This is a genomic window from Bradyrhizobium huanghuaihaiense (assembly GCF_007830635.1).
Lineage (GTDB): Bacteria > Pseudomonadota > Alphaproteobacteria > Rhizobiales > Xanthobacteraceae > Bradyrhizobium > Bradyrhizobium huanghuaihaiense.
This window is the reverse complement of sequence record NZ_VLLA01000014.1, coordinates 182,754-229,915: the sequence shown is the minus strand read 5'-3', so window position 1 is coordinate 229,915 and position 47,162 is coordinate 182,754. Positions and strand designations below refer to the sequence as shown.

The window sequence follows — 47,162 nt, the reverse complement described above, 5'->3', positions numbered from 1 at the left end:
GTGCTTGACCAGTGGATCAGGCGACGGTTGCGCGCCGTTGCCTGGAAGCAATGGAAGTATGGACCCGCTCGCTTTGCCGAGTTGCGACGCCGCGGCGTCGGCCGGGATCTGGCGGCGCAAACCGCCGGCAGCCCACGTGGCCCTTGGCGGCTCGCGAACAGCCCCGCGCTCACCATTGCTCTGCCAAACGGCTTCTTTGCCTCACTCGGCTTGGCTTCCGTCGCGGCACGGCGACCCGCATAATCCGCTGAACCGCCGGATACGGACCCGTATGTCCGGTGGTGTGGGAGGGGCGGAGCCGCGAGGCTTCCCCCTATCCCGATTTCAATCGTTGCGCCGCCTATTCCGGCTGGCCGATGCTGACCTTCAGCGTGCCGACGCCGTCGACGCCGCATTCGAGCTTGTCGCCGGGCTGGAGCTGCGACACGCCGGCCGGCGTACCGGTCATGATGATGTCGCCGGCGGCGAGCTTCACCTGCTGGGACAGCTGCCAGATCGTCTCCGGCACGTTCCAGATCATCTGCTCGAGGTCGCCCGTCTGGGCTTCCTTGCCGTTGACCGTGAGCCAGATCCTGCCCTTGGTGGGATGGCCGATCTTCGAGGCCGGCTGCAATGCCGAGGCAGGCGCCGAGCCGTCGAACGACTTGCCGATCTCCCAGGGGCGCTCCTTCTTGCGCGAGGCGATCTGCAGGTCGCGGCGGGTGAGGTCGATGCCGACGGCATAGCCGTAGACGTGGTCCAGCGCCTTCTCGGCGGGAATGTTGAGGCCACCGCTCTTCAGCGCGACGATCAGCTCGACCTCGTGATGCAGGTCCTTGGTCAGCGGCGGATAGGGAATGGTGGCGCCATCGGGCACCAGCATGTCGGCATGCTTGGCGAAGAAGAACGGCGGGGCGCGCTCGTCATTGCCCATCTCGCGGATGTGCTCGAGATAGTTGCGGCCGACGCACCAGATGCGGCGCACCGGAAAACGGCCGCTCTCCCCGACGACGGGAAGCGAAGCCTGGGGCGGAAGCGGGATGACGTAGGAGGCGGCGTTCATGAAGCGGTCTCGCTGCTCTTGAGGTGGAGGGAACTCTATGCGGTTGCGCTGATCGGCGCCAGAGCGCCGGCGTCGCGATGTTGCAGGCGGAAGAACGAAGCGTAGCGCCCGCCGCGGCGCAGCAGCTCGTCGTGGCGGCCCTGCTCGACGATCTCGCCGCCCTCGACCACCAGGATGGCGTCGGCGTGCATGATGGTGTGCAGTCGGTGCGCGATCACGATGGTGGTGCGGTTCTGGCAGAGATGCTCGATCGCCTCCTGCACCTGCCGCTCGGATTCGGAATCGAGCGCGGCGGTGGCTTCATCGAGCAGGATGATCGGTGCGTTCTTGAGCAGCGCGCGCGCCACCGCGATGCGCTGGCGCTGGCCGCCGGAGAGCTGCGTGCCGTGCTCGCCGACCGGCGTGTCGTAGCCGAGCGGGAAGCCCATGATGAAATCATGCGCGCAGGCCGCTTTCGCGGCCTCGATGATCTCGCCCTCGCTCGCGCCCGGCTTGCCGAAGGCGATGTTACTGCGGATGGTGTCGCGGAACAGATAGACGTCCTGGCCGACATAGGCGGTCTGGGCGCGCAGCGATTTGCGCGAGACCGAAGAGATCGGCTGGCCGTCGATCACGATGTCGCCTTGCGTCACCTCGTAGAAGCGCAAGAGCAGCGCCAGCACGGTCGACTTGCCGCCGCCGGAGGGGCCGACCAGCGCGGTGACCTTGCCGGGCTCGGCGGTGAAGCTCATGCGGTTGAGGATGGTCTCATTGGCGCGATAGGAGAAGCTGACGTCGCGCAGCTCGATCCGTGCGTCGGTGAGCTTCAAGGCGGGCTTGTCGTCGTCGGACTGCTCACTCGCCGGGCTGTCGACGACCTCGAGCAGCATGCGCGCGCCGACGAGCTGGCTGTTGAGGTCGATGTTGAGCCGCGCCAGCCGCTTGGCCGGCTCGGTCGCCATCAGGAACGCGGTCATGAAGGAGAAGAACGCGCCTGGCGTGGCGTTGAGCGCGACCACGGCATAGCCGCCGTACATCAGGCAGCCGGCAACCGCGAAACCGCCGAGCATCTCCATCAGTGGGTTGGAGCGGTTGGCGACGCGGGCCATCTTGTTGGCGTTGCGCTCGACGATCGCGATGTTCTCGTCGATGCGCTTCTGCATGGTGTCTTCGAGCGTGAACGCCTTGACGGTGCGGATGCCCTGCAACGATTCCTGCATCGTCTCCATGATGTCGGCGGTGCCGGTGAACTGGGTGAAGGCGAGGCCCTTGATGCGCTTGACCAGCTTGCGCAGCACCAGCATCGCCGGCGGCACCGCGACGAGGCCGATGAACGACATCAGCGGATCCTGCCACACCATCACGCCGATCATGGCGAGCAGCATCAAGAGGTCGCGCCCGATGGCATTGACCAGCATGTTGAGCACGTCGGTGATGGATTTTGCGCCGGCCGTCAGCCGCGCCAGGAACTCGGAGGAGTGCCGCTCGGAAAAGAAGCCGACGCTCTCGCGCATCAGTTTCGCGAACAGCTGGCGCTGGTTGGTGGCGAGGATCGCGTTACTGATCTTGGTCAGGATCACCATGTGGCCGTAGGTCGCCACGCCCTTGATGAAGAGCAGGACCACCGTGATCCCCGAGAACATCGCGATGCCCGGGATGTTCTTGTCGACATAGGCTTGGTTGATGACCTGGCCGAGCACATAGGTCGCGCCCGCGGTCGATCCGGCGGCAAGCGCCATCAGCGCGAAGGCGACGAGGTAGCGCCGCCAGTAGACGACCCCTTGTTCCGTGACCAGGCGGCGAATCAGGACCGCTGCCGCATAGGGATCGTCGGTGATTTTCTTTGGAAACTGGGCCATCCGTAGTCCATTGACGGCGCAGGACAAAGCCTGCCCGCGCGTCAGGGATCGATGGGCCTCTGTGCCCGCTCAAGCGGGGTTTTTCAAGCCCAATTAAGGGCTTGCGTCCGGACGGAATCTAGGCCGAGACGGCCTGGCGGAGTTCGCCATGGCGGTCGCGGAACAGCTTGTCCTCCCAGGCCAGCGCATGGGCTGCGATGGTCTCGAGGTCGTCATATTGCGGCTTCCAGTCGAGCAGGCCGCGGATGCGGCTGGTGTCGGCGACCATGGTCATGATGTCGCCGGAACGGCGCGGGGCGTACTGGACGGCGAAGCTGCGGCCGGACACCCGGCGCACGGCGTCGATGGTCTCCAGCACCGAATAGCCGCGGCCATAGCCGCAATTCAGCGTGGTCGAGGCGCCGCCGTTGCGCAGGTAAGCGAGTGCCGAGCGATGGGCCTGCGACAGGTCCGTGACGTGGATGAAGTCGCGGATGCAGCTGCCGTCGGGGGTCGGATAGTCGGTGCCGAACACGTCAATCTTGGCGCGCTGGCCGGTCGCGGCCTCGACCGCGATCTTGAGCAGATGCGTGGCGCCGACGGTGGCAAGCCCGATGCGCGCCTGCGGATCGGCGCCGGCGACGTTGAAATAGCGCAACGTCACGTACTGCATGCCGTAGGCGGCGGCGACGTCGTGCAGCATGATCTCGGTCATCAGCTTCGAGGAGCCGTAAGGCGACAGCGGCCGCGTCGGCGCGTGCTCGGGCACCGGCACCTGGTCCGGATTGCCGTAGACCGCCGCGGTCGAGGAAAAGATGAAGCGGCCAATGCCGCGCTTGACGGCGACGTTGAGCAGATTACGCGCGGTCGTGAAATTGTTGCGGTAGTAGCCGAGCGGATCGCGCATCGAATCCGGCACGACAACGGAGCCGGCGAAATGGATGATGCTCTCGATGTTGTGCTGGGCGATCACGCCTTCGAGCAGGTTCTCGTCGCCGGCATCGCCAATGAACAGCGGCACGCCTTCCGGCAAATACGCGGAGAAGCCGGTGGAGAGATCGTCGATCACGACGACGTCCTCGCCGGCCTCCGCCAGCGCCAGGACCGTATGACTTCCGATATAACCGGCGCCGCCGGTGACTAGCACAGTCATGGTCTCACCCGTCCTCGATCAACGCGCAAAGTTAGCGCTTGCGTGGTGAAGAGGGGGTATCGGCGGCCCTGAACTGGTCACTATGCTTAATGTTGCGTATAGGGACCTTTCGAAACGGAGCATGACGTGGCGAATTCCCAGGGCGATCTGCAAGTGATCGTGCCAAATCTGCACAGGCGCTATTCCGGGGTCACCGCGACCAACCGGATGGTGGCGCCGCGGCTGGCGAAACTGTATCGCGCCGCCTGGTTCGGCTCGGATGCGCCGGAGGGGATCGCGCGGCTGAGCGGCGCTGATTTCCTGCATTTGTGGCGCCGCAAGGCGCCGCTGATTTGGCACGCGCGCCGCAACAACGAGATGATCGCGGGCGTCGTGCTGCGCGCGCTCGGCTGGCCGCTGAAACTCGTGTTCACCTCGGCGGCGCAGCGGCATCACTCATGGATCACGCGCTGGCTGATCCGGCGCATGGACGCGATCATCGCGACGAGCGATATCTCGGCCTCGTTCCTGAAGGTGAAGGCGACGGTGATCCCGCACGGCGTCGACACCGACGTCTACGCGCCGCCGATCGATCGCGCGGCGGCCTTCGCGGAAGCCGCGCTGCCGGGCCGCTACGCCATCGGCTGCTTCGGCCGTGTGCGCGCGCAGAAGGGCACAGACGTGTTCGTCGATGCGATGTGCCGCTTGCTGCCGCGCTACCCCGATTTCACAGCCGTCATCGTCGGCCAGGTCACGCCGGAGCAGACGCCCTTTGCCAATGACCTGAAGAAGCGCATCGAAGCAGCCAACCTGCAATCGCGCATCGTCATCACCGGCGAGTTGCCGATCGAAGCGGTGCAGCGCTGGTATCAGCGGCTGACCATCTACGCCTTCACCTCACGCAACGAAGGTTTTGGTTTGACGCTGATCGAGGCGATGGCGGCGGGCAGTGCACTCGTCGCCGCGCGCGCCGGCGCAGCCGAGCTCGTCGTCGAGGATGGTGTCACCGGCGTGCTGATCCCGACGGGCGATGCCGACGCGCTCGCGGCTGCGCTCGAGCCGCTGATGCGCGACGTGGCCGCTGCCACGCTGATGGGCGAGCGCGGGCGGGCGCGGGTGCTCGAAAAATTCAGCCTCGATGCGGAAGCGGCGCGGATCGGCGAGGTCTATCGGTCGCTGCTCTGAGCTTCCATTTTCGCCACTGCGGACAAAAAACTCGAAAAACAACCCCATGCACAGTAGCCGGGGATAAGGGAATCAATGGCTTGGCGGCCGACACGATTGATTGCTGATTTTACGAAATCGATTTGACCCGTCGGGCAAAACAGTGGCAGGATGTCACCATGGGCGCGAGCCTCGCCGGCCTCACGTCTCTGCCCGCGCTCCCGCCTCCCTCAGCACCCGCTGCGCAATCCCCACCACCTCGCTGGCCGCAATGTCCCGCATGCAGCGGTGGTCGTTCATCTTGCAGATCGTGCTCTGGCAGGGCTGGCACGACAGCACGCTCTTGTCCTGGACCACGGTCGCGGCGAGGCCGTTGAGGGGGGCCCAAAGATAGGGGCTGGTCGGGCCGAAGATGCCCATGGTGGGGGTGCCGAGCGCGGCGGCGATGTGCATCAGGCCGGAATCGTTGGAGATCGCGACGCCCGCCGCGGCCACGGCCAGCACGCCGTTGCGCAGATCGTTGCCGGTGAGATCGCGGACCTTGGGGCCGCCGGCGGCGACGATCTCCTGGGCGAGGCCCTTTTCGGCGGGGCCGCCGACCACCCAGACCTCGAGCCCGCGCTCGACCAGCAGGCGGGCGGCCTCGGGATAGTAGGTCCAACGCTTGGAGACGCCGACCGAGCCGGGGGCGAGCGCAACCGCTGCGCCGGCGCTGAGGCCGTTGGCCTGCCGCCAGCGCGCGATTTCCTCGCTGGGAACGCGCAATTGCGGCACCGGCCATTCCGGCGGCAGGGGGGCGCCATCGGGCTGGGCAAGGGCGGCATTCTTGTCGATGAAGCGGGGCAGCTTCTTCTCGCCCCAGCGCCAGCGGTTGAGCAACCCGAACCGGAACTCGCCGACGAAGCCGACCCGTTCCGGGATACCGGCCAGCGCCGGCGCGATGGCCGCCTTCCAGGTCCGGGGCAGCACCAGGGCGGTGCCGTAGTTCCGTTTCCGAAGGAGTTTGGCCAAGCCGAACTGCCGGCCGACGGCCAGCCGGCTGCGCGGCAGGTCCCAGACGATCCCCTCCCGCACGCCGGGCATGTAATCGACCAGCGGGGCGCACAGGGATGTGGTCAGGAGATCGACCGGCCGGTTCGGCCAGCGCTCCTTCAGGACCCGCACCACGGTGTGATTCCGGACGAAATCGCCGATCCACATGTAGGGAATGATCAGAATCGGGCGGGTGTCGTCCCGATCTGTATCTTCACTAAGTTGCGAATCTTGGTTCATTCGTTAATAGGGCCGAAGGCGAGCTGATGTGGCGGTTCGGTTAGCCGCTCCGGGCCGGGACGTAAAGCAGGCAGTGCGCGAGTCCAAAGCGGCTGCCCAAAATGCTTACACTTTGGCGGATGATGCGCTACGGCAGGATCGGACCTTAAGAAAATCGGGCAGGTAGGTGGAATGTTGCTGGTGACCGGCGGGGCCGGTTTTATCGGATCGAATGTCGTGGCCGCGCTGAATGACGCCGGCCGCAGCGACGTCGTTGTGTGCGACCTGCTCGGCCATGACGGCAAGTGGCGGAACCTGGCCAAGCGCCAGCTTGTGGATATCGTCCCGCCGGCCGAGCTGCTCGACTGGCTGAAGGGCCGCAAGCTCGATGCCGTGATCCATCTCGGGGCGATCTCCGCGACCACCGCGACCGACGGCGACCACGTGTTCGAGACCAATTTCCGGATGTCGATGCGCCTGCTGGACTGGTGCACGGCGGGCGCCGTGCCGTTCATCTACGCCTCCTCGGCAGCGACCTATGGCGACGGCGAGGCCGGCTTTGGCGACGACGCCTCGCTGCCGGCCCTGAAAAAACTGCGGCCGATGAATCTCTACGGCTGGAGCAAGCACATGTTCGATCTCGCGGTCGCCGGGCGCGTGGCGAACGGCGATCCGCTCCCGCCGCAATGCGTGGGCTTGAAATTCTTCAACGTGTTCGGCCCGAACGAATACCACAAGGGCTCGATGATGAGCGTGCTGGCGCGCCGCTTCGACGACGTCAAAGCGGGCCGCGTCGTGCAGCTGTTCAAGTCGCATCGCGAGGGCATCGCCGACGGCGACCAGCGCCGCGACTTCATCTATGTCGACGACGTCGTGCGCGTCATCATGTGGCTGCTGGCCAAGCCCGCCGTCTCCGGGCTCTTCAATGTCGGAACCGGCAAGGCGCGCAGCTTCAAGGATCTGATGCTGGCGGCCTATGCCGCGCTCGGTACCAGGCCCAACATCGAATACATCGACATGCCGGAGAACATCCGCGGCGCTTATCAGTACTTCACCCAGAGCGAGGTCGATCGCCTCTGCCGCGCCGGCTATAACGGCGGCTTCACGACACTCGAGGACGCGGTGAAAGCCTATGTCGGGGACTATCTCGACCGGCCCGACCGTTTCCGCTGAGGCTTTTTGATCATGGCGACGCCCATTCTCGATTTCGACGCGCTTGCGCAAACGATCTCAGCCCGCACGGTGCTCTGCATCGGTGACATCATGCTGGACGAGTTCGTCTATGGTGAGGTGTCGCGGATCTCGCCGGAAGCGCCGACGCCGGTCATCGCCGCCCAGCGCAGCGAGATCCATATCGGCGGCGCCGGCAATGTCGCACGCAATATCGCTTCGCTCGGCGCGCGCTGCATTTTCGTCGGCCTCGTCGGCGATGACGATGCGGGCAAGCGGCTCGCATCGGCGCTGGCCGAACATGCCGGCATCGAAAGCGTGCTGGTGTGCGATCCGTCGCGACCGACCACGCGAAAAGTCCGCTTCGTCTCCGAGCATTTTTCCACGCACATGCTGCGCGCGGACTGGGAGCAGGCGGTCGCGGCCTCCGACGCGGTCGAGACCGAGCTGATCGAGGCGATCCTGCCGCAGATCGCGCGCGCCGACATCGTGCTGCTGTCCGACTACGCCAAGGGCGTGCTGACCGCGCGCGTGATCCGCCACACCATCGATGCCGCGCGAAAGCTCGGCAAGTCCGTGATCGTCGATCCCAAGAGCCTGAACTGGGCGATCTATCGCGGCGCGACGCTGCTCACGCCCAATCGCAAGGAGTTTGCGGAAGCCACCCGCAGCCGCGCCGACACCCCGCAAAGCATCGTCGATGCCAGCGAGGACGTGATGCGGCTCGCCGATTGCGAGGCGATCCTGGTCACGCAGGGCGAGCATGGCATGACGCTGGTGCCGCGTGGCGGCGGGTTCGTCCACGTTCCTGCCGTTCCCGTGAAGGTGCGCGACGTCTCCGGCGCGGGTGACACCGTCGCCGCCGCGCTTGCGGTCTCGCTCGCGGCGGGCGCGGACTGGGACACGGCGCTGCGCGTGGCCAACGCCGCCGCCGCCGTCGCCGTCGGCAAGCAGGGCACTGCCAGCGCCAGCGCGGCCGAGCTGCGGCGCAAGATATTGCCGCACGCTTATCTCGCGGCCGAGGAGAAGATCGTGCTCGAGCCTGATACGCTCGACGCGCAGCTCGCCGAATGGCGCCGGCAGGACCTCCGCGTCGGCTTCACCAACGGCTGTTTCGACATCCTGCATCCCGGCCACGTCAAGGTGCTGACCGCGGCGCGTGCCGCCTGCGACCGCCTGATCGTCGGGCTCAACAGCGACGCCTCGGTGCGACGGCTGAAGGGCGCCGATCGCCCGGTCCAGGACGAGCGCGCGCGCGCCGAGGTGCTCGCCGCACTCGAAGCGGTCGATCTCGTCGTCATCTTCGAGGAGGACACGCCGATCGAGCTGATCACCCGGATCAAGCCGAGCGCTCTGGTGAAGGGCGGCGACTACACCCGCGAGCAGGTGGTCGGCCACGAGGTGGTCGAGGCCGCGGGCGGCGTGGTCGTGCTGGTCGACATCCTCCAGGGTTTCAGCACGACGGCGCTGGTGCATCGCGCGCGGGGAGGGGCCAAGTGACTGCTCAAGTGACAGGTCAGGCGACGACGCTGGCCCGGGAGACGGCGGGCCAGATGCTGTCGCGCCGCTTGCGCAGCCCGGCAGCCTGGAGCGAGACCGTCGACCTGTTTGCCATCCTGACCGCGGCCTCGCTGCCCTGGTCGACGTCGCTGGCGGGGATCTTCAACGCCCTGATGCTCCTCTGCATGGTGCCGTTCCTCGACGTCCGCGCCTTCCTGCAATCGCTGAAGCGGCCGATCTGCATTGCGCCGATCGCGCTGGTGGTGCTCGCGCTGGTCGGAACGCTGTGGTCGGATGCGGCCTGGGGCGCGCGCTTCTATGCCGTCAATCCGACCGTCAAGCTGCTCGTGCTGCCGGTCCTGCTCTACCATTTCGAGCGTTCTTCGCGTGGACGCTGGATCTTCGTCGCCTTCCTGGTGTCCTGCGGGCTGCTGTCGGTGATGTCCTGGCTGGTCGCCTTCTACCCGAACCTCGCGCTCAAGACCGATCCGCCCGAGCGCGGCATCTTCGTCAAGAACTATATCGACCAGAGCCAGGAATTCGCACTGTGCGCGGTCGCGCTCGCCTATCCGGTCGTGATGCTGCTGCGCAAGAAGCGCTACTGGCTCGCAGGGCTGCTCACCGCGCTGGCACTGAGCTTCTTCGTCAACATGGCTTTCGTGGTGGTGTCGCGCACCGCGCTCGTCACCGTTCCGATCATGTTCGGTGTGTTCGCGCTGCTGCATTTGAGCTGGCGCAGCATCGCGATCATCTCGGCCGCTCTGGTCGCCGGGGCGTTTCTCGCCTGGCAGGCCTCGCCGCAATTGCGCAGGACCGCCGACACCTTTGCCAGCGACTACACGCGCTATGTGGAGAAGGGCGAGCCGACCTCGGCGGGCCTGCGGCTGGAATTCTGGCGGAAATCGCTCGGCTTCTTCGCGGAGGCGCCGATCAAGGGGCACGGGACGGGTTCGACGCGCGGATTGTTCGAGCGGGCTGCGACACCCGGGGTCCAGTACCAGGCCTCCGCCGAGGTGATCGGCAACCCGCATAACCAGACGCTGAACGTCGCCGTGCAATGGGGCATCATCGGCATCGCCATTCTCTACGCGATCTGGATCCTTCATCTGCGCTTGTTTCGAGGCGACAGCCTCGCCAGCTGGGTCGGCCTGCTGGTCGTGGTGCAGAACGTCTTCACCTCGCTGCTCAACTCCCATCTGTTCGATTTTCACGAGGGCTGGATGTATGTCATCGGCGTCGGCGTTGCCGGCGGCATGGTGATCCGGGCACAACAGGCCGAGGCGAAGATGGGGGAAGCCGGTTCCTGAGCGGCCGCGCGGCTGGCAAGTCCCGTTAAGATGGGCTATCAGCGCGGTCAGGTTGCACCCAACGGGATATTCATCGGTCGGCGGATGACGCGTCTTTCGCATCTCACCTTGCGCAATTTTCTGATCGCGCTCCACGACCTGCTGGCGACCACGGCGGCGCTGTTCGCCGCGTTCTACCTGCGTTTCGAGGGCGGCGAAGGCTTCTACGACCGCCTGCCGCTGCTGTTCCAGATCCTGCCCTACTTCCTCGCCTTCAGCGTGGTCGTATTCTTCGTCTTCAACCTGACGACGACGAAATGGCGCTTCATCTCGCTGCCGGACGCGCTGAACATCATCCGCGTCGCGAGTGTGCTGACGGTGGCCCTGCTCGTGCTGGACTACGTCTTCGTCGCCCCCAATGTCCGCGGCGCCTTCTTCCTCGGCAAGGTGACGATCGTCCTCTACTGGTTTCTCGAGATCTCGTTCCTCAGCGCGCTGCGCATGACTTATCGCTACTTCCGCTACACGCGGGTGCGGCGTCATGCCCGCACCGACGATGCAGCGCCGACGCTGCTGATCGGACGCGCCGCGGATGCCGAGGTGCTGTTGCGCGGGATCGAGAGCGGGGCGATCAAGCGGATCTGGCCGGTCGGCGTGTTGTCGCCGTCGAGCTCGGATCGCGGCCAGCTGATCCGCAACGTGCCGGTGCTCGGCGGCATCGACGACGTCGAGGACGTCATCGCCGACTTCGCCAAGCGCAACAAGCCGATCGCGCGTCTGGTGATGACACCGTCGGCGTTCGAGCCGGAGGCGCATCCGGAATCGGTCCTGATGCGGGCGCGCAAGCTGGGTGTGATCGTCAACCGCATGCCTTCGCTGGAGAGCGGCGATACGCCGCGCCTCACGGCCGTCGCGGTCGAGGACCTCCTGCTGCGGCCGAGCGAGAAGATCGACTATGCGCGCCTCGAAGCCCTGATCAGGGGCAAGGCGGTGATCGTCACCGGCGGCGGCGGCTCGATCGGTTCCGAGATCTGCGAGCGCGTCGTCGCCTTCGGCGCCGCGCGCCTGCTGATCGTGGAAAATTCCGAGCCGGCGCTCTACGCGGTCACGGAGGCGCTTGCCGCGCATGGCGCGACCGCCGCGATCGAAGGGCGGATCGCCGACATCCGCGACCGCGAGCGCATCATGCGCCTGATGGCCGAGTTCAAGCCTGACATCGTGTTCCACGCCGCGGCGCTGAAGCACGTGCCGATCCTCGAGCGCGACTGGAGCGAGGGCGTCAAGACCAACATCTTCGGCTCGATCAACGTGGCCGATGCCGCGCACGCCGCCGGCGCCGAGGGCATGGTGATGATCTCGACCGACAAGGCGATCGAGCCGGTGTCGATGCTCGGCCTCACCAAGCGCTTCGCCGAGATGTACTGCCAGGCGCTCGACCACGATCTTGCCGCAGGCAGCAGCAGTGCCAGGCCACCGATGCGGCTGATCTCGGTCCGCTTCGGCAACGTGCTGGCCTCGAACGGCTCGGTGGTGCCGAAATTCAAGGCCCAGATCGAGGCCGGCGGCCCGGTGACGGTCACTCATCCCGACATGGTCCGCTACTTCATGACCATCCGCGAGGCCTGCGACCTCGTCATCACGGCGGCAACGCATGCGCTCGGAACGCAGCGTCCCGATGTCTCGGTCTACGTGCTCAACATGGGCCAGCCAGTGAAGATCGTCGATCTCGCCGAGCGCATGATCCGCCTCTCCGGCCTGCAGCCGGGCTACGACATCGAGATCGTGTTCACCGGCATGCGGCCGGGCGAGCGGCTGCACGAGATCCTGTTCGCCTCCGAGGAGCCGACCCGCGAGATCGGCGTCGCCGGCATCATGGCGGCGCAGCCAAACGAGCCGCCGATGCAGACGCTGCGCAAATGGATCACAGCACTTGAGCAGGCGATCGCCCGCGACGATCGCGCCACGATCAGGACGATCCTGAAGGATGCGGTCCCGGAATTCGGGTCGACCGCGGCCTGATCATGCAGCCGCAAGACAAGATCGCTGGCAAGGTCGTCGTCGCGAGCCAGCATTATCCGCCGGATCCGAGCACGACCGCGGCGATCATGGCGGAGATCGCCTGCCGGATCGCGGCCGGTCACGAGGTTGTCGTGCTGTCGGGCTCGCCAGGCGCACTGCCAGCCTCGCAGACCGGTCCCGGAAAGCCGCGCGTCGTCGCGATCAAGAACCGGATGGCGGGCAAGGCGGCGCTGGTGCGGCGCGGGGTGTCCGAACTGCTGTTCGTGGCGCGCACATTCTTTTCCTTGATGCGGGAGCTTAAGGCAGGTGACGTCGTGCTCACCGTCACGGCGCCGTTCATGCTGCCCTATGCCGTCGCCGCCGCGGCAAGGCTCAAGGGCGCGCGCTCCGCGCTGATCATGCACGACCTCTTTCCCGACGTGCTGGTGATGGCGGGCCTGCTGAAGTCGGGCTCGATCGTGACGCGGACGATGCGCTTCGCCAACAGCCTGATGTTCCGTGCGCTCAACGCCGTCATCACCATCGGCCGCGATGCCGAGCGGCCGCTCTTGACCTATTCCGGCATGAGACGGAACAAGATCCGCTTCATCCCGAACTGGGCGACGCTGGTGCCCGGGCCGCGTCCGCTGTCGCAGGACAATCCGTTCCGCAAAGCGATTCCCGCGCGTTTCGTCGTCGGCCTGTCGGGCAATCTCGGCTTCACCCATGATCCGGAGATCGTGTTCGAGGCGGCGCGCCTGCTCAAGGACGAGCCGGACATCCACTTCCAGCTGTCCGGCTGGGGCATCGGCTTCGCACGGCTGAAGCAGTTGCAGGCGGAAGCAAACCTGCCCAATGTGTCCTTCGTGGCACGGGTCGAAGACGCCGAGCTCGAGGCGTTTCTGGCGTCGGCCAATCTCTGGATCATTCCATACCGGAAGGACGTTGCGGGGGTGTCGGTGCCGAGCCGGTTCTACAATCTGCTGGCGGTCGGCCGTCCTGTGGCACTGGTCTCGGAGCCGGAGGCCGAGGCCGCGTTGACGGTGGTGGAGAACGGGCTCGGCTGGGTCGTGACGCCGGGCCGCGCCGATCAGCTTGCAGACGCAATCCGCGCGGCCTCCCGTTCCGACGATGCTGCCATGGCGGAGCGTGCGGTGAAGGCGGCGGCGAGGTTCGATCGCGCCACCGCGATGAACGCCTATGCCGCTCTGGTCGACGAATTGTTGCGCAACCCGGACCTTTCGGAGCAACGATGAGCGAACGGAAACCGGTCGTGCTGGTGACAGGAGCGAGCGGCTTTGTCGGCCGTCATGTCGTGCCCGCGCTCGCGCGCGCCGGCTGGTCGGTGCGCCGCGCGGTGCGCAGCTCTGAAGGCGCCGAGGACGAGGTCGTGATCGAGACGATCGGTCCCGACACCAACTGGCAGACGGCGCTCGAAGGCGTCGACGCCGTCGTCCATCTCGCCGCGCGCGTGCATCACAAGCACGAGGAGCACGCCGTTCAGCTCTACCGCAACGTCAACATCGCCGGCACGCTGCATCTGGCGCGCTCGGCGGCGACGGCCGGCGTGCGCCAGTTCATCTTCGTCAGCACCGTGCTCGTGCACGGTCGCAGCAACGACGGCCGTGCCCCCTTCAGCGAGGACGATATCCTGACGCCGCGCGGCCTCTACGGCATGTCCAAGGCCGCGGCCGAGGCGGGCCTCCGGACGCTGGCGCGCGACGGCGCCATGAAGATCTCGGTGATCAGGCCGCCGCTGGTCTATGGTGCCGGCGCCAAGGGCAATTTCGCGCTGCTGACGCGTGCGGTCAGCCTGGGACTGCCGCTGCCCTTTGCCGCGATCCGCAATCACCGCGCCTTCCTTGCCGTGCAGAACCTGTCCTCGTTCATCCTGCGCCGGCTCGCCCATCACGACCCCGCCAGCAATTTCGAGATCTTCCTGGTGGCCGACAGGGAACAGGTCTCGACGCCCGAATTCATCGAGCGCCTGGGCCGGGCCTCCGGCAAGGTCCCGCGTCTGTTCCGCATGCCGCCGGACCTGCTCGGCATGCTCCTCAACGTGATGGGACGGCAGGATACGCATGACAGCCTGATCGGCTCGCTCGAGCTCAACGTCTCCAAGGCGCTCGCAACCGGCTGGCTGCCGGAGGTCTCGCTCGACGAGGGCCTGCGGCTTGCGCTGTCGGCTCAGGAGCCTTGAGGGCGGGAGAAGCGCCGCAACACGAAGCCGACCGCGATCGCGCCGGCGAGCAGCGCGGGCAGCGTGACCGCCATCGTCGCGGCGCGAACGGCTAGGATCGCCAGCCCCGCGAGCACGAGGTTGAGCAGGAAGACTTCGCCGGTCACCCGGGACACCGAAAAGCCGTTGTCGGTCGCGCGCTGATAGAAATGCGAACGGTGCGCCGACCAGAACTGCTCGCGGCGCGCGATGCGCCGAAACAGCGTGATGGTGGCATCGGCGAGGTAATAGGCCGGCAGCAGCAGCGCCGCAGCCGCTTGCCCGTGCCAGGCGAGCTCGAGCAGGCACCAGCCGAGCAGGAGGCCGATCGGCAGGCTGCCGACATCGCCCAAGAACACTTTTGCGACCGGCTTGTTGAAGGGCGCAAAGCCGAGCATGGCGCCGCACAGCGCGGTGGCAATCAGCGTTGCAGGCCCTGAGAGCTCGCCGAGCCATCCGAGCAGCAGCAGGGCCGCGGTGACCGGCACCACTTCCGCCACCGTCATCAGGTCGAGCCCGTCCATGAAGTTGACGAGGTTCACGAACCACACGCCGGCGAGCAGGATGAGTCCGCGCTCCAGTGCGAGAGGCATCGCAGGCACGATGCGCGCGGTCTCGGGCGCGGTGAACACGACGGCGCCGACGGTGGCTGCCTGCAGCACGAGCCGCACGGTCACCGGCAGCGAGACGATGTCGTCGGCAAATCCGACCAGCGCGATCGCGATTGTCGCAATGACCAGCGCCGGCGGGATCGCGACGTTCGCCCAAGCCGCCCATACGGCTGCGACCAGCAGCGTCGCCGATATCACCGCGATGCCGGCACCCTGGGGCGTCGGGACACGATGGGAGGACCGCGCATTCGGCCGCGCCAGCGCGTAGCGCTGGAGCAGGGGGCGGCTGGTCCAGGTGACGACGGCCGATATCAGCGCGGCAATCGCCAGGGCAAGCAGCGCGGGCACGGCGGCAACGGCTTCGGTGGCCAGGTTCACTCCGGCACTCCGATCGGCGCCGAGCCTTGCGCGGCTTTCTCCGCGCTCAGGATCCAGACGAGGCCACCGACTGCGCCGACGATGAAGTACACCGCGCCGAACAGCAGCGAGATGTTGACGCCCTCGTTGGCGGCAAGTCCCGCGAAGCCGAAGGCGAGGCCCATGGTGGCCTCGCGCACGCCCCAGCCCGCGATCGAGATCGGCATCATCGTGATCAGCATCACCGGCGGCACGAGCTGGAACACGTCGTTGAAGCCGACGGGAGCAGCGATCGACTGCACGACGCACCAGGCGATGACGACGGTGAGCACATGTACGGCGAGCGAGAGAATCGAGACGATCGGTCCGCGCGTGCGGCTGAAGATCACGCGGTTCGCAATCACGGCGCAGGCGTGGATGTGATGCGTGGCCCACCAGGTCTTCAGCCAGCGCCATTTCAGCGCGCCGAACACCAGGAAGCCGAGACCGCCCGCGAGCGCGGCGAGGTCGACCAGCAGCAGCGCCGAGCGTCCGTGCGGATCGGTGATGAGGGCGTAGCTCCAGGGCAGGCTCGCGACGATGAGGATCGCGAGCGCGATCAGGCCGATCGCGCGGTCGACGAAGATCGAGTAGGTCGCCGCGCGCCAGCCGGCACCGGCGCGCGCGACCAGCCACAGGCGGACCGCATCGCCGCCGATCGCGGAGGGCAGGGTCTGGTTGAAGAACGAGCCGATCACGTTGTAGCGCATCGCGCGGGCGAGCTCGAGCGGCGCACCGCATGCGGCGCTGATCTCGCGCCAGCGCAGCACGCCGACGAAGATCTGCAGGAACGTGATCGCGATCGCGAGGCCGATCCAGAACAGGCTGGTCACGGTGAAACGCGAAAACAGTTCGGACAGATCGACCTTGCGCAGCGCCAGGTAGAGCAGCGCCGCGGAAATCAGGATCTTGGCCGCAGAAAGCAGGATTCGGCGCATCTCGCCCGCATGTACTGGGTTTGCGAAGATTGTGGCAACCCGACGCGAGGCGCCGAATTCGGCCGCTTTGGTATGGTCTTGGCGCCGATCTTGCAATAGCGGTGATTAGGAGCGTTTATAAGCGGCGGTCATGAACGGCCGTTATGACGGGCCGGACGGCGACACTTGCGACCCCCTCGATACGGCGGCTAAAGAGGCGCAGAAAGGCCGGGGATCGGGTCCCCTGGGAACAGGATGACGGATCAGGCGATTTTGGTCACAGGTGCCGCCGGATTCATCGGCTTTCACCTCGCCCGGCAGCTTCTGGCCGAAGGCCGGCCGGTCGTCGGGCTCGACAATCTCAACAGCTATTATGACCCGGCACTGAAACAGGCGCGCCTGGAACTGCTCTGCCGCGATTCCCGCTTCGCCTTCGTCAAGGCCGATCTCGCCGACCGCGAGGCCGTCGCCGCGCTGTTTGCGCGCCACCGATTCACACATGTCGTGCACATGGCCGCCCAGGCCGGCGTGCGCTACTCGATCGAGCAGCCGCAGGCTTACGCCGATTCCAATCTGGTAGGCTTTCTCAACGTGCTGGAGGGCTGCCGTCACAATGGCTGTCGCCATCTCGTCTACGCCTCGTCATCCTCCGTTTACGGCGCCAACACGAAACTGCCATTTGCGGTCAAGGACCGCACCGACCATCCGGTGAGCCTCTACGCTGCGACCAAGAAGGCCAACGAGGTGATGGCGCAGTCCTACAGCCATCTCTACCGGCTGCCGGTCACTGCCTTGCGCTTCTTCACCATCTACGGCCCGTGGGGACGGCCGGATATGGCCATGTTTCTGTTTGTGAACGCCATCATGGAGGGCCGGCCGATCCGGCTCTTTAACCATGGCAGGATGCGCCGCGACTTCACCTATATTGACGACGTCACCCGTGTCGTGTCCAAGCTGATCGATCGGGTGCCTGCGGATGATCCGGCTGCCGCAAATGCGCCGTCTAAGGTCTACAATGTCGGCAACCACCACCCCGAGGAGCTGATGCATGTCGTCGGACTCCTGGAGCAGGAGCTGGGTCGGACGGCGATCAAAGAATTGCTGCCGATGCAGCCGGGAGACGTCTTGGAAACGTTCGCGGATGTCGAGGACCTGATGCGCGACACCGGCTTTGCGCCGTCAACGCCGATCGCGCAGGGGGTCCGTAATTTTGTCACCTGGTATCGGGACTACTTCAAGGTTTGAGATGACGATGGACAAACGCATTATCCCCCTGATCATGTGCGGCGGTGCCGGCACGCGGCTGTGGCCCGCCTCGCGCGAGGTGCGCCCGAAGCAGTTCCTGCCGCTGTTCGGCACGCGCTCGACCTTCCAGGACACGCTGCTGCGCGTCTCGGATGCATCGCTGTTCGATCGCCCGATCGTCATCACCAATGCGGCCTATCGCTTCATGGTGCTGGAGCAGCTCGCCGAGATCGGCATCGAGGCCGACGTGATCCTCGAGCCGATGCGGCGCGACTCCGGCCCCGCGATCGCAGCCGGCGCCGTGTTCGCGCAGAACCGCGCCAGTGAAGCGATCGTGCTCGCGCTCGCCGCCGATCACGTCGTGCAGGACAATGCCGCCTTCGTCGCGGCGTGCCGCGAAGGCCTCACCGCCGCGAGCGCCGGGCGCATCGTCACCTTCGGCGTCAAGCCGGAGCGGCCCGCGACCGAATACGGCTATATCTGTCCGGGCGACGTGATCTCCGGAGAGGTTCACGCGGTCGCGCGCTTCGTCGAGAAGCCCGACGCCGTGAAGGCGGCCGACTACGTCAATTCGGGCTATCTCTGGAACAGCGGCAACTTCATGTTCCCGGCCGCGGTCCTGCTCGACGAATACCGCAAGGTCGATGCGGCAAGCGTGGAGGCGGTCTCCAACGCGGTCACAAATGCCGGCCGCGATCTCGGCTTCGTGACGCTCGAGCCCGAGGCGTTCGGTGCGGCCAAGGCGATCTCGATCGACTATGCCGTGATGGAGAAGACCTCGCGCGCCGCCGTCGTGCCGGTGTCCTGCGGCTGGTCCGATGTCGGCTCCTGGCATGCGGTGTGGGAGCTGTCCGAGAAGGACGCGCAGGGCAATGCGGCGCACGGCACCGCGGTGTTCGAGGATTCCCGCAACTGCAACGTCACCACCGATTCCGCGCTGGTCGCGCTCGAAGGCGTCGACGATCTCGTCGTGGTCGCGACTGCGGACGCGGTGCTCGTCTCGCGACAGAAGGATGCCAACGGCCTGAAGCGTCTGGTGACCAAGCTCAAGACGGTCGCGCCGAAGGTCACCGAGGAGCATCTCAAGGTGCACCGTCCGTGGGGCAGCTATCAGTCTGTCGACAACGGCGTGCGCCACCAGGTCAAGCGCATCGTGGTGAAGCCGGGCGGACGGCTGTCGCTGCAGAAGCACCACCATCGTGCCGAGCACTGGATCGTGGTCCGCGGCGCGGCCCAGGTCACGGTCAACGAGACCGTGAAGACCGTGCACGAGAACGAGTCGATCTACATCCCCATGGGCGCGGTCCATCGTCTTGAAAACCCCGGTAAAATCATGCTGGAGCTGATCGAGGTCCAGACCGGCTCCTATCTCGGGGAAGACGACATCATCCGGATTGAAGACGACTATCAAAGGTCGTAACCAGCAGGCTCCGAATCACGCGACCCGGGCCGGTAAGGCGGTCTCTTTTCCGGCTTAAGGCCCGGGGAACGTGTAACTTTTTGAATCAAATCGTGTCCGGACCGTCAGGCCGGCATTCGCCACAAATATGGCGCCCGTGCTAGAAGCGGCCCGGGGATTTGCGTTGAATCGGGGTTTGCTCAGATGAGTTCCAAAGTGTCTGCACCGGCAAAGGCCGGCTTGCGCGTCGGCGTGATTGGCGCGGGCGTCATGGGCAGCAACCATGCGCGCGTGCTCAGCGGTCTTCCCGGCGTCAGCCTCGTCGGCGTCGTCGATCCGTCGCCGGCGCATCTGACGCGCACCACCGAGCTTGCGGGCTGCCAGGGCTTCGAGACGCTCGACCAGCTCTTCGCCGCTGGCGTCGATGCCGTCACCATCGCGGCGCCCACCCATCTGCATCACGAGGTCGCGCTCGCCTGCATCGCCAAGAACATCCATGTCCTGGTCGAGAAGCCGATCGCCTCCACGGTCGAAGAGGGCCGCGAGATCGTCGCCGCCGCGCAAAAGGCCGGCGTCACGCTGATGGTCGGCCATGTCGAGCGTTTCAATCCGGCGGTTGCCGCGGTCAAGCAGGCGATTGCGGGCGAAGACATTCTCTCCATCGCGATCACGCGCGTCGGCCCGTTCCCGCCGCGCATGTCCAATGTCGGCGTCGTCATCGACCTTGCCGTGCACGACATCGACCTGATCCGCTGGTTCACCGAATCCGACATCGTCGAGGTGCAGCCGCAATTGTCGAGCGCGGTCGCCGAGCGCGAGGACATCGCGCTGCTCCAGTTCCGCACCGCCAATGGCGTGCTCGCCCACATCAACACCAACTGGCTGACGCCGTTCAAGGCGCGCAGCGTCACGGTCGCGACCCGCGGCAAATACGTGATGGGCGATCTGCTCACGCGCCAGGTCACCGAATGCTTCGGCTTCAAGCCGGACGGCAGCTATTCGATGCGGCATCTGCCGGTCGGCCATGACGAGCCGCTGCGCGCCGAACTGATCGCGTTCCTCAAAGCCGTGCGCCATGGCGAGACGCCGGCGGTCACGGGCGATGAGGGCGTTGCCAGCCTCGAGATCGCCACGCAGTGCCTGGAGACGCCCTCGCGTCCCGCCGCGACGGCGCCCGCTCGCAAGGAGCCGCGCCGCGTCGCCGGCTGATCCCTTTCCATGTCGACTACTCAAGAAGGCGTCATGAACCAGCATCTGCGTTCCGAACCCATTCCTTTCATCGACGTCGCCTCGCAGCGCCGCCGGCTCGGCGCCTCGCTCGACGCCGCCGTCAAGCGCGTGATGGACCATTGCCAGTTCGTCAACGGGCCCGAAGTCTTCGAGCTCGAGAAGCAGCTGGCGGCCTACTCAGGCGCCAAGCACGTGATCGGCTGCGCCAGCGGCACCGACGCGATCCTGATGGTGATGATGGCGAAGAATGTCGGGCCCGGCGATGCCGTGTTTTGTCCGTCCTTCACCTTCATCGCGACGGCATCGCCGGTGGCGCGGACCGGTGCGACGCCTGTTTATGTCGATGTCGACGAGACGACCTTCAACATGAGCCCGGAGTCGCTCAAGCGCGGCATCGCGACCGCCCGCAAGGCCGGCCTGAAGCCGGTCGCGGTCATTCCGGTCGACCTGTTCGGCCAGCCCGCCGATCACGACGCCATTGCCGAGATCGCCAGGGCCGAAGGCCTGTTCGTGCTCGACGATGCTGCGCAAGGCTTTGGCGCGAGCTACAAGGGCCGCAAGCTCGGCACGCTGGCACACGCCACGGCCACCAGCTTCTTCCCCGCAAAGCCGCTCGGCTGCTTCGGCGATGGCGGCGCGATCTTCACCGATGACGACGAGCTCGCGGCGACGCTGCGCAGCATCCGCGTGCACGGGCAGGGCGTCGACAAATATGACAACGTCCGCCTCGGCCTCACCGGCCGTCTCGACACCATGCAGGCTGCGGTCCTGATCGAGAAGCTGAAGATCTTTGACGACGAGATCGCCGCCCGCAACAAGGTCGCCGAGCGCTACGCGCGTGGCCTGTCGAATGTCGTCACCGTGCCGCGCCTTGCACCCGGCAACACTTCGGTCTGGGCGCAGTACACGATCCGTCTTCCTGAGGGTACCGACCGCGACGGCTTTGCCGCCGCGCTGAAAGCCCAGGGCGTGCCGACCGCGATCTATTACGGCAAGTCGATGCACCAGCAGACCGCCTACAAGCAGTATCCGGTCGCCGAAGGCGGCCTGCCGGGTTGCGAGAGCCTGTCGCAGGACGTCATCAGCCTGCCGATGCACGCCTACCTGACCGAAGCCGACCAGGAGCGAATCATCGCCGCCGTGCAAGGCGCGCTCGCGGGCTGATTTCTTCCCTCTCCCCTTGCGGGAGAGGGTGGCTTCGCGAAGCGAAGCCGGGTGGGGGGCTCTCTCCGCCCGGTACGCGCCGAGAGATACCCCTCACCCCAGTGAGTTTGTGTCTACTCGCGGTGCTGCCCTCTCCCGCAAGGGGGAGAGGGCGCAGTAATGCGCATCGCAAGATGCAATCGACCTCTGCCCGATAAGCCTCTAGAAGAGTCCGCATGCTCGGACGCATCTTCACGGTCGGTGGTTACACGCTGCTGTCGCGGCTGACGGGGTTTGCCCGCGACATCATGCTCGCGGCGATCCTGGGCGCCGGCCCGGTGGCCGACGCCTTTTTCGTCGCGCTGCGACTGCCCAATCACTTCCGTGCGATCTTTGCCGAGGGCGCCTTCAACGCCGCCTGGGTGCCGGCCTATGCGCATGTCCATGGCGAGAAGGGGGAGGCGGCGGCAAAACTGTTCGCGAACCGCATCTTCACGCTGCTCCTGGCCTCGCAGGTGGTGCTGCTGATCGTCGCCTGGCTGTTCATGCCGCAGGCCATGAGCATTTTGGCGCCGGGCTTCAGTGAAGACGCCGAGCAGCGCAAGCTCGCGATCGAGCTGACCCGGATCACCTTTCCCTATCTGCTGCTGATCACGCTGGTGACGCTCTATGGCGGCATGCTCAACGTGATGCAGCGCTTTGCCAGCGCCGCGGCGGCCTCGATCTTCCTCAACGTCGCGATGATGATGACGCTGGCGGTTGCCGTCTGGTTTCCGACTGCGGGCCATGCCGCGGCCTGGGGCGTCCTGATCTCCGGCTTCCTGCAATATTTCCTGCTGGCGGGCGATCTCGCCCGCCATGGCGGCCTGCCGCGCTTTGCGCCTCTGAAGCTCGATGAGGATGTCCGCGGCTTCTTTAGGGCGCTGGGACCTGCGACGCTGGGCTCGATGGGCACGCAGGTCGCGCTGTTCGCCGACACCATCATCGCGACCTTCCTGCCTGCCGGCGCACTGTCGGCGCTCTATTACGCCGACCGCCTCAACCAGCTCCCGATCGGCGTCATCGGCATCGCCATCGGCACGGTGCTGCTGCCGGAGATGTCGCGGCGGATCACGGCGAACGACCATGACGGCGCGATGAGGGCGCAGCGCCGCGCCTTCGATTTCACGCTGCTGTTCTCGGTGCCGTTCGTCGCGGCGTTTCTCACCGTGCCTGATGCGATCATGCGCGCGCTGTTCGCCCGCGGCGCGTTCTCGAAGGCCGATGCCGCAGCCGCCGGCGCGACGCTCGCAGCCTATGCCATCGGCCTGATCCCGTTCGTGTTGATCCGCAGCGCGGTCGCGACCTTCTATGCCCGCAAGGACACGGCAACGCCGGTTCGGGCCTCGCTGACCGGCATCGCCGTCAACGTCGCCCTGAAGGTCGCCTTGATGGGATCGCTAGCCCAGATCGGCCTCGCGCTGGCCACCGCCGTCGGCGTCTGGACCAATCTGTTGCTGGTGCTGTTCTTCGCGGTGCGGCGCGGCTTCCTCGTGCTGGACCGCGCCTGGCTGATGTCGATCGGCAAATTCCTGCTGATCGGGGTCATTCTGGCTGCGGCGTTCTGGTTGATCGCGCGTTTCAGCAATTCCATGCTGGGTCCGATGCATTTTCGGGATGAAGTGACGCTGGCCTTGCTCGCCGTCGGCGGCACGATCGTCTACGCGCTCGCGATCCTCGTGCTGTTCGGACGCAAGTGGCTGGTCTCGCTGGTGCGCGGTTAGGGCCTATCCTCTACCGGAGGATTGATCTAACGATAGAGGCTCCAATCGGTTCTCCGTCGACGGAAACGATCGGCAGCCCTGCATGCCACAGCATCTGAGCCTTACTGCGGTAGTCGTTCGAGACTATGACGAGGCGATTGCATTCTTTGTTGGCAAACTCGAATTTGAACTTCGGGAGGACACGCGTCTCGACGAAGAAAAGCGCTGGGTTGTTGTCGCGCCGCCCGGCAGCGCCGAGAGCGGCATTCTGCTAGCCAAGGCTGCGACCCCGGGCCAAGAGCAAGCCATCGGAAATCAGAGTGGTGGCCGCGTCTTTCTGTTCTTGGCGACTGATGATTTCAACCGCGACTACGAAGCGTTTCGAGAGCGAGGCGTGAAGTTTCTCGAACAGCCGCGGCGTGAGGTCTACGGCACGGTGGCAGTGTTTGAAGACCTCTACGGAAATCGCTGGGACCTGATTGAACCGACATAGGATGTGGGAAGTCACCACACTGTGCTCAATCAGGACACTGGCTCGCCGTCGCCGGCACGATCATCTACGCGCTAGCGGTCCTCGTGTTGTTCGGACGCAGGTGGCTGGTCTCGCTGGTGCGCGGCTAGGCGCCGGAGTGAGGTGCTCGCTTCCAGGATGCAGTCAGCCTCCGCACATCCCTTGATTTTATGCGATTGCCGTGGTAGTAACGTCCCATGATTAAATCGGTGCGCAAAGTCAACCTCTCGAACATGACCCGCTTCGGCTGGGCCGTGGAAGGAGTCGCGCGCTAGGAATTCGACGACGACATCTTTTCACAAGGGCCCCGCCGGCATCGGACGGGGCCTTTTCATTGGTCACGCTCCCTGCCGGCACAACAGCAGGAGCATCCGATGCCACCCCAACAGACGAACATCACCTCCGAGACGGAGGGCGATGCCGCGCGGCTTCGCCTCGACTTCTCCATCGCCTTGAACCTGCTCGGGCGATACTGGCGCGCGTTTCAGGGCTGGCGCCAGCGGTCACGAGTCACCTTGCAGGACCTGAGCGACAGGGAGCTGATGGATATCGGCCTGACGCGTGGCGAGATCGACCACATCGCGCCCGAGCGTGCTATCGAAAGGCTGCGAGATCGCGCGGCGGATCTGTGGAAGCGCAGTGGGATGTAACTTCCTAAGGTGGGCGGCGTCTTCTTTTTGGCGGGCTCGTCAGGATGAGGTCTTGTTTCGCGGCGCAATCTAGACGGCATGGTGACGGGGGCGCGGCGCTTTCCCCGCCCGCGACCCATGCGCCTGACCAAACCCATTTGCCTTGCCACTTTTTCCACGGCAATATGCCGGCAAAACAACCATAGGACGGGTCAAGACAATGGCGGCTCCCATCAAGTTCGGCGTTGGCCAAAGCGTGCTGCGCAAGGAGGATGACGCGCTCATCCGCGGCAAGGGCCGCTATACCGACGATTATGCGCCGCAGGCCGCGCTCCGCTGCTTGATGCTGCGCTCGCCGCATGCGCATGCCAAATACACCATCGATGCGAGCCGCGCCCGCGGCCTGCCCGGCGTCGCGCTGATCCTGACCGCGGATGACGTCAAGGATCTCGGCAATCTGCCGTGCCTGTTCAACCTCGAGACCGATCCGTTCACCGGCCCGCCTTACCCGATCCTCGCCAAGGACGAGGTGCGCCATGTCGGCGATTCCATCGCCTTCGTCGTCGCCGAGACCATCGACCAGGCCCGCGACGCGATCGAGGCGATCGAGGTCAAATGGTCGCCGCTGCCGGCGGTGACCGGCGTCGTCAATGCCGTGAAGAACGGCGCGCCGCAGGTCTGGCCGGACAAGGCCGGCAACGTACTGTTCGACGTCTCGATCGGCGACAAGGCGGCGACGGAAGCCGCCTTTGCCAAGGCGCATGCGGTCGCCGAAATCTCCATCGTCAATCCGCGCGTGGTCGCGAGCTTCATGGAGACGCGCGCGGCGGTGTGCGAATACGATGCCAAGCGCGACCATCTGACGCTGACGGTCGGCAGCCAGGGCAGCCACCGCCTGCGCGACATCCTGTGCCAGAACGTGCTCAACATCCCCACCGACAAGATGCGGGTGATCTGTCCCGACGTCGGCGGCGGCTTCGGCACAAAGCTGTTTCCGTACCGGGAATACGCCCTGATGGCGGTCGCGGCGCGCAAGCTGAAGAAGGCGGTGAAGTGGGCGGCCGACCGCTCCGAGCATTTCATGGGTGATGCGCAGGGCCGCGACAACGTGACCACCGCGAAGATGGCGCTGGCTGAAGACGGCAAGTTCCTCGCGATGGACTGCGACCTGATGGGCGACATGGGCGCGTATCTGTCGACCTTCGGGCCCTACATCCCCCATGGCGGCGCCGGCATGCTGCCTGGCCTCTACGATATCCAGGCCTTCCACTGCCGGGTGCGCACCATCTTCACCCATAGCGTGCCAGTCGATGCCTATCGCGGCGCGGGTCGTCCCGAGGCCGCCTATGTGATCGAGCGTCTGGTCGATGCCTGCGCGCGAAAACTCGACATGACGCCGGACGCCATCCGCCGCAAGAATTTCATTCCGCCGAAGGCGCTGCCCTACAAGACCGCGACCGGCAAGGTCTACGATTCCGGCGACTTTGCCGCGCATCTCAAGCGCGCGATGGAGATCGCGGAATGGAAGGAATTTCCCAAGCGCGCCAAGGCGGCCAAGAAGGGCGGCCTGATCCGCGGCATCGGGCTCGCGAGCTATGTCGAGATCTGCGGTGTGATGGGTGAGGAGACGGCCAATGTCCGGCTCGATCCCAATGGCGACGTCACCGTCCTGATCGGCACACAGTCGAGCGGGCAGGGTCACCAGACCGCCTATGCGCAGATCGTCGCCGAGCAGTTCGGCCTCGCGCCCGAGCGCGTCAACGTCCGCCAGGGCGACACCGACGAGATCGCGACGGGCCTCGGCACCGGCGGCTCGGCCTCGATTCCCTCGGGCGGCGTCAGCGTCGAGCGTGCCACGCGCGAGCTCGGCTCGAGGCTGAAAGAGATCGCGGCGCAGGCACTCGAAGCCAGCGCCGGCGATCTCGAGATCACCGATGGCATCGTGCGCATCGCCGGCACCGACCGCTCGATCTCCTTCGCCGATCTCGCCAAGCGGCCCGGCGTCGATCCGTCGAAGCTGAAGGGCAGCGCGACCTTCGCCAGTGCCGACGGCACCTATCCGAACGGCACGCATCTGGCGGAGGTCGAGATCGACCCGGCCACCGGCATCATCAAGATCGTCAACTACGTGATCGTCGACGATTTCGGCAAGACGCTAAATCCGCTGCTGCTGGCCGGCCAGGTCCATGGCGGCGCCATGCAGGGCATCGGCCAGGCGCTGATGGAGCAGGTGGTCTATGGGCCGACCGACGGCCAGCTCATCACCGCCACCTACATGGACTATGCGCTGCCGCGGGCGGCGGACGGTCCGGCCTTCGTGTTCGAGACCCACAACATCCCCTGCAAGACCAATCCGCTGGGGGTGAAGGGGGCGGGCGAGGCCGGCGCGATCGGCTCCTGCCCGGCCATCGTGAATGCCATCGTCGACGCACTCTGGCGCGAGTACAAGATCGACCACATCGACATGCCGGCAACGCCGGAGCGGGTGTGGATCGCCATCAACGAGCACCATCGCCGCCACAGCCTCTAAAACCCGATCTCCGCGCGCCCGGGAATAAACGCGCCGCGCGGGGTTCTACCCATGATGGGGTCCGGCTTCCCGTGAAGCCGGTGAAGTCTCATTCCCTGAACGTCTCGAGAGCCGGAGAAACGGACCAATGAAACGGACGATGATTGTCGCGGGCGCCCTCCTGCTGGGCGCGGGCGCCGTCATGGCGCAACAGGAGATTGCCGTCCAGCAGGACAATCTGATGCGCTCGATCGGCAAGAACCAGTATGGCGTCATCCAGAAGATGACGAAGGGCGATATCCCCTTCGACCAGAAGGCCGCCGACCAGGCCATCGCCAACATCGAGGCGGATGTTGCCAAGATCGCCAAGACCTTCGAGGTCAATCCCAAGCAGGATGTCGTCAACGCGACCTATGGCGCCTCGCCGAAGGTCTGGCAGAACAAGGCCGATTTCGACTCCAAGATCCCGCCGGTGCAGAAGGCGATCGCCGACGTCAAAGGCAAGATCACCGACGTCGCGAGCCTGAAGGCGGCCTACACCGCGATCAACGACCGCTGCACCGATTGTCACGAGACCTATCGCCTGAAGTTGAAATAACCGGGCGAAGTTCGTTTGTAGCCCGGATGGAGCGCAGCGTAATCCGGGAAGCCTGCGTGACTTGATGGACTTGTCCCGGATTGCGCTGCGCTCCATCCGGGCTACTAAGGCGGTTGCGAAAGCAGCCGCTTTTTTGTTGCGTCAACGTCCAGTCTCGTAGCCCGGATGAGCGAAGCGACATCCGGGGAGCCTAGACTGATAGTCTGTCCCGGATGTCGCTTCGCTCATCCGGGCTACATGACTCATAACCAGCCGATGAGTCGGCCCGCAGAAATTCTGTCCGCAAGGCCTGACGGATCGCTCTGAGAGCGGCTATCTTTGTGCCAACGGCCGTGCGCTGACACGAGTCGACGCATCTCGCTCCCGACTGCTTCATGACGTCAGGAGTTCCAACGCGCGGCGAGCATCAGAACAGCGAGGCAGGCCATGGTAAAACCGTTCCCGTCGAAGACCCATATCGGCAACCATATGCTGCATCCGGAAACCCTGATGCTGACCTATGGCTATGATCCGCAATTGTCGGAAGGCGCCATCAAGCCGCCGGTGTTCCTGACCTCGACCTTCGTGTTCAAGACCGCCGAAGACGGGCAGGACTTCTTCGACTACGTCGCTGGCCGGCGCGAGCCGCCGGAAGGCATGGGCGCAGGCCTGGTCTATTCGCGCTTCAACCACCCCAACAGCGAAATCGTCGAGGACAGGCTCGCGGTCTATGAGCGCACCGAGAGCTGCGCGCTGTTCTCCTCGGGCATGGCGGCGATCGCAACCACGATCCTCGCCTTCGTCCGTCCCGGCGACGTCATCCTGCACTCCCAGCCGCTCTACGGCGGCACGGAGACGCTGCTGACGAACACGCTTGCGCGCCTGTCGATCGGCGCGGTCGGCTTTGCCGACGGCATCGATGAAGCCTCGGTCAGGCAGGCTTCGGAGGAGGCGATGGGTCGGGGGCGGGTTTCGATGATCCTGATCGAGACCCCGGCGAACCCGACCAATGGCCTCGTCGACATCGCGATGATCCGCCGCATCGCCGATTCCATCGGCAAGGCCCAGGGACACACGCCGATCATCGCCTGCGACAACACGCTGCTCGGCCCGGTGTTTCAGCGGCCGATCGAGCACGGCGCGGACCTGTCGCTGTATTCGCTGACGAAATATGTCGGCGGCCATTCCGACCTGATCGCGGGCGCCGCGCTCGGATCGAAGGCGATCATGAAGGGCATCAAGGCGCTGCGCGGTGCCATCGGCACCCAGCTCGATCCGCATTCGTGCTGGATGATCAACCGCTCATTGGAGACGCTGAGCCTGCGCATGGAAAAGGCCGATGCGAATGCGCGCCTGGTGGCGAGCTATCTACGCGACCATCCAAAAGTCGCCAAGGTCCACTATCTCGGTCATCACGAACAGGACTCAGCCTTGGGCCGCGTGTTCGCGCGGCAATGCCTGGGGGCGGGATCGACCTTCTCGTTCGACATCGTCGGCGGCAAGGAGGCGGCGGTGAAATTCCTCAACGCGCTGCAGATCCTCAAGCTGGCGGTGAGCCTTGGCGGCACAGAGTCGCTTGCGAGCCTGCCCGCGACCATGACCCATTCCGGCGTTCCCGCCGACATCCGCCAAAAGATCGGCGTGCTCGATTCCACCATCCGGCTGTCGATCGGGATCGAGAACCCGTCGGATCTGATCGCGGACCTCGCGCAGGCACTGAATGCGGCTTGAGCGGGGGATCAAAGCGGATTGGACGCGCGGCATGCCGACATGATCGCCGCGGCAGCCTCGTTGCTCTGCGCGCCCGAGAGCTGCCGCACGAGGCAGATGTAATAGCCCTTGCTGGATGCGTTCAGCAGGGAATCGCCGTTGACGACGAGCCAGTTGCAGGCGGAGCGGATGTACTGCACGGCAAGGGGCGACCGCGTGTCGCGGATGGCGGACAGCTCGCATTGAGCCTGCTTTTCCATGTCGCTTTGCGCAACGACGGAGGTGGAGAAGCAAAGAAACGCTCCGGCCACGATGAGGCCTGCCAGAACGTACAATGGCCCGCGCGCCGATCGTCTGATGCTCGCATCGTCGGGCCGATCGAGAACGCTGGAAACGAACCGCACAGTGCCACTCTGGAAATTGGTGAGGCCGAAGTTTACGGCGGAACGCGCGAGGCAGGCAAGGCACAAGCGTGGACCGCCCGAGCGGCCTCCGCCGCGAATCGAAAAGGCCGGACGCTCCCTCCTTGCGTCCGGCCTTTCCGCGACGAAGCCGCGCTTTCGCGTTACTTCATCACCTGGCCGCGGATCTCGCCGCCCGGGTTCGCGGCCGTGTGGATGTTGATATAGTACTTGCCGCCGAGCAGGTCGGCGGCCTGCGCGTCGGTGAGCGTCGCTTCGCCCTTGACCGGGCTCGAACCCGGATTGGCGATCGGGACCGCAACGCCGGCGTTCTTGCCGGCCTCGGCGGGGCCGTGGAAATGGGCGGCGGTGGCAGGACCGGAGAGCCCGGAATAGTTGACAGTCCACGACAGCTTCTTGCTGGCGGCGTCATAGTCGAGCTCGGCCGTTCCGGTGCCGCTGCTGGTGTTGGCGGGTACCTCGGATTTTCCGTCAAGCGTCGCCTTCAGTTTCTCCGCGCTGGCCGGGGCGGCGAAGGCAACGGCAGCTCCGAGTGCCAGAGTGGCAAAAACGGCTTTGGTCATGAGTCTCTCCCTGTTGACGCCTGATTGCTGTGCACTTCCAAACAGTACGTCCTGCAGTTTATTCCCACATGACAGCCGGACCACCTAAAATATTCGTGGCTGGATCGGGCCCGGCATGACCCTTAAGTTCGCGCGCTCATGATGGAATGATTGAATGCTGCGACGAACACTACTTGCCGCCCTGATCGCCGCCGTCGCGGCTTTCGGCCTCTATTGGTGGTTGACCGCCCCGGCCGCGCTGGCCGTGCCGGCGCCGACACGCAGCCCCGATCTCGCCAACGGGCAGGAGCTGTTCAACGCCGGCGGCTGCTCGTCCTGTCATGCGGTGCCCAACCAGCCCGACCGCCTGCGGCTCGGCGGCGGCCTGGCGCTCGGCTCGCCGTTCGGGACGTTCTACGTCCCCAATATTTCCCCCGATCCGGCCGACGGGATCGGCCGGTGGAGCGAGGCTGATTTCGTCAACGCCGTGATGCGCGGCATCTCGCCCGAGGGCACGCACTACTTCCCGGCATTTCCCTACACGTCCTACCATCTGGCAAAGATCGACGACGTCCGCGATCTCTTCGCCTATCTGAAGACGCTGCCGCCGGTATCAGGCAGGGTGCGCGACCACGCGCTGCCGTTTCCGTTCAACATCCGCCGCAATGTCGGCATCTGGAAGCTGCTGTTCATGAACACCGGGCCGTTCGTCGCGGACGCTGCGCGCTCGCCGCAATGGAATCGCGGCGCCTATCTCGTGAACGGTTTCGGCCATTGCGCCGAATGCCACAGCCCGCGCAATCTGCTCGGCGGCATCATCACGGCGCAGCGCTTCGCCGGCGGTCCGAATCCGGAAGGCGAGGGCTGGGTGCCGAACATCACCCAGCAGGGCATCGGCAGCTGGAGCGAGAAGGATATCGCCGATTTCCTCGAGACCGGCGACATGCCCGAGGGCGATAGCGCCTCGGGTGCGATGCGGCCGGTGATCAAGAACCTGGCGCAACTGACCGCGGAAGATCGCGCCGCGATGGCCGCTTATCTGAAGTCGCTGCCACCGGTGCAGGGACCGACGCCGCCCAAGAAGAAGGAGGGCGGCTAGCAGCGATCTCTAGCCCGTGCCGAACGCCTTGAAGGTGATGATGGTGAGGGTGTCCTGGATGCCCGGCAGCACCTGCACCTTCTCGTTGACGAAGTGGCCGATGTCGGTGTCCTTGTCGACGTAGAACTTCACCAGCAGATCGTACTGGCCGGCGGTCGAGTAGATCTCGGAGGCGATCTCGGCTTCGGCGAGTGCATTGGCGACCGTATAGGACTGGCCGAGCTTGCATTTGATCTGGACGAAAAAAGGAACCATTGCAGTCACTCCGAAAGCGCATCTGGCGGCTAATAGGCCAAAACCGGGGTGGCTTGGCAAGCGAACTCGCTGGCCCCCGGCCGGAGCGCTTCTAGGACGGCAGCGGCACGGCGGCGAACGCTTCCCTGAGCCGACGGGCGAGCTCGGCATTGCGATAGGGCTTGGTCAGGACGATCGATTGGGCGTGCGCGCGGCCCTGCTCGACCAGGGTCTCCAGGGCGTAGCCGGACGAGAACACGACCGGCAGGCCAGGGCGGATACGCCGGGCCTGGTCGGCGAGCTCCCAGCCGCTCATGCCGCCGGGCATCACGATGTCGGTGAACAGGAGGTCGATGGTCGGGTTGGTGCGAAGCAGCTGCAGGGCCTCCTTGCCGTGGACGGCCGAGATCACGCGATATCCCAGCGCCTCCACGCGCAGCGTGACGGAGGAGCGGACGAACGGATCGTCCTCGGCGATCAGAATCGTTTCGTGGCCGCGGGGCGCGGCTTCCTCGCGCGCCTCGATGTCGGCGAGCGACGTCTCGCCGCCGGCATGCGGCAGGTAGATGCGGACCGTCGTGCCGAGGCCCGGCTCGCTGTAGATCGAGACATGCCCGCCCGATTGCTTGGCGAAGCCATAGACCATGCTGAGGCCGAGGCCAGACCCCTTGCCGACCTCCTTGGTGGTGAAGAACGGCTCGAAGGCGCGCTCGATGACGTCAGGTGCCATGCCTTCGCCGTCATCGGTGACCGCGATCAGGGCGTAGCTGCCGGACTCCACCTCCGGATGCTGCATGCGATAGTGCTCGTCGATCGCCGTGAGCTCGGTGCTGAGGGTGAGATGCCCGCCCGAGGGCATGGCATCCTGCGCATTCAGCGCGAGATTGAGCACGGCGGATTCGAGCTGGGCGCGGTCGGCGAAGGCCTGGATGGAGCCGGAGCCGAACGCCGTGCTGATCTCGATGTTCTCGCGCAAAGTGCGCTTGAGCAGCTTGTGCATCGAGGTCAAAAGCTCGCGGCACTCGATCGCGCGGGGTTGCAGCAATTGGCGCCGGCTGAACGCCAGCAGCCGTTGCGTCAGCTCCGCACCGCGCTCGCCCGACTGGCAGATGTCGTCGGCGAAGCGACTGAGGTCAGGACGCTCGCGGAGCTGCTCGCTCAGGAATTCCGCGTTGCCGATGATGACGGTGAGCAGATTGTTGAAGTCGTGGGCGATCCCGCCGGAGAGCTGGCCGACCGTCTCCATCTTCTGCGCCTGCTGCAGCTGCTGCTCGGTCAGCTTGCGCCTGGTCAGGTCGTGGACGATGCCGACATGGATCAGCTCGCCGTCCTGCCACGCCTGGCCCACCGACAGGTTCATCGGAAAGTGTGACCCGTCCTTGCGCAGGCCGACGGCTTCCCCTGTTGCGAAACGCTGCGCGCGACCGGTGGATGAGGGCCTCTCCTTGGACATCAGCATGCCGATGTCGCGATTCATGACCTCGTCGGCGCGATAGCCGAACAGGCGTTCACAGGCGGGATTGAACAGGAGAATCCGGGCCTGCGCGTCGAACAGGATGACGCCGTCGACCGCGGTGTCGACCACGGCGGTGAGGCGCGTCATGCTCTCGCGCAGCGCGCGCTGGGTTTCGCTGACCTGGCCGAGCAGCTGTGCCGCGTCCCGGTTCTTGGTCTCCTCCTCCTGAAGCGCGGCCTGGACCTGCCGGAGCTCGAACGGCGAGGGGATGGTCAGGATCTTCGGCAGCAGCGGCCAGAGCGCGACCGCGGTGACGACCGACGCCACGGCCGTCGCCGCCTTGACGAGACCCTCGATGCCATAGACCGGCACCCAGAGCGTGTAGATCGACAGCACATGCGTCAGGCCACAGGCCATGATGAAGACGGCGAACGCCCAGAACACCCATCCGAACTTGAGGTCGCGCCGCTTGGTGACGAGGATCGCAAGCGCGAACGGGATCGAGAAATAGGCCAGCGCAATGGCGGCGTCCGAGACGACGTGAAGCCATATCAGCTCGGGTTCCCAGAGCAGGCAGATGCCGTGCGGGGAGAACATCGAGGAGTCGAGGAGACGTTCGAAATAGGCCCACATGATCGGGTTCCCGAGAGGATTTCGGGCCGAGGCTGGCCCGCAACATGGCGTTGTGGACGAATCCACAGGCCAACCTCTCATTCATCGGAATCGATGCCAAGGCCGGGCGATGCCGATGTGATATTTGGGCGGGATGTGCACGATTGCGGGACGACAGGGCGCGAGGCTGCGTTCCGCCTGATTCGCTAGCCCATGGCTGGCCTGGCTTGCTGGCACGTCGGGGGCGCGCTAGGACAGGGTATGGCGGTATCCTTCTCAAACGAACGTCATCCGGCAATGACGACGCCCGTTGCGCTCACCATTGCCGGCTCGGATTCCAGCGGCGGCGCCGGCATCCAGGCGGATCTGAAGACCTTTGCCGCGCTCGGCGTCTATGGCGCCTCCGTGATCGCGGCGCTGACGGCGCAGAACACGCGCGGCGTCACCGGCATTCACGCCGTGCCGGCCGAGTTCGTCGCCGCGCAGATCGATGCGGTGTTTTCCGATCTCGACATCGGCGCGGTGAAGATCGGAATGGTCGGCCAGGCCGACAGCATCGACGCAATCGCAGCCGCGCTGTCGCGCTGGCAGCCGCGCCACATAGTCCTCGATCCCGTGATGGTGGCGACCTCGGGCGACCGTTTGCTGGCCTCGGAAGCCGTCGACGCCTTGCGCACCAGGCTGATGCCGCTGGCCTCAGTGATCACGCCGAACCTGCCGGAGGCCGCAGCTCTTCTCGGCGAGCACATTGCGGCGAGCGAGGCCGAGATCGAAGCTCAGGGGTGCCGCCTGCTGGCGCTCGGCTGCCGTGCGGTCCTGATCAAGGGCGGGCACGGCCAGGGCGCCGAGAGCATCGACTATCTCGTCACGTCCGGACACACGACCGCGCTCGCCGCGCCCCGCGTCGCCACCAAGAACACCCATGGCACCGGCTGCTCGCTGTCCTCGGCGGTCGCTGCGGGGCTCGCCAAAGGTGAGGATCTCGAGGGCGCCGTACGCAACGCCAAGACCTGGATCAGTGCTGCGATCGCAGCCGCCGACCGCTTCAGCGTCGGCCATGGCCATGGGCCGATCCATCATTTCCACAAATTTTACTGACGGCGTTCCGGTTCACCCTCCCCCTCCAGGGGAGGGTAAGAGCCGACCGAGCCAAATTTCATCATTCTCGTTGCAGTTCCGGGTTATTGCGGGGGCGGCCCGCGGCGCCATGTCGCCTGATTGTCGCATGCGACTGATATTCGCGGGGGAGGGCGAGGCAAGGCGTGATTCGTATTTGAAGGTGCCTCAAGGGTTCAATCGGTCATCCCCCTGTCACGGGACATTGTTACAGGCTGGCGCATGGGAAGTTACGATGTGAGTGACGAGAGCCCGGAGCGGCGCTTTCGCACGTTGTTCATCTCCGACGTTCATCTCGGAGCCCGCGGTTCTCAAGCCGACCTTCTGCTCGACTTCCTGCGCTACCATGATGCCGACACGATCTATCTCGTTGGCGACATCGTCGACGGCTGGGCGCTGAAATCGAGCTGGCACTGGCCACAATCGCATAACGACCTCGTCCAGAAGCTTTTGCGCAAGGCGCGCAAGGGCGCCAAGATCATCTACATTCCCGGCAATCACGACGAGTTTCTGCGCAACTATTACGGCACGCATTTCGGCGGCATCGACGTGGTCGAGAACACCGTCCACACCGGCGTGGACGGCAAGCGCTATCTCGTCATCCACGGCGACATCTTCGACCTCGTGGTGCAGAACGCGCGCTGGCTCGCCCATCTCGGCGACAAGGCCTACGACTTCGCCATCCAGATGAATCGCTTCGTCAATTTCTTCCGGCGCATGTTCGGCGTGCCCTATTGGTCGCTGTCGCAATGGGCCAAGCAGAAGGTCAAGAACGCCGTCAACTATATCGGCGCGTTCGAGCAGGCGCTTGCGGCCGAAGCGCGCCGCCATGACGCCGACGGCGTGATCTGCGGCCACATCCACTACGCCGTGATCCGCGACGAGGCCGGCATCCGCTACATGAATTGCGGCGACTGGGTGGAGAGCTGCACCGCCCTGGTCGAGCACGACGACGGCCATTTCGAGATCATCACCTGGGCGGACCATTTGCAGAAGCCGGCAGAAGTCCCGCAGGTCGCAGCCAGAGCTGCATAACAAGGGCCACTTGATGCGCATCCTGGTCGCGACCGATGCCTGGCACCCGCAAGTCAATGGTGTGGTTCGGACGCTGACCAAGCTCGCTGATGCCGCCAAAAGCCTTAACGTCGAAGGTCTTGGCGTCGAGTTCACGTTCCTGACGCCGCAATCGTTCCGCACCTTCGCGATGCCGAGCTATCGCGACGTGCGCCTCGCGATGCCGCGCCCTGCGCGAATCGCGCGGCTGATCGAGGAGGCACGTCCCGACAGCATCCATATCGCGACCGAGGGGCCGATCGGCTTGATGGTCCGGCGCTATTGCCGCCAGCGCAAGCTGCCGTTCACAACCAGCTTCCACACCCGTTTCCCCGAATATGTCCGCGCCCGCGTGCCGGTCCCGGGCTCGCTGATCTGGCGGGCGCTGCGCCGTTTCCATGCGCCCAGCCGCGCCGTGATGGCGGCGACGCCGGCGCTCGCCCGCGAGCTGACCGAGCGCGGCTTCGACAATGTCGTGCTGTGGCCGCGCGGTGTCGACACCGGCCTGTTCCACCCCCGCGCAGTCGATCTCTGTCTGCCGGCGCCGGTGTTCCTGTCGGTCGGCCGCGTCGCGGTGGAGAAGAATCTCGAGGCCTTCCTCGACCTCGACCTGCCCGGCACCAAGGTGGTTGTCGGCGACGGCCCGGCGCGCGCCGCGCTCGAAGAGGCCTATCCCGATGCGATCTTCCTCGGTGAGAAGCACGGCGAGGAACTGGCCGATATCTATGCCGCCGCCGACGTGTTCGTGTTCCCCAGCAAGACCGACACGTTCGGCCTGGTGCTGCTGGAGGCGCTGGCGAGCGGCCTGCCGGTCGCGGCCTTCCCGGTGAAGGGTCCTCGCGACGTCATCGGCGATGCGCCGGTCGGCGCTCTCGATCACGATCTGCGCAATGCCTGCTTCGCCGCGCTCGGTGTCTGCCGGCAGGACTGCGTCGAATTCGCCGCCAACTACACCTGGGAGGCCTCGGCGCGGGTCTTCATCGACAGCATCCAGGCGGTCGGGGCGGTGCTATCAGGCAGGAATGGGGCCGAGCCGGTTAGTTTCGTAGCCTGAAACCAGGGTTCATCGCGCGGAGGTGTCTTGCCCGCGCTCAGGCTGGCGCGATAAGTTTGAGCCATGACCGAACAGCTCCTTCCGATCGGCCCCGCCGACATCGATGCCGCAGCGCGCGTGATCGCGCCCTACGCCATCCGCACCCCGCTGTTGTCCTTTCCCGTGCTCAACGAGCGCGTCGGTGCCAAAGTGTTCCTGAAGCCGGAGATGCTCCAGCGCACCGGCTCCTTCAAGTTCCGCGGTGCCTTCAACAAGGTGTTCTCGATCCCGCAGGACAAGCGCGCCGGCGGCGTGGTCGCGTTCTCCTCCGGCAACCACGCCCAGGGCGTGGCGGCGGCAGCCAAGATCCTCGACATGCAGGCGACCATCGTGATGCCGGCGGATGCGCCGCTGTCGAAGCGCGAGCGCACCAAATCCTACGGCGCCGAGGTCGTGCTTTACGATCGCGACAAGGATGATCGCGAGGCGATCTCGCGCGGCATCGCCGAGAAGCGCGGCGCCACACTCGTAAAGCCCTATGACGATCCCTTCGTGATCGCAGGGCAGGGCACCGCCGGCCGCGAGATCGCCGAAGACATGGCAACGCTTGGCCTCAGCCCCGATATCGTGGTGGCGCCGGCCTCCGGCGGCGGCCTGATCGCGGGCGTCGCGACCGCAGTGAAGGCGCGCTATCCGCAAGCCGAGATCGTGGTGGCCGAACCCGAGGCGTTCGACGATCACGGCATTTCTCTGACCGCCGGCCATCGCGAGCCGCATCCGCCCGCGGGCCGCACCATTTGCGACGCGCTGATGGCCTTGATGCCGGGCGAGATGACGTTTGCGATCAACAGCAAGCTGCTCGCACGCGGCGTCACGGCATCGGACAAGGAAGTCGGTGCGGCCGTGGCGTTCGCCTATCGTGAGCTGAAGCTGGTGGTCGAGCCGGGCGGGGCGGTCGGCCTTGCCGCACTGCTTGCGGGCCGCCTTGATGTGGCCGGCAAGAACATCGTCATCGTGCTCTCCGGCGGCAACGTCGACGCGGATCTGTTCGCCGAGCTGGTGGCCTAGCCGTCATTCCGGGCCTGCGCCTTGCGGCGCATCCCGGATTGACGACGTCCAATAGCTGACATGAAGAAAGGGCAGAGCGTTTCCGCTCTGCCCCTTCTTCATGCTTGTCGGGATCGAACTCGCTGCTCACTCGGTGCAACCTCTCCCGCTTGCGGGGGAGGTCGGCGCGAAGCGCCGGGTGGGGGTCTCTCCTCTAGGGGAATCTCTCTGCGGAAGCACCCTCTCCCCAACCCTCCCCCGCAAGCGGGGGAGGGAGCGCACCGTCTTCTCCGCGCGATCAGTGCATGACGCCGCGGTGGTTGTTGCCGCCGCCCATGCTCGGGGCCTGGTTCATCGACTGGCGGAAGTTGTTGCCGCCCTTGCTGACCGTGCGATTGGTCGTGTTGAGCTGCGGCCGGTTGGTCTGCACGTTGTTCTGGACCTGCACCTTGTTCACCGGGTTGTTGTTGAGCTTCACGATGCCGGTGTTGCCGTTGTTGACGCGGATCGGGTTGTTCTGCGTCTGGACAGGCTTCACGTCGACAGTCGAGCCGCCCTTGCCGACATTCACCGGCATGCTGACGATCTTGCCCGGATTGCCGTTGGCGTTGCCGCCGTTCGGCTTGGTGTTGGTCACGGGCAGCGTCACGATCTTGCCGGTACCGCCCGTGTTGTTGGTCGCGTTGGTCGGCGCAGGCAGCTTGACGATCTTGCCGGGGGTCTGCGACGGCGAGCCGTTCGGCTGGTTGTTGCCCGCCGGCAGGTTGACGATCTGGCCGCCGGTACCGAGCTTGCCGATGACGTTGCCGTCGACCGGCTTCTGCACGACGGGCAGGTTGCCATTGACCTGTGCGCCGCCATTGCCCTGCATCAGCGGCATGTATTTGGGCTGGCCGAGATTGCCCATCTTGAAGACAGGGGCGATGTTCTGCGGCGCCAGGAACTTGGTCGGCTGCATCAGGGGAATCTGCTTCGGCTGGGCTGCGAGCTTCAGCGCGGACACGGCATAGGGGCTGGTGCCGTAGCTGTCGTAGAAGCTCTGGTAGCCGAGCGGCGAATTCGCCAGCACCGCCTTGTGCCAGGCCTGCGAGATCAGGAGGTTGCCGAGCAGCCAGCGGATGTGGTCGCACAGCGGGTCGTGCGGATACATCCGGATGAACTCCTGATAGTACTCCGGCCGGCCCTCGGACACGACGTAGTCATAGGCCTGGCGCGTCGAACGGCTCGGCAGGTTGGAGGCCATCTGCACCACGGGCGCATTCATCGGCGCGCGATTGGCGGCAACGGCGGTGTCGCCGAAGAAGGTGAAGTCGGACGTCAGCGAGGAGCTCTCCCACGGAATCTGCGCGCCGCTGGTGGTCTGGTTCACCTGGAGGCGCACGCGCTTGAACAGCTGCTCGATCGGCACGTTGGGCTCGCGCGCGACGTTGAGGAAGGCCTGCGTGTAGGGGCTGTGGCCGCCCGTGCCGTCGAGCGCTTCGGCGCCCGGTGCGGTCGAGTAGCCGACGATCGAGCCGTTCGGCGCATCGACGATGGCGAGGCCGCGGCCGGCGTCGTTGACGGACGGGAAGGGGTTGTTCCGGCAGGCATCGAGGATGACGATGCGCATGCGGCTCGGGATCGTCTCCAGCGTCGACATCACGTCGACCAGGCGCACCGAATTGTTGACGAGCTCAGTCTGGCTGGACACCTTCGCATCGACCGGAACGAGATAGTTCTCGCCGGCGAGCTGCACGCCGTGACCGGCGTAATAGACCATCGCCACCGTGTTCGGACCGCGCGCGGACACTTTTGCGGAGAAGTCCTGCACGACGCGCAGCATGTCGTTCTGGCCGAGGTCGGTTGCCGAGACCACCTCGAAGCCGGCGGAGTTCAGGAACTGCGCCATCGACTGGGCGTCATTGTCGGGATTGGCGAGCTGCGGCGCGTTCTGGTAGTTCGAATTGCCGATCACCAGCGCCACGCGCTGCTCCGGCCCTTGCAATGCGGTTGGGGCCGGCTGGACCGGGGCGACTTGCGCGGAAACGGGGCCGCAGGCGAAGCCGAACAGGCTTCCCACGAGGCTAGCCGTCATCAGGAAAGGCTTTAGGCGGAACATGGCGTGCTCCTCTGGCACTGATCTCGATGCGAGATTGGTTGCGAGGCAGACTGGCCGCGTTCGAGTTCGGGGTCCGTGATCCCTGTCACCATGGTATGCTGCGTGATCTGAATCACGCTCGGAACCTGCTATGGTGAATGGCCGGTTCCGCCGGCGAAGAACATGCTTCGGGGGAAGTGCCGTCACATGCTGAAATCGATCGATCCGATCCTCACGCCCGACCTGCTCTGGCTGCTGGCCTCGATGGGCCACGGCGACGACCTCGTTTTCGTCGACGCCAATCATCCCGCGACCCGCATCGCGCAGAGCACGACATCGCAGCGCCTGATCCGGCTGCCGGGCATGAGCATGGAGGTTGCCATCCGCGCCATCATGTCGGTCTATCCGCTCGACGATTTCGATCCGGATCCGGTGCGCGTGATGATGCCGGTGGACGATCCCGACCGCGTCCCCGACGTGCAGCGAGCGGTGCTGGCGGAGATCGCGCGCGCTGCCGGCCGCACTGTCACTCCCGGCAAGCTCTCGCGTCCGGATTTTTACCGCGCGGCGGCTGCGGGGTTTGGTGTCGTGCAGGTCGGCGACAGCAGGGGCTATGGCTGCTTCCTGATCCGCAAGGGCGTGATCTGAATCGCGATGAGAACGGTTATCGCGCTTCAGGCTGCCGTTTGAACATATCTCCGCACTAGCCCCGGCCCACCAGATGAGCCGCCGAGCGCCAGGCGTGCTGCGACAGGGCTTCGAGGTTTCCCACCACCTCGACACGAAGCAGGGCGGCGTCGGCGGTCAGGGTTCCGTTGGCCACCGCACCGAGCGTCGCACTGCGATGGATGCGCAGCATTTCGGCGAGCTGTGTCGTACAACGCTCGAGCTCGGCGATCGCCTCGTCGGGCGGGTCGGCGCGCGGACCGGCCATGGCGTCGCCGGCACGCGAGGCGGGTACGGCGTGCGGCGATCCATCGACGCGGGGCGGCGCCGCAACGCCGCGCGCAATCGCAGCCGCGCTTCGCATGATTTCGGCACATAGCTCTCCGGCGCGGATGTCCTCCGGTCCGCGTGCCACCGAAGCGAAATTGTTTCCTCCATTTGCGAGGTCCGTCAGCCGGGACGCGTGGTCGAGGGCGTGCAGCGTGCTCGTCAGACGCTGTTGCTCGTCGTCGGTCTCAGGCGGTCCAGCTACATCCGACAGGAATATTTGTGCCTGGCGCACGGCATCGGCCGCCTCCTCTACGGATACAGCCTCCTTCCCCAGGCGTATCGATCCAGCGCGGCCGGTCAGTTTCGCCTCGACCGAACTGCACACCGTCAAGAGCACGCGCGCGATCGTGCGCCGTACCGCTTCCACTGCCACGACCGGGGTCTCGAGCGCCGAAGGATCGAGACATCGCGTCAGCGGCGAGCCGCGCTCGGGCAGAATCCGTTCGACCAGTCGCGTGAACGGATTGATCAGGGGCAGCAGGACCGCGACGCCGACGACGTTGAAGGCCGTGTGGTAGCCGGCCAGCAGCGTGACGCCGTCGATCGTGTCGGAGGCGCGCAGCAGCATCGGCGTTACCATGGGAAAAGCCACCAAAGCGATGAGTGCGGCAATCAGCTTGAAAAGAACGTAGGCGATGGCCAGCCGCTTTGCGGTCGGGCTCGCGCCGATCGCGGCCAGGGCGGAACTCGTGGCTGTTCCGATGTTCTGGCCGATGATCAGGGCGCAGGCCTGGTCCAACCCGATCGCGCCCGCGAAATAGGCGGACAGGGTCACCGCGATCGCGGCCGTTGACGATTGCATCAGCGCGGTCATGACCAATCCGATCACGACCAGCGCCAGCACGCCGAAGAGGCCCGACCACCATGGCACCCCGGGACTGCCGAGGACTGCGGGCAGGTCCGCCGGGTGCAATCGTTCAGCCAGCCCGCCCATGCCCTGCTGCAGGGTCGTCAAGCCGAACAGCACAAGTCCGAAGCCGGCGAGCGCGGCGCCGACCCCGGAGATTCGTCCTCTGCCGAGAAGCTTGGTCAGCGCGCCGACGAAGATCATCGGCAGCGCCGCGGCCGTGAGCGAGACGCGGACGCCGATCAGCGCGACCAGCCAGCCGGTCCCGGTGGTGCCGATATTCGCGCCGAAGACGAGGCTCAACCCTTGCTGGAAGGTCAAGAGGCCGGCGCTGACGAGACCGATCGTCGTCATGGTCGTTGCGCTGGAGGACTGCACCAGCAGCGTGACCACGGCCCCCCAAAACGAGCCAAGCAGCGGCGTCGACGCAGCCATGCCGAGCACCGTGCGTAGCGCAGAGCCGGCCAGCGTCTTCAGGCCCTCCGTCATCACGGTCATGCCGAGCAGGAAGAGACCTACCCCGCCGAGCGTCGAGATCGCCGTGGACATGTGTGCTCCTTCCGACAGGGCACCACGAATAGCGAAGCATATTGATCGAGGCGGCGCAAAGCCTCGCACTCGAATTTGAGTGGCCTTCTCGCATCCGCCTGTCTATGGTCGATCCATGTCTCGCCTTGTGTGTCTCTTCGTTGCTGTCATCCTGTCGCTGCTGCCCGCTGTCGCGCCCGCTGAGCCCGTGCAAAAGCGCCCCAAGCCGGTCTGGAAGGGCTACGGCTTCCTGCCGGGCTATCGTCAGCCGCTGAGCAACAGCATTCCGCTCTACAAGCAGAAGGACGCCATGCGTCGCCTCGCGCGCAGTGAACGTCGCCATTGGTACATCGACCCGGTTCCTCAGTATTACCGTTGGGATGGCGAGTGGCACTATTTCGGCCGCCCCGGCTTCGGCGGCGGCCGCTACAACGGCGGCAGCTTTGGCCCGTGCTGGACGCGCACACCGATCGGGGCGGTGTGGAATTGCGGGTGAGCGGCTGATCGCCGTCATCGCGAGTACTCATCCATCACCGTCACCCTGAGGTGCGCGCTCAGTGGCGCAGCCGCGCCGCTGAGCAAGCCTCGAAGGGCGAAGGCCCGGCTGCATCTCGGCCGTGCATCCTTCGAGGCTCTCCGCACGATGCTGCGCATCGTGCGCCTCGCGCCTCAGGATGACGGAGCTGGTACTCTCGTCATTGCGAGCGCAGCGAAGCAATCCAGAGTCTTTCCGCGGCGACAGTCTGGATTGCTTCGCTGCGCTCGCAATGACGATGTGGAGAGAGCGTAGTCTCTTACGAGAAGAACGCGATCTTCTCGGCCTGGGTCATGCGGCGGATTGGCGCGAGCGGGTCGTTGGCGGGCGCGCGGGGTTTTTGCAGGATGCCGCTGGCGAGGATGGTGGCGCCGAGCGAGGGCTCGGGGAGCGGCGTGGGCATCGGCAGCGTTGCGGCCGGTGCTCCGGCTAATGATGCCGTGGCTGCCATCGCCGGGGCCTGCTGCTCCATCACTTCGGCCGCGGCTTCCGCGATGGCGTCGGTGAGGCGCGCGAGCGAGTCCATCGCGATCGGTGCGTCGGCTGCGGGCTCTTCCGCGACCGCTGCGGGTGCGACCGGCTCCGGAAGCTCGGCGGCAATTGGCGCCACGGCCTCCGCAGCCATCGGCTCCGGACTTGCTGCGGCCATCTCGACCGGCTCGATGATCTCGTCGAACTCCGGATCGGGCGCGGCCATCTCCAGCGCGATGGCCTCGAGGATGGCCTCGTCCTCAGCTTCCGCGGCGGCGTCGAGCGCGAGCTCGTCGGCGGCTTCCACGACCGCGGTGAGCTCCGCGACCGGCTCTTCAAGAGCGACGTCTTCAACCGCGGCGTTGTCGGGCGCGATCTTGCTGTCGGCAGCGGCCTCCGGCGCGACGGTCGCATCCATGGCCTGCTCGGCCATTGCGAATGCTTCGACGTTGCCGGCTTCCTCAATTTCTGCTTCGGGCTCGGGAGTCGCTGCGACGTCCTGCGGCGCCTCCGTAAAAGCCACGGGAGCTTCGCTCGCCATCTCGGCGGGTGCGGCTTGCGCAGGCGCAGCTTCCGCCACCGCGGAGGGCCCCTCATGCGCCGGAGGCGGCGAGGGGCGCTCCGCCTGCGGCGATGCGCCGCCCTCGGTCTGCTCGATTCGTTCCCTGAGCAGATCGAATGCGGCCTTGAGCTCGACGCGGGGGTCGATGGTCGACATCTGTCCGCAGGCGGCCTCGATCGAGGCGAGCTGCGAATCAATGAGGTCGCAGATTCGCCCGTCGGCGCCGATCTCGCGCCAGCGCCAGGAGATCTCCTTGATGATGCGCACGCCGCGCGGGATCGGCGCGAGGCTCGTCTCGAGCGCAGCGGGATCGAACGCCGCGAGCGCGATCGTCTCGGCCTCGCGGATGGCGCGGCGGATCTCGACCAGCGCCTCCGGCAGGCGGTCCTCGACGACGGGTTGTCGCTGTGCCGCAAGGGTTTCTTCGATTTTCGCGACCGCATCCAGCACCATGCGGGTATCCGCATTGCGGTTGCGCTTGGCATATTCGCCGAGGAACCAGCGGCCGCGCGCGGTCTCCATGAAGGCTTCGCGGATCGCGTCGTAATCCTGCTCGTTCGGCTCGGCCGCGCGGGCAGACATGGGCGAAAGGGCGAATGCTTCGTTGGCCATGACAATCTCGTCGCGCAAATCAGTGCGCGTTACACTAACGATCACCACGATATCGACCGAATCGCAATTGTTTGATGCAGTCCGAATCACAAATCCCCACGCCCGCCGCCGTGAAGCGGCGATTCGCCGTGAGCCTCGCCCTGTTCTATTCGGCACTGTTCGCGGTGTCGGGCACGCAGCTTCCGTTCTTCCCGGTCTGGCTGAAGGCAATCGGCATCGACGCGGCCTGGATCGGCCTCATCAATGCGCTGCCGGCGATCACGCGCTTCACCACGCTGCCGCAGATAACCGCCTTTGCCGAAAAGCGGCATGCCATTCGCGCCGGGATGATGGTGTCGGTGCTGGCGACCGCGATCGGCTTTGCGGCCGTCGGCCTGCAACAGCATCCGCTGGCGCTGTTCCTGATCTACGCGCTGACCTGCGTGATGTGGACGCCGTCGACCCCGCTCACCGATGCCTATGCGCTGCGCGGCGTCGCGCGCTACGGGCTCGACTACGGGCCCTTGCGGCTGTGGGGCTCGGCGGCGTTCGCCGCGAGCTCGCTCGCCTGCGGCTATCTCGTCGACGTCATCGCACCGCGCGACCTGATCTGGGTGATCGTCGCCTGGGCGGTCGTTGCGATGCTCGCCAGCCTGCTGCTGCAGCCGCTCGACGACATCAGGCGCAAGACGACGGAGAGGCATACCGACACGGCGCTGCTGCGCGATGTCGGCTTCTGGGCGCTGATCGCCTCGGCAGCGCTGATCCAGGGCAGCCACGTCGCCTACTACACCTTCTCCGCCATCAACTGGCAGCTCCATGGGATCAGTGGGCTGACGATCGCGGGGCTGTGGACGCTGGGCGTGATCGCCGAGATCGTCGTGTTCGCGCTGTCGCCGCGCTTCCTGCTGCATCCGTCCACGATGATGGCGATCGGGGGCTTGAGCGCCGTGGTGCGCTGGATCGTCACCGCCAACGAGCCGCCGCTGCCGCTGCTCGCAATCGTGCAGCTCGGACATGGCCTCACCTTCGGCATGACCATCGTCGGCACCATGAACCTCCTGGTGCAGCGCGTGCCCTCGCATCAGCTCGCGCGGGGGCAGGGCTATTACGCCGCATGCAGCGGGCTGCTCGGCGCTGTGACCTCGATCGCGTCAGGCGCGATCTATGCCCGCATCGGGGATGGCCTGTACTACGTGATGGCGGCGATGGCCGCGGCCGGCGCGCTTCTGATCTGGTCGGCGCGGCACCGGCTGAAGGCTCATCCCCAGAGCGAGGACTCCGGCGGATAGACCAGGCTGCCGTCATAGCGCAGGGCGTGATCGCGATCGCGCGCGAGCAGCAAGGGGCCGTCGAGATCGACGAAGCGGGCCTGCGGCGTCACCAGCATGGCGGGAGCCATCGACAGCGAGGTCGCGACCATGCAGCCGATCATGATCTCGAAGCCGAGTGCCTGCGCGGCATCGGCCATCGCCAATGCCTCGGTGAGGCCACCGGTCTTGTCGAGCTTGATGTTCACGGCGTCGTAGCGCGCGCGCAAGGGTGCGAGCGAGGAGCGGTCGTGCACGCTCTCGTCGGCGCAGACGGCGAGCGGCCGCTTGATCCGCGCCAGTGCCTCGTCCTTGCCTGCTGGCAGCGGCTGCTCCACCAGGGTGACGCCGGCAGCGGCGCAGGCGGCGAGGTTGTGCTCCAGATTGGCGTCGGTCCAGGATTCGTTGGCATCGACGATCAGCTCGGCCTCCGGAGCAGCCTTGCGCACGGCCGCGATGCGCTCCGGATCGCCCTCGCCGCCGAGCTTGATCTTGAGCAGCGGCCGGTGTGCCGCTTTGGCCGTGGCCCCCGCCATGGCGTCGGGCGTGCCCAGCGAGATCGTGTAGGCGGTGGTGCGCATCCCGGGCGCCGGGCGGTCGAGCAGGCTCCAGGCCCGCCGGCCGGCCGCCTTGGCCTCCAGGTCGATCAGGGCGCAATCCAGCGCGTTGCGGGCGGCGCCCGGGGGCATGGCACCTTGCAGGGCCTGCCGGGTCAGGCCGCCGGCCACGGCGTCCTGCATGGCCTCAATGGCCGCAAGGGTCGCCTCGGGGGTCTCGCCATAACGGGGGTAGGGCACGCATTCGCCGCGGCCGCTGAGGCCATTATGGCTCACTTCGGCCACAACGGTGACCGCCTCGGTCTTGGCGCCCCGGCTGATCGTGAAACTGCCGGCAATGGGAAAGCGCTCGATTCGCGCCAATAGGGCCGGAACTTTGCTGGAAGTCATTTTGAACTCTGGCGAAATCTGAACCTGCTGGTTACCTGTAGCAACTAACATTAACCACTTGGGGATACCTTTCTCTGGGTAAGGGCGCGTGCGCAACTATCTGAATTCATCTGTTTCTTGCGCCCCGGCGCGGGAGCGGACATCTTGAACAGCGATCCGAAGCTGGAACGGATTGCAAAGGGCAACGCGCTGGCACTCTGCGCCACCGGAACCTGGACCGCGAGCTTCGCGCCGGTCCTGGAGCGGATGGTGGCGGATGCCGAGAAGCTCGCCGGCAGTCCGCAAAGCATCTTCATCGACGTCTCCGAGGTCGCCAAGCTCGACACGTTCGGCGCCTGGCTGATCGAACGGCTGCGCCGCAGCCTGACCCAAGGCGCGGTCGAGGCGCAGATCGCCGGGCTGTCGGCCAATTATTCGAGCCTCGTCGACGAGGTGCGGCGGGTCCGGGCGACGCCCGTGGTCGAGACCTCAACGATCACCATCACCG

Annotated in this window: 40 protein-coding genes (1 of these 40 only partly in view); 26 read left to right on the top strand and 14 right to left on the bottom strand. The window is 65.8% G+C overall.

Annotated elements, in window-relative coordinates; all coding sequences use genetic code 11:
* Positions 1-340: 340 nt before the first annotated feature.
* From IQ16_RS26585 to galE, 3 genes are all read right to left on the bottom strand, one after another.
* Positions 341-1,042: a fumarylacetoacetate hydrolase family protein gene (locus IQ16_RS26585; RefSeq protein ID WP_018642931.1), complete on the bottom strand. Its 702-nt coding sequence runs from the start codon at positions 1,040-1,042 to the stop codon at positions 341-343.
* Between the two features lie 35 nt (positions 1,043-1,077).
* Positions 1,078-2,880, bottom strand: a complete 1,803-nt coding sequence (locus tag IQ16_RS26580) for an ABC transporter ATP-binding protein (RefSeq protein ID WP_018642930.1) — start codon at positions 2,878-2,880, stop codon at positions 1,078-1,080.
* A 118-nt stretch (positions 2,881-2,998) separates the two neighbouring features.
* Positions 2,999-4,012 carry a UDP-glucose 4-epimerase GalE gene (gene galE / locus IQ16_RS26575; RefSeq protein WP_018642929.1) on the bottom strand — a complete coding sequence of 338 codons (1,014 nt, stop codon included), beginning with the start codon at positions 4,010-4,012 and terminating at the stop codon, positions 2,999-3,001.
* 126 nt (positions 4,013-4,138) lie between these two features.
* On the opposite strand from galE, the gene IQ16_RS26570 reads away from it, so the two are divergent.
* Complete coding sequence (locus IQ16_RS26570; RefSeq protein ID WP_018642928.1) at positions 4,139-5,176, top strand: glycosyltransferase family 4 protein; 1,038 nt, start codon at positions 4,139-4,141, stop codon at positions 5,174-5,176.
* A gap of 180 nt (positions 5,177-5,356) precedes the next feature.
* On the opposite strand, the gene waaF is transcribed toward IQ16_RS26570, so the two are convergent.
* On the bottom strand, positions 5,357-6,427 hold the full coding sequence (gene waaF, locus IQ16_RS26565) for a lipopolysaccharide heptosyltransferase II (protein WP_018642927.1): 1,071 nt from the start codon (positions 6,425-6,427) through the stop codon (positions 5,357-5,359).
* 171 nt (positions 6,428-6,598) lie between these two features.
* Between waaF and rfaD the strand changes: the two genes are divergently transcribed.
* The 6 genes from rfaD (at position 6,599) to IQ16_RS26535 (ending at position 14,560) form a co-directional block, all read left to right on the top strand.
* Positions 6,599-7,579 (top strand): ADP-glyceromanno-heptose 6-epimerase, encoded by a 981-nt coding sequence (rfaD, locus tag IQ16_RS26560; protein WP_145831839.1) that lies wholly within the window; start codon positions 6,599-6,601, stop codon positions 7,577-7,579.
* Between the two features lie 12 nt (positions 7,580-7,591).
* The gene (gene rfaE1 / locus IQ16_RS26555) at positions 7,592-9,076 is read left to right on the top strand and encodes a D-glycero-beta-D-manno-heptose-7-phosphate kinase (protein WP_018642925.1); all 1,485 of its coding nucleotides are present in this window, start codon (positions 7,592-7,594) and stop codon (positions 9,074-9,076) included.
* Positions 9,077-9,129: 53 nt separating this feature from the next.
* The gene (locus IQ16_RS26550; RefSeq protein WP_035666378.1) at positions 9,130-10,383 is read left to right on the top strand and encodes an O-antigen ligase family protein; all 1,254 of its coding nucleotides are present in this window, start codon (positions 9,130-9,132) and stop codon (positions 10,381-10,383) included.
* A gap of 84 nt (positions 10,384-10,467) precedes the next feature.
* Complete coding sequence (locus IQ16_RS26545; protein ID WP_026311978.1) at positions 10,468-12,381, top strand: SDR family NAD(P)-dependent oxidoreductase; 1,914 nt, start codon at positions 10,468-10,470, stop codon at positions 12,379-12,381.
* Positions 12,382-12,383: 2 nt separating this feature from the next.
* Positions 12,384-13,616, top strand: coding sequence for a glycosyltransferase family 4 protein (locus IQ16_RS26540; protein ID WP_018642922.1), 1,233 nt, complete (start codon positions 12,384-12,386; stop codon positions 13,614-13,616).
* Positions 13,613-14,560 (top strand): NAD-dependent epimerase/dehydratase family protein, encoded by a 948-nt coding sequence (locus tag IQ16_RS26535; protein ID WP_018642921.1) that lies wholly within the window; start codon positions 13,613-13,615, stop codon positions 14,558-14,560. Before IQ16_RS26540 ends, IQ16_RS26535 begins: the two co-directional genes overlap by 4 nt.
* On the opposite strand, the gene IQ16_RS26530 is transcribed toward IQ16_RS26535, so the two are convergent.
* Both IQ16_RS26530 and IQ16_RS26525 read right to left on the bottom strand, forming a co-directional pair.
* Positions 14,548-15,567, bottom strand: coding sequence for an MraY family glycosyltransferase (locus tag IQ16_RS26530; RefSeq protein ID WP_018642920.1), 1,020 nt, complete (start codon positions 15,565-15,567; stop codon positions 14,548-14,550). The two genes, IQ16_RS26535 and IQ16_RS26530, sit on opposite strands and share 13 nt — an antisense overlap.
* The gene (locus IQ16_RS26525; protein WP_018642919.1) at positions 15,564-16,523 is read right to left on the bottom strand and encodes a lysylphosphatidylglycerol synthase transmembrane domain-containing protein; all 960 of its coding nucleotides are present in this window, start codon (positions 16,521-16,523) and stop codon (positions 15,564-15,566) included. The genes IQ16_RS26530 and IQ16_RS26525 overlap by 4 nt, the downstream gene beginning before the upstream one ends.
* A gap of 234 nt (positions 16,524-16,757) precedes the next feature.
* Here IQ16_RS26525 and IQ16_RS26520 point away from each other — a divergent pair, with 234 nt between their 5' ends.
* The 10 genes from IQ16_RS26520 (at position 16,758) to IQ16_RS26475 (ending at position 29,218) form a co-directional block, all read left to right on the top strand.
* On the top strand, positions 16,758-17,747 hold the full coding sequence (locus IQ16_RS26520; protein ID WP_018642918.1) for an NAD-dependent epimerase: 990 nt from the start codon (positions 16,758-16,760) through the stop codon (positions 17,745-17,747).
* A gap of 7 nt (positions 17,748-17,754) precedes the next feature.
* Positions 17,755-19,167: a mannose-1-phosphate guanylyltransferase/mannose-6-phosphate isomerase gene (locus IQ16_RS26515; protein ID WP_026311977.1), complete on the top strand. Its 1,413-nt coding sequence runs from the start codon at positions 17,755-17,757 to the stop codon at positions 19,165-19,167.
* 183 nt (positions 19,168-19,350) lie between these two features.
* Entirely contained in the window at positions 19,351-20,355 is a 1,005-nt protein-coding gene (locus IQ16_RS26510; RefSeq protein ID WP_018642916.1) for a Gfo/Idh/MocA family protein, read from the top strand.
* Positions 20,356-20,388: 33 nt separating this feature from the next.
* Positions 20,389-21,540, top strand: coding sequence for a DegT/DnrJ/EryC1/StrS family aminotransferase (locus IQ16_RS26505; RefSeq protein ID WP_018642915.1), 1,152 nt, complete (start codon positions 20,389-20,391; stop codon positions 21,538-21,540).
* Between the two features lie 215 nt (positions 21,541-21,755).
* Positions 21,756-23,282: a murein biosynthesis integral membrane protein MurJ gene (gene murJ / locus IQ16_RS26500; protein WP_018642914.1), complete on the top strand. Its 1,527-nt coding sequence runs from the start codon at positions 21,756-21,758 to the stop codon at positions 23,280-23,282.
* An 82-nt stretch (positions 23,283-23,364) separates the two neighbouring features.
* The gene (locus IQ16_RS26495) at positions 23,365-23,754 is read left to right on the top strand and encodes a VOC family protein (RefSeq protein ID WP_018642913.1); all 390 of its coding nucleotides are present in this window, start codon (positions 23,365-23,367) and stop codon (positions 23,752-23,754) included.
* Between the two features lie 392 nt (positions 23,755-24,146).
* Positions 24,147-24,422 (top strand): DUF1127 domain-containing protein, encoded by a 276-nt coding sequence (locus IQ16_RS26490; protein ID WP_018642912.1) that lies wholly within the window; start codon positions 24,147-24,149, stop codon positions 24,420-24,422.
* A gap of 199 nt (positions 24,423-24,621) precedes the next feature.
* A complete protein-coding gene (locus IQ16_RS26485; protein ID WP_018642911.1) occupies positions 24,622-26,931 on the top strand; it encodes a xanthine dehydrogenase family protein molybdopterin-binding subunit in 2,310 nt (769 codons plus the stop codon).
* Between the two features lie 127 nt (positions 26,932-27,058).
* Positions 27,059-27,508, top strand: a complete 450-nt coding sequence (locus tag IQ16_RS26480) for a cytochrome c (protein ID WP_018642910.1) — start codon at positions 27,059-27,061, stop codon at positions 27,506-27,508.
* Positions 27,509-27,934: 426 nt separating this feature from the next.
* Complete coding sequence (locus IQ16_RS26475; protein ID WP_018642909.1) at positions 27,935-29,218, top strand: cystathionine gamma-synthase family protein; 1,284 nt, start codon at positions 27,935-27,937, stop codon at positions 29,216-29,218.
* Between the two features lie 8 nt (positions 29,219-29,226).
* Here the strand turns inward: IQ16_RS26475 and IQ16_RS46650 are convergent, their stop codons facing one another.
* Both IQ16_RS46650 and IQ16_RS26465 read right to left on the bottom strand, forming a co-directional pair.
* A complete protein-coding gene (locus IQ16_RS46650) occupies positions 29,227-29,508 on the bottom strand; it encodes a VF_A0006 family four-cysteine protein (protein WP_283812191.1) in 282 nt (93 codons plus the stop codon).
* Positions 29,509-29,762: 254 nt separating this feature from the next.
* A complete protein-coding gene (locus IQ16_RS26465) occupies positions 29,763-30,182 on the bottom strand; it encodes a CHRD domain-containing protein (RefSeq protein ID WP_018642907.1) in 420 nt (139 codons plus the stop codon).
* 154 nt (positions 30,183-30,336) lie between these two features.
* Between IQ16_RS26465 and IQ16_RS26460 the strand changes: the two genes are divergently transcribed.
* Positions 30,337-31,260 (top strand): c-type cytochrome, encoded by a 924-nt coding sequence (locus IQ16_RS26460; protein ID WP_018642905.1) that lies wholly within the window; start codon positions 30,337-30,339, stop codon positions 31,258-31,260.
* Between the two features lie 9 nt (positions 31,261-31,269).
* Here IQ16_RS26460 and IQ16_RS26455 read toward each other — a convergent pair whose 3' ends face one another.
* A complete protein-coding gene (locus tag IQ16_RS26455; RefSeq protein WP_018642903.1) occupies positions 31,270-31,515 on the bottom strand; it encodes an Lrp/AsnC ligand binding domain-containing protein in 246 nt (81 codons plus the stop codon).
* A gap of 91 nt (positions 31,516-31,606) precedes the next feature.
* Positions 31,607-33,583: an ATP-binding protein gene (locus tag IQ16_RS26450; protein WP_051122973.1), complete on the bottom strand. Its 1,977-nt coding sequence runs from the start codon at positions 33,581-33,583 to the stop codon at positions 31,607-31,609.
* Between the two features lie 276 nt (positions 33,584-33,859).
* Here IQ16_RS26450 and thiD point away from each other — a divergent pair, with 276 nt between their 5' ends.
* The 4 genes from thiD (at position 33,860) to IQ16_RS26430 (ending at position 37,832) form a co-directional block, all read left to right on the top strand.
* Entirely contained in the window at positions 33,860-34,660 is an 801-nt protein-coding gene (gene thiD, locus IQ16_RS26445; RefSeq protein ID WP_026311973.1) for a bifunctional hydroxymethylpyrimidine kinase/phosphomethylpyrimidine kinase, read from the top strand.
* Positions 34,661-34,900: 240 nt separating this feature from the next.
* Positions 34,901-35,713 carry a UDP-2,3-diacylglucosamine diphosphatase gene (locus IQ16_RS26440; RefSeq protein ID WP_018642900.1) on the top strand — a complete coding sequence of 271 codons (813 nt, stop codon included), beginning with the start codon at positions 34,901-34,903 and terminating at the stop codon, positions 35,711-35,713.
* Between the two features lie 13 nt (positions 35,714-35,726).
* Entirely contained in the window at positions 35,727-36,785 is a 1,059-nt protein-coding gene (locus tag IQ16_RS26435; RefSeq protein WP_018642898.1) for a glycosyltransferase family 4 protein, read from the top strand.
* Between the two features lie 63 nt (positions 36,786-36,848).
* Positions 36,849-37,832, top strand: coding sequence for a threonine/serine dehydratase family protein (locus IQ16_RS26430; RefSeq protein ID WP_018642896.1), 984 nt, complete (start codon positions 36,849-36,851; stop codon positions 37,830-37,832).
* A 277-nt stretch (positions 37,833-38,109) separates the two neighbouring features.
* Here IQ16_RS26430 and IQ16_RS26420 read toward each other — a convergent pair whose 3' ends face one another.
* Complete coding sequence (locus IQ16_RS26420) at positions 38,110-39,909, bottom strand: caspase family protein (RefSeq protein WP_026311972.1); 1,800 nt, start codon at positions 39,907-39,909, stop codon at positions 38,110-38,112.
* Between the two features lie 186 nt (positions 39,910-40,095).
* On the opposite strand from IQ16_RS26420, the gene IQ16_RS26415 reads away from it, so the two are divergent.
* Entirely contained in the window at positions 40,096-40,536 is a 441-nt protein-coding gene (locus IQ16_RS26415) for an RbsD/FucU family protein (protein WP_018642893.1), read from the top strand.
* A 55-nt stretch (positions 40,537-40,591) separates the two neighbouring features.
* Here the strand turns inward: IQ16_RS26415 and IQ16_RS26410 are convergent, their stop codons facing one another.
* On the bottom strand, positions 40,592-42,280 hold the full coding sequence (locus IQ16_RS26410) for a Na/Pi cotransporter family protein (protein WP_145831836.1): 1,689 nt from the start codon (positions 42,278-42,280) through the stop codon (positions 40,592-40,594).
* 115 nt (positions 42,281-42,395) lie between these two features.
* On the opposite strand from IQ16_RS26410, the gene IQ16_RS26405 reads away from it, so the two are divergent.
* Positions 42,396-42,755 (top strand): hypothetical protein, encoded by a 360-nt coding sequence (locus tag IQ16_RS26405; protein WP_026311971.1) that lies wholly within the window; start codon positions 42,396-42,398, stop codon positions 42,753-42,755.
* A gap of 298 nt (positions 42,756-43,053) precedes the next feature.
* On the opposite strand, the gene IQ16_RS26400 is transcribed toward IQ16_RS26405, so the two are convergent.
* A complete protein-coding gene (locus tag IQ16_RS26400; RefSeq protein ID WP_020607867.1) occupies positions 43,054-44,439 on the bottom strand; it encodes a hypothetical protein in 1,386 nt (461 codons plus the stop codon).
* A gap of 74 nt (positions 44,440-44,513) precedes the next feature.
* Here IQ16_RS26400 and IQ16_RS26395 point away from each other — a divergent pair, with 74 nt between their 5' ends.
* Positions 44,514-45,710, top strand: a complete 1,197-nt coding sequence (locus IQ16_RS26395) for an MFS transporter (RefSeq protein ID WP_018642887.1) — start codon at positions 44,514-44,516, stop codon at positions 45,708-45,710.
* On the opposite strand, the gene dgcA is transcribed toward IQ16_RS26395, so the two are convergent.
* On the bottom strand, positions 45,680-46,675 hold the full coding sequence (gene dgcA, locus IQ16_RS26390) for an N-acetyl-D-Glu racemase DgcA (RefSeq protein WP_018642885.1): 996 nt from the start codon (positions 46,673-46,675) through the stop codon (positions 45,680-45,682). The genes IQ16_RS26395 and dgcA overlap by 31 nt on opposite strands.
* A gap of 144 nt (positions 46,676-46,819) precedes the next feature.
* Here dgcA and IQ16_RS26385 point away from each other — a divergent pair, with 144 nt between their 5' ends.
* Positions 46,820-47,162, top strand: the start of a protein-coding gene (locus IQ16_RS26385) for an MlaE family ABC transporter permease (protein WP_020607866.1). The gene runs 791 nt beyond the window's last position; 343 of the gene's 1,134 nt are visible here — the first part of the coding sequence; its start codon is at positions 46,820-46,822; its stop codon lies off the right edge, out of view.

Excerpts from the sequence above, each read along its gene's own strand:
- IQ16_RS26580 (WP_018642930.1), bottom strand. The coding sequence starts at position 2,880 with ATGGCCCAGTTTCCAAAGAAAATCACCGACGATCCCTATGCGGCAGCG.
- IQ16_RS26510 (WP_018642916.1), top strand. The coding sequence starts at position 19,351 with ATGAGTTCCAAAGTGTCTGCACCGGCAAAGGCCGGCTTGCGCGTCGGC.
- IQ16_RS26430 (WP_018642896.1), top strand. The coding sequence starts at position 36,849 with ATGACCGAACAGCTCCTTCCGATCGGCCCCGCCGACATCGATGCCGCA.
- murJ (WP_018642914.1), top strand. The coding sequence starts at position 21,756 with ATGCTCGGACGCATCTTCACGGTCGGTGGTTACACGCTGCTGTCGCGG.
- IQ16_RS26495 (WP_018642913.1), top strand. The coding sequence starts at position 23,365 with ATGCCACAGCATCTGAGCCTTACTGCGGTAGTCGTTCGAGACTATGAC.
- IQ16_RS26520 (WP_018642918.1), top strand. The coding sequence starts at position 16,758 with ATGACGGATCAGGCGATTTTGGTCACAGGTGCCGCCGGATTCATCGGC.
- IQ16_RS26460 (WP_018642905.1), top strand. The coding sequence starts at position 30,337 with ATGCTGCGACGAACACTACTTGCCGCCCTGATCGCCGCCGTCGCGGCT.
- IQ16_RS26435 (WP_018642898.1), top strand. The coding sequence starts at position 35,727 with ATGCGCATCCTGGTCGCGACCGATGCCTGGCACCCGCAAGTCAATGGT.
- IQ16_RS26465 (WP_018642907.1), bottom strand. The coding sequence starts at position 30,182 with ATGACCAAAGCCGTTTTTGCCACTCTGGCACTCGGAGCTGCCGTTGCC.
- IQ16_RS26450 (WP_051122973.1), bottom strand. The coding sequence starts at position 33,583 with ATGTGGGCCTATTTCGAACGTCTCCTCGACTCCTCGATGTTCTCCCCG.
- IQ16_RS26475 (WP_018642909.1), top strand. The coding sequence starts at position 27,935 with ATGGTAAAACCGTTCCCGTCGAAGACCCATATCGGCAACCATATGCTG.
- IQ16_RS26535 (WP_018642921.1), top strand. The coding sequence starts at position 13,613 with ATGAGCGAACGGAAACCGGTCGTGCTGGTGACAGGAGCGAGCGGCTTT.
- IQ16_RS26400 (WP_020607867.1), bottom strand. The coding sequence starts at position 44,439 with ATGGCCAACGAAGCATTCGCCCTTTCGCCCATGTCTGCCCGCGCGGCC.
- IQ16_RS26540 (WP_018642922.1), top strand. The coding sequence starts at position 12,384 with ATGCAGCCGCAAGACAAGATCGCTGGCAAGGTCGTCGTCGCGAGCCAG.
- IQ16_RS26515 (WP_026311977.1), top strand. The coding sequence starts at position 17,755 with ATGGACAAACGCATTATCCCCCTGATCATGTGCGGCGGTGCCGGCACG.
- IQ16_RS26395 (WP_018642887.1), top strand. The coding sequence starts at position 44,514 with ATGCAGTCCGAATCACAAATCCCCACGCCCGCCGCCGTGAAGCGGCGA.
- IQ16_RS26415 (WP_018642893.1), top strand. The coding sequence starts at position 40,096 with ATGCTGAAATCGATCGATCCGATCCTCACGCCCGACCTGCTCTGGCTG.
- dgcA (WP_018642885.1), bottom strand. The coding sequence starts at position 46,675 with ATGACTTCCAGCAAAGTTCCGGCCCTATTGGCGCGAATCGAGCGCTTT.
- IQ16_RS26440 (WP_018642900.1), top strand. The coding sequence starts at position 34,901 with ATGGGAAGTTACGATGTGAGTGACGAGAGCCCGGAGCGGCGCTTTCGC.
- galE (WP_018642929.1), bottom strand. The coding sequence starts at position 4,012 with ATGACTGTGCTAGTCACCGGCGGCGCCGGTTATATCGGAAGTCATACG.
- IQ16_RS26585 (WP_018642931.1), bottom strand. The coding sequence starts at position 1,042 with ATGAACGCCGCCTCCTACGTCATCCCGCTTCCGCCCCAGGCTTCGCTT.
- IQ16_RS26525 (WP_018642919.1), bottom strand. The coding sequence starts at position 16,523 with ATGCGCCGAATCCTGCTTTCTGCGGCCAAGATCCTGATTTCCGCGGCG.
- rfaD (WP_145831839.1), top strand. The coding sequence starts at position 6,599 with ATGTTGCTGGTGACCGGCGGGGCCGGTTTTATCGGATCGAATGTCGTG.
- IQ16_RS26410 (WP_145831836.1), bottom strand. The coding sequence starts at position 42,280 with ATGTCCACGGCGATCTCGACGCTCGGCGGGGTAGGTCTCTTCCTGCTC.
- IQ16_RS26490 (WP_018642912.1), top strand. The coding sequence starts at position 24,147 with ATGCCACCCCAACAGACGAACATCACCTCCGAGACGGAGGGCGATGCC.
- IQ16_RS26550 (WP_035666378.1), top strand. The coding sequence starts at position 9,130 with ATGCTGTCGCGCCGCTTGCGCAGCCCGGCAGCCTGGAGCGAGACCGTC.
- IQ16_RS26480 (WP_018642910.1), top strand. The coding sequence starts at position 27,059 with ATGAAACGGACGATGATTGTCGCGGGCGCCCTCCTGCTGGGCGCGGGC.
- IQ16_RS26545 (WP_026311978.1), top strand. The coding sequence starts at position 10,468 with ATGACGCGTCTTTCGCATCTCACCTTGCGCAATTTTCTGATCGCGCTC.
- IQ16_RS26405 (WP_026311971.1), top strand. The coding sequence starts at position 42,396 with ATGTCTCGCCTTGTGTGTCTCTTCGTTGCTGTCATCCTGTCGCTGCTG.
- IQ16_RS26455 (WP_018642903.1), bottom strand. The coding sequence starts at position 31,515 with ATGGTTCCTTTTTTCGTCCAGATCAAATGCAAGCTCGGCCAGTCCTAT.
- IQ16_RS26420 (WP_026311972.1), bottom strand. The coding sequence starts at position 39,909 with ATGTTCCGCCTAAAGCCTTTCCTGATGACGGCTAGCCTCGTGGGAAGC.
- thiD (WP_026311973.1), top strand. The coding sequence starts at position 33,860 with ATGACGACGCCCGTTGCGCTCACCATTGCCGGCTCGGATTCCAGCGGC.
- IQ16_RS26505 (WP_018642915.1), top strand. The coding sequence starts at position 20,389 with ATGAACCAGCATCTGCGTTCCGAACCCATTCCTTTCATCGACGTCGCC.
- IQ16_RS26485 (WP_018642911.1), top strand. The coding sequence starts at position 24,622 with ATGGCGGCTCCCATCAAGTTCGGCGTTGGCCAAAGCGTGCTGCGCAAG.
- waaF (WP_018642927.1), bottom strand. The coding sequence starts at position 6,427 with ATGAACCAAGATTCGCAACTTAGTGAAGATACAGATCGGGACGACACC.
- rfaE1 (WP_018642925.1), top strand. The coding sequence starts at position 7,592 with ATGGCGACGCCCATTCTCGATTTCGACGCGCTTGCGCAAACGATCTCA.